Source organism: Acinetobacter sp. NEB149, from assembly GCF_012516415.1.
Taxonomy (GTDB): domain Bacteria; phylum Pseudomonadota; class Gammaproteobacteria; order Pseudomonadales; family Moraxellaceae; genus Acinetobacter; species Acinetobacter lwoffii_V.
Genome location: NZ_CP051208.1, coordinates 2,998,913 through 3,056,583, shown reverse-complemented (window position 1 = coordinate 3,056,583; position 57,671 = coordinate 2,998,913). Strand labels below are relative to the sequence as shown.

General features: G+C 43.8%; 47 protein-coding genes, 2 tRNA genes, 3 rRNA genes and 7 pseudogenes (2 of these 59 running past the window's edge). 36 read left to right on the top strand and 23 right to left on the bottom strand.

Going from position 1 to position 57,671, the window contains the following annotated elements; genetic code table 11:
* On the top strand, positions 1 to 1,497 hold the 3' portion of the coding sequence (guaA, locus tag HGD77_RS14780) for a glutamine-hydrolyzing GMP synthase (protein ID WP_168730933.1). The gene continues 72 nt to the left of window position 1, outside the view; the window shows 1,497 of its 1,569 coding nt (coding positions 73-1,569); its start codon lies beyond the left edge, outside the window; it ends in the stop codon at positions 1,495 to 1,497.
* A gap of 194 nt (positions 1,498 to 1,691) precedes the next feature.
* On the opposite strand, the gene HGD77_RS14775 is transcribed toward guaA, so the two are convergent.
* A complete protein-coding gene (locus HGD77_RS14775; protein ID WP_168730932.1) occupies positions 1,692 to 2,915 on the bottom strand; it encodes a GGDEF domain-containing protein in 1,224 nt (407 codons plus the stop codon).
* A gap of 190 nt (positions 2,916 to 3,105) precedes the next feature.
* A complete protein-coding gene (locus HGD77_RS14770) occupies positions 3,106 to 4,428 on the bottom strand; it encodes a GGDEF domain-containing protein (RefSeq protein ID WP_005264631.1) in 1,323 nt (440 codons plus the stop codon).
* 503 nt (positions 4,429 to 4,931) lie between these two features.
* Between HGD77_RS14770 and HGD77_RS14765 the strand changes: the two genes are divergently transcribed.
* Together HGD77_RS14765 and HGD77_RS14760 are read left to right on the top strand one after the other, a co-directional pair.
* Positions 4,932 to 5,879: a pirin family protein gene (locus HGD77_RS14765; RefSeq protein ID WP_004280969.1), complete on the top strand. Its 948-nt coding sequence runs from the start codon at positions 4,932 to 4,934 to the stop codon at positions 5,877 to 5,879.
* A 160-nt stretch (positions 5,880 to 6,039) separates the two neighbouring features.
* Positions 6,040 to 6,690, top strand: a complete 651-nt coding sequence (locus HGD77_RS14760) for a glutathione S-transferase family protein (protein ID WP_168730931.1) — start codon at positions 6,040 to 6,042, stop codon at positions 6,688 to 6,690.
* Between the two features lie 81 nt (positions 6,691 to 6,771).
* On the opposite strand, the gene tnpC is transcribed toward HGD77_RS14760, so the two are convergent.
* The 6 genes from tnpC to HGD77_RS14730 form a co-directional block, all read right to left on the bottom strand.
* On the bottom strand, positions 6,772 to 8,418 hold the full coding sequence (tnpC, locus tag HGD77_RS14755) for an IS66 family transposase (RefSeq protein ID WP_168730930.1): 1,647 nt from the start codon (positions 8,416 to 8,418) through the stop codon (positions 6,772 to 6,774).
* 74 nt (positions 8,419 to 8,492) lie between these two features.
* Entirely contained in the window at positions 8,493 to 8,828 is a 336-nt protein-coding gene (gene tnpB / locus HGD77_RS14750; protein WP_159373125.1) for an IS66 family insertion sequence element accessory protein TnpB, read from the bottom strand.
* On the bottom strand, positions 8,825 to 9,208 hold the full coding sequence (gene tnpA / locus HGD77_RS14745) for an IS66-like element accessory protein TnpA (RefSeq protein ID WP_004646130.1): 384 nt from the start codon (positions 9,206 to 9,208) through the stop codon (positions 8,825 to 8,827). Before tnpA ends, tnpB begins: the two co-directional genes overlap by 4 nt.
* Before the next feature lie 90 nt (positions 9,209 to 9,298).
* The gene (gene phoR, locus HGD77_RS14740) at positions 9,299 to 10,657 is read right to left on the bottom strand and encodes a phosphate regulon sensor histidine kinase PhoR (RefSeq protein WP_005264642.1); all 1,359 of its coding nucleotides are present in this window, start codon (positions 10,655 to 10,657) and stop codon (positions 9,299 to 9,301) included.
* Positions 10,658 to 10,682: 25 nt separating this feature from the next.
* Positions 10,683 to 11,393, bottom strand: a complete 711-nt coding sequence (gene phoB, locus HGD77_RS14735) for a phosphate regulon transcriptional regulator PhoB (protein WP_004280972.1) — start codon at positions 11,391 to 11,393, stop codon at positions 10,683 to 10,685.
* A gap of 249 nt (positions 11,394 to 11,642) precedes the next feature.
* Positions 11,643 to 12,320, bottom strand: coding sequence for a TetR/AcrR family transcriptional regulator (locus HGD77_RS14730; RefSeq protein ID WP_168730929.1), 678 nt, complete (start codon positions 12,318 to 12,320; stop codon positions 11,643 to 11,645).
* A 223-nt stretch (positions 12,321 to 12,543) separates the two neighbouring features.
* Between HGD77_RS14730 and HGD77_RS14725 the strand changes: the two genes are divergently transcribed.
* Positions 12,544 to 13,395 (top strand): SDR family NAD(P)-dependent oxidoreductase, encoded by an 852-nt coding sequence (locus HGD77_RS14725; protein ID WP_168730928.1) that lies wholly within the window; start codon positions 12,544 to 12,546, stop codon positions 13,393 to 13,395.
* 117 nt (positions 13,396 to 13,512) lie between these two features.
* On the opposite strand, the gene HGD77_RS14720 is transcribed toward HGD77_RS14725, so the two are convergent.
* Both HGD77_RS14720 and HGD77_RS14715 read right to left on the bottom strand, forming a co-directional pair.
* Positions 13,513 to 14,877, bottom strand: a complete 1,365-nt coding sequence (locus tag HGD77_RS14720; protein WP_005105118.1) for an MATE family efflux transporter — start codon at positions 14,875 to 14,877, stop codon at positions 13,513 to 13,515.
* Between the two features lie 128 nt (positions 14,878 to 15,005).
* A pseudogene (locus tag HGD77_RS14715) lies at positions 15,006 to 16,159 on the bottom strand (methionine aminotransferase).
* A 246-nt stretch (positions 16,160 to 16,405) separates the two neighbouring features.
* Between HGD77_RS14715 and HGD77_RS14710 the strand changes: the two are divergent.
* From HGD77_RS14710 to HGD77_RS14670, 9 genes and pseudogenes are all read left to right on the top strand, one after another.
* Positions 16,406 to 19,267, top strand: a complete 2,862-nt coding sequence (locus tag HGD77_RS14710) for a type VI secretion system Vgr family protein (RefSeq protein ID WP_168730927.1) — start codon at positions 16,406 to 16,408, stop codon at positions 19,265 to 19,267.
* A pseudogene (locus HGD77_RS14705) lies at positions 19,267 to 19,479 on the top strand (hypothetical protein); the annotation flags it as partial. The gene HGD77_RS14710 and the pseudogene HGD77_RS14705, both read left to right, overlap by 1 nt.
* A gap of 56 nt (positions 19,480 to 19,535) precedes the next feature.
* Positions 19,536 to 19,802 (top strand): annotated as a pseudogene (locus tag HGD77_RS14700) (helix-turn-helix domain-containing protein); the annotation flags it as partial.
* A 54-nt stretch (positions 19,803 to 19,856) separates the two neighbouring features.
* Positions 19,857 to 20,789, top strand: a complete 933-nt coding sequence (locus tag HGD77_RS14695; protein ID WP_000743272.1) for an IS5-like element IS17 family transposase — start codon at positions 19,857 to 19,859, stop codon at positions 20,787 to 20,789.
* A 43-nt stretch (positions 20,790 to 20,832) separates the two neighbouring features.
* Positions 20,833 to 21,039 (top strand): annotated as a pseudogene (locus HGD77_RS14690) (helix-turn-helix domain-containing protein); the annotation flags it as partial.
* On the top strand, positions 21,029 to 21,595 hold the full coding sequence (locus HGD77_RS14685; RefSeq protein WP_109455560.1) for an IS630 family transposase: 567 nt from the start codon (positions 21,029 to 21,031) through the stop codon (positions 21,593 to 21,595). The pseudogene HGD77_RS14690 and the gene HGD77_RS14685, both read left to right, overlap by 11 nt.
* Positions 21,595 to 21,972: a hypothetical protein gene (locus HGD77_RS14680; RefSeq protein WP_168730925.1), complete on the top strand. Its 378-nt coding sequence runs from the start codon at positions 21,595 to 21,597 to the stop codon at positions 21,970 to 21,972. The genes HGD77_RS14685 and HGD77_RS14680 overlap by 1 nt, the downstream gene beginning before the upstream one ends.
* 128 nt (positions 21,973 to 22,100) lie before the next feature.
* A complete protein-coding gene (locus HGD77_RS14675; RefSeq protein ID WP_168730924.1) occupies positions 22,101 to 22,424 on the top strand; it encodes a helix-turn-helix domain-containing protein in 324 nt (107 codons plus the stop codon).
* A 37-nt stretch (positions 22,425 to 22,461) separates the two neighbouring features.
* A pseudogene (locus tag HGD77_RS14670) lies at positions 22,462 to 22,854 on the top strand (transposase family protein); the annotation flags it as partial.
* Between the two features lie 287 nt (positions 22,855 to 23,141).
* Here HGD77_RS14670 and HGD77_RS14665 read toward each other — a convergent pair.
* Positions 23,142 to 24,062: a Dyp-type peroxidase gene (locus tag HGD77_RS14665; RefSeq protein ID WP_168730923.1), complete on the bottom strand. Its 921-nt coding sequence runs from the start codon at positions 24,060 to 24,062 to the stop codon at positions 23,142 to 23,144.
* Between the two features lie 160 nt (positions 24,063 to 24,222).
* Here HGD77_RS14665 and HGD77_RS14660 point away from each other — a divergent pair, with 160 nt between their 5' ends.
* Positions 24,223 to 24,843 (top strand): LysE family transporter, encoded by a 621-nt coding sequence (locus tag HGD77_RS14660; RefSeq protein WP_086044334.1) that lies wholly within the window; start codon positions 24,223 to 24,225, stop codon positions 24,841 to 24,843.
* Between the two features lie 74 nt (positions 24,844 to 24,917).
* Here the strand turns inward: HGD77_RS14660 and znuB are convergent.
* The 3 genes and pseudogenes from znuB to HGD77_RS14645 form a co-directional block, all read right to left on the bottom strand.
* Positions 24,918 to 25,717, bottom strand: a pseudogene (gene znuB, locus HGD77_RS14655) (zinc ABC transporter permease subunit ZnuB).
* A gap of 3 nt (positions 25,718 to 25,720) precedes the next feature.
* Positions 25,721 to 26,512: a zinc ABC transporter ATP-binding protein ZnuC gene (znuC, locus tag HGD77_RS14650; protein WP_165353924.1), complete on the bottom strand. Its 792-nt coding sequence runs from the start codon at positions 26,510 to 26,512 to the stop codon at positions 25,721 to 25,723.
* On the bottom strand, positions 26,485 to 26,982 hold the full coding sequence (locus tag HGD77_RS14645; protein ID WP_085064895.1) for a transcriptional repressor: 498 nt from the start codon (positions 26,980 to 26,982) through the stop codon (positions 26,485 to 26,487). Before HGD77_RS14645 ends, znuC begins: the two co-directional genes overlap by 28 nt.
* 146 nt (positions 26,983 to 27,128) lie before the next feature.
* Between HGD77_RS14645 and HGD77_RS14640 the strand changes: the two are divergent.
* The 10 genes and pseudogenes from HGD77_RS14640 (at position 27,129) to HGD77_RS14595 (ending at position 35,323) form a co-directional block, all read left to right on the top strand.
* A pseudogene (locus HGD77_RS14640) lies at positions 27,129 to 27,964 on the top strand (metal ABC transporter solute-binding protein, Zn/Mn family).
* Between the two features lie 174 nt (positions 27,965 to 28,138).
* On the top strand, positions 28,139 to 28,531 hold the full coding sequence (locus HGD77_RS14635; protein ID WP_004280982.1) for an ATP synthase subunit I: 393 nt from the start codon (positions 28,139 to 28,141) through the stop codon (positions 28,529 to 28,531).
* Positions 28,532 to 28,641: 110 nt separating this feature from the next.
* Positions 28,642 to 29,517: a F0F1 ATP synthase subunit A gene (atpB, locus tag HGD77_RS14630; protein WP_004644859.1), complete on the top strand. Its 876-nt coding sequence runs from the start codon at positions 28,642 to 28,644 to the stop codon at positions 29,515 to 29,517.
* An 85-nt stretch (positions 29,518 to 29,602) separates the two neighbouring features.
* Positions 29,603 to 29,848, top strand: coding sequence for a F0F1 ATP synthase subunit C (atpE, locus tag HGD77_RS14625; RefSeq protein ID WP_000424060.1), 246 nt, complete (start codon positions 29,603 to 29,605; stop codon positions 29,846 to 29,848).
* 39 nt (positions 29,849 to 29,887) lie between these two features.
* Positions 29,888 to 30,358: a F0F1 ATP synthase subunit B gene (locus HGD77_RS14620; protein ID WP_004280990.1), complete on the top strand. Its 471-nt coding sequence runs from the start codon at positions 29,888 to 29,890 to the stop codon at positions 30,356 to 30,358.
* 12 nt (positions 30,359 to 30,370) lie between these two features.
* Positions 30,371 to 30,907 carry a F0F1 ATP synthase subunit delta gene (locus HGD77_RS14615; protein WP_004644860.1) on the top strand — a complete coding sequence of 179 codons (537 nt, stop codon included), beginning with the start codon at positions 30,371 to 30,373 and terminating at the stop codon, positions 30,905 to 30,907.
* A 45-nt stretch (positions 30,908 to 30,952) separates the two neighbouring features.
* Positions 30,953 to 32,497, top strand: coding sequence for a F0F1 ATP synthase subunit alpha (atpA, locus tag HGD77_RS14610; RefSeq protein ID WP_004644861.1), 1,545 nt, complete (start codon positions 30,953 to 30,955; stop codon positions 32,495 to 32,497).
* 89 nt (positions 32,498 to 32,586) lie between these two features.
* The gene (atpG, locus tag HGD77_RS14605) at positions 32,587 to 33,456 is read left to right on the top strand and encodes a F0F1 ATP synthase subunit gamma (protein ID WP_004644862.1); all 870 of its coding nucleotides are present in this window, start codon (positions 32,587 to 32,589) and stop codon (positions 33,454 to 33,456) included.
* Positions 33,457 to 33,482: 26 nt separating this feature from the next.
* Positions 33,483 to 34,877 carry a F0F1 ATP synthase subunit beta gene (gene atpD / locus HGD77_RS14600; RefSeq protein ID WP_004644863.1) on the top strand — a complete coding sequence of 465 codons (1,395 nt, stop codon included), beginning with the start codon at positions 33,483 to 33,485 and terminating at the stop codon, positions 34,875 to 34,877.
* A gap of 26 nt (positions 34,878 to 34,903) precedes the next feature.
* Positions 34,904 to 35,323 (top strand): F0F1 ATP synthase subunit epsilon, encoded by a 420-nt coding sequence (locus HGD77_RS14595; RefSeq protein ID WP_100329708.1) that lies wholly within the window; start codon positions 34,904 to 34,906, stop codon positions 35,321 to 35,323.
* Between the two features lie 323 nt (positions 35,324 to 35,646).
* Here the strand turns inward: HGD77_RS14595 and HGD77_RS14590 are convergent, their stop codons facing one another.
* The 3 genes from HGD77_RS14590 to HGD77_RS17070 form a co-directional block, all read right to left on the bottom strand.
* Positions 35,647 to 36,579, bottom strand: a complete 933-nt coding sequence (locus tag HGD77_RS14590) for an IS5-like element IS17 family transposase (RefSeq protein WP_000743272.1) — start codon at positions 36,577 to 36,579, stop codon at positions 35,647 to 35,649.
* A 27-nt stretch (positions 36,580 to 36,606) separates the two neighbouring features.
* On the bottom strand, positions 36,607 to 36,744 hold the full coding sequence (locus tag HGD77_RS17075; RefSeq protein WP_228761444.1) for a hypothetical protein: 138 nt from the start codon (positions 36,742 to 36,744) through the stop codon (positions 36,607 to 36,609).
* A gap of 122 nt (positions 36,745 to 36,866) precedes the next feature.
* Positions 36,867 to 37,058 (bottom strand): hypothetical protein, encoded by a 192-nt coding sequence (locus tag HGD77_RS17070; protein ID WP_228761443.1) that lies wholly within the window; start codon positions 37,056 to 37,058, stop codon positions 36,867 to 36,869.
* A 363-nt stretch (positions 37,059 to 37,421) separates the two neighbouring features.
* Here HGD77_RS17070 and HGD77_RS14580 point away from each other — a divergent pair, with 363 nt between their 5' ends.
* The gene (locus HGD77_RS14580) at positions 37,422 to 38,798 is read left to right on the top strand and encodes an NAD-dependent succinate-semialdehyde dehydrogenase (protein ID WP_168730922.1); all 1,377 of its coding nucleotides are present in this window, start codon (positions 37,422 to 37,424) and stop codon (positions 38,796 to 38,798) included.
* 24 nt (positions 38,799 to 38,822) lie between these two features.
* On the opposite strand, the gene HGD77_RS14575 is transcribed toward HGD77_RS14580, so the two are convergent.
* From HGD77_RS14575 to HGD77_RS14565, 3 genes are all read right to left on the bottom strand, one after another.
* The gene (locus HGD77_RS14575) at positions 38,823 to 39,839 is read right to left on the bottom strand and encodes a pirin family protein (RefSeq protein ID WP_168730921.1); all 1,017 of its coding nucleotides are present in this window, start codon (positions 39,837 to 39,839) and stop codon (positions 38,823 to 38,825) included.
* Between the two features lie 141 nt (positions 39,840 to 39,980).
* Positions 39,981 to 40,580 (bottom strand): hypothetical protein, encoded by a 600-nt coding sequence (locus HGD77_RS14570; protein ID WP_004644869.1) that lies wholly within the window; start codon positions 40,578 to 40,580, stop codon positions 39,981 to 39,983.
* A gap of 325 nt (positions 40,581 to 40,905) precedes the next feature.
* The gene (locus HGD77_RS14565) at positions 40,906 to 41,451 is read right to left on the bottom strand and encodes a glutathione peroxidase (RefSeq protein WP_005105142.1); all 546 of its coding nucleotides are present in this window, start codon (positions 41,449 to 41,451) and stop codon (positions 40,906 to 40,908) included.
* 190 nt (positions 41,452 to 41,641) lie between these two features.
* Here HGD77_RS14565 and HGD77_RS14560 point away from each other — a divergent pair, with 190 nt between their 5' ends.
* Positions 41,642 to 42,538, top strand: a complete 897-nt coding sequence (locus HGD77_RS14560) for a DMT family transporter (protein ID WP_168730920.1) — start codon at positions 41,642 to 41,644, stop codon at positions 42,536 to 42,538.
* Positions 42,539 to 42,982: 444 nt separating this feature from the next.
* Here the strand turns inward: HGD77_RS14560 and HGD77_RS14555 are convergent, their stop codons facing one another.
* From HGD77_RS14555 to HGD77_RS14545, 3 genes are read right to left on the bottom strand one after another with little or no spacing between them, the layout of a single operon-like run.
* Positions 42,983 to 43,552: an L-threonylcarbamoyladenylate synthase gene (locus HGD77_RS14555; RefSeq protein WP_005105144.1), complete on the bottom strand. Its 570-nt coding sequence runs from the start codon at positions 43,550 to 43,552 to the stop codon at positions 42,983 to 42,985.
* 41 nt (positions 43,553 to 43,593) lie between these two features.
* Positions 43,594 to 44,733 carry a DNA-processing protein DprA gene (gene dprA, locus HGD77_RS14550; protein WP_005105145.1) on the bottom strand — a complete coding sequence of 380 codons (1,140 nt, stop codon included), beginning with the start codon at positions 44,731 to 44,733 and terminating at the stop codon, positions 43,594 to 43,596.
* Positions 44,734 to 44,789: 56 nt separating this feature from the next.
* Positions 44,790 to 45,944 carry a LysM peptidoglycan-binding domain-containing protein gene (locus HGD77_RS14545; RefSeq protein WP_005105146.1) on the bottom strand — a complete coding sequence of 385 codons (1,155 nt, stop codon included), beginning with the start codon at positions 45,942 to 45,944 and terminating at the stop codon, positions 44,790 to 44,792.
* 120 nt (positions 45,945 to 46,064) lie between these two features.
* Between HGD77_RS14545 and def the strand changes: the two genes are divergently transcribed.
* From def to HGD77_RS14495, 10 genes are all read left to right on the top strand, one after another.
* Positions 46,065 to 46,595 carry a peptide deformylase gene (gene def, locus HGD77_RS14540; protein WP_004644875.1) on the top strand — a complete coding sequence of 177 codons (531 nt, stop codon included), beginning with the start codon at positions 46,065 to 46,067 and terminating at the stop codon, positions 46,593 to 46,595.
* Positions 46,596 to 46,687: 92 nt separating this feature from the next.
* Entirely contained in the window at positions 46,688 to 47,098 is a 411-nt protein-coding gene (locus HGD77_RS14535; protein WP_004644876.1) for a DUF2946 family protein, read from the top strand.
* Between the two features lie 72 nt (positions 47,099 to 47,170).
* Positions 47,171 to 49,258 (top strand): TonB-dependent copper receptor, encoded by a 2,088-nt coding sequence (locus HGD77_RS14530; RefSeq protein ID WP_005105149.1) that lies wholly within the window; start codon positions 47,171 to 47,173, stop codon positions 49,256 to 49,258.
* A 754-nt stretch (positions 49,259 to 50,012) separates the two neighbouring features.
* Positions 50,013 to 51,549: ribosomal RNA gene (locus tag HGD77_RS14525) — 16S ribosomal RNA — on the top strand.
* A 60-nt stretch (positions 51,550 to 51,609) separates the two neighbouring features.
* Positions 51,610 to 51,686: transfer RNA gene (locus tag HGD77_RS14520), tRNA-Ile, on the top strand.
* A 48-nt stretch (positions 51,687 to 51,734) separates the two neighbouring features.
* Positions 51,735 to 51,810, top strand: a tRNA-Ala gene (locus HGD77_RS14515).
* Between the two features lie 449 nt (positions 51,811 to 52,259).
* A 23S ribosomal RNA gene (locus HGD77_RS14510) occupies positions 52,260 to 55,154 on the top strand.
* A gap of 213 nt (positions 55,155 to 55,367) precedes the next feature.
* Positions 55,368 to 55,482: ribosomal RNA gene (gene rrf, locus HGD77_RS14505) — 5S ribosomal RNA — on the top strand.
* The 16S, 23S and 5S rRNA genes sit together here with 2 tRNA genes alongside, the layout of an rRNA operon.
* Positions 55,483 to 55,635: 153 nt before the next feature.
* On the top strand, positions 55,636 to 56,829 hold the full coding sequence (locus HGD77_RS14500; RefSeq protein WP_086044347.1) for an MFS transporter: 1,194 nt from the start codon (positions 55,636 to 55,638) through the stop codon (positions 56,827 to 56,829).
* Between the two features lie 222 nt (positions 56,830 to 57,051).
* On the top strand, positions 57,052 to 57,671 hold the 5' portion of the coding sequence (locus tag HGD77_RS14495) for a YgiQ family radical SAM protein (RefSeq protein ID WP_004644879.1). Its footprint extends 1,789 nt past the window's final position; the window shows 620 of its 2,409 coding nt (coding positions 1-620); it begins with the start codon at positions 57,052 to 57,054; its stop codon lies beyond the right edge, outside the window.

The following is a 57,671-nucleotide window of genomic DNA, read 5'->3' as shown; positions in this document are numbered from 1 at the left end:
ATCGCACGTCGTGTCCGTGAAGCTGGTGTATATTCTGAAATGTATGCCTATGATATGTCTGAAGAAGACATTCGTGCATTTAATCCAAACGGTATCATCTTGTCTGGTGGACCTGAGAGTGTTCACCTTGAGGGCAGCCCGCGTGCGCCGCAAGTGGTATTTGAGCTGGGTGTGCCGGTATTGGGTATTTGTTATGGCCTGCAAACCATGTGCGAACAGCTTGGCGGTAAAGTTGAGCCAGGTACTGTGCATGAGTTTGGCTATGCAGAAGTAGATATTGTCGTACGTGACAAGCTGATCGGTAATTTACAGGACCGTGAAAACCAGCTGCATGTCTGGATGAGCCATGGTGACAAGGTTGCCCGTATTCCAGAAGGCTTCCAGATCACTGCACAAACGCCTAGCTGTCCAATTGCTATGGTTTCTGACGAAACTCGCCGTTTCTATGGTATTCAGTTCCATCCTGAAGTGACACATACGTCTAAAGGCGCAGAATTACTGTCGAACTTCGTTCATCAAATTTGTGGTTGTCGCGGTCTGTGGACGCCAGAACACATTATTGATCTACGTGTAGAACAGCTTCGCCAACAGATTGGTGATGAAAAAGTATTACTGGGTCTTTCTGGTGGTGTGGATTCATCTGTAGTGGCAGCGCTGTTGCATAAAGCGATCGGTGATCAGCTGACCTGTGTATTTGTAGACAACGGTTTGCTTCGTTTGAACGAAGGCGATCAAGTGATGCAAATGTTTGCTGACAACATGGGTATCCGTGTTATTCGTGCTGCTGCTGAAGAGCGTTTCTTGACTGCGCTTGCGGGTGAAGTTGATCCTGAAGCAAAACGTAAAATTATTGGCCGTGAATTTATTGCTGTCTTCGCTGAAGAAGCACGTAAATTAGATGGCGTAAAATTCCTTGCACAAGGTACGATTTATCCAGACGTAATTGAATCTGCTGCAAGCAAGCAGGGTAAGGCGCATGTGATTAAATCACACCATAATGTGGGCGGCTTACCAGCAGACCTAGCATTTGAACTGGTTGAACCATTACGTGACTTGTTTAAAGATGAAGTACGTAAATTGGGTACGACTTTAGGCTTGCCACACAGCATGATCTATCGTCATCCATTCCCAGGCCCAGGTCTAGGTGTGCGTATCTTGGGTGAAGTGAAAAAAGAATATGCAGACATTTTACGTCTTGCAGATGACATCTTCATGCAAGAACTGCGTGACAGCGGCTGGTATGACAAGACTGCTCAAGCATTTGCGGTATTCCAGCCAGTGAAATCGGTGGGTGTAGTCGGTGATGGCCGTCGTTATGCATGGGTAATTGCATTGCGTGCGGTAGAAACGGTGGACTTTATGACAGCTCGTTTCGCACACCTGCCATATGAACTAGTAGACAAAATCTCTACGCGTATCATGAATGAAATTGCTGACGTTTCTCGTGTGACTTATGACGTATCGTCTAAGCCACCTGCAACGATTGAATGGGAGTAATTTAGGGGTTTCGGACAGCACTGCTGTCCGCCTAAATTACGCCAAGCGCTAGGCGCGCGGCAGTAAGGACTTGCAAGCAGCATCGCTGCTTGAAAGTTTTATGCTAAACGCTATGCATGGCAGTTTAGAAATATAAACTTTCCAAATTAAAAAGAGCGCTTCGGCGCTCTTTTTATGCTTTTCGGAAAAGATGCTTAAGCCGGTTTAACCTGCCAGTTTTGCATCTCTCCAGCTAAACTTTGCTCCAGATCTGGATCATAAGCTTCAACCCGATTCAGTCCATTGGCTTTAGCCTGATATAAGGCAATATCGGCTTGCTTAATTAGGGTCATCAAATCCGTTTCACAGCTTTCCAGAATGGCAGCACCAATCGAAATACTAAAACTGAAACGATGTTGGCTGTCCAGATCGATCACAATATTTTCAATTTTATGCCTTAAACGCTCGGCAACTTTTAGCGCTTCATCCAGAGAGGTTTCAGGTAAAAATGCAATAAATTCCTCGCCTCCATAGCGTGCCAAAATATCATGCTGCCGCATTTCGCTGTGTGTATTTAGGGCAATCGTCTGTAAGACCTGATCTCCGATATCATGACCATAACGATCATTAATCTGCTTAAAATGATCGACATCAAAGACCAGTAAACTCATAGGCACCGGTTGATCAAAATTCTGTTGTACCAGTTGTTGCACGAGATATTCAAAACAGCGACGGTTATTCAGGCCAGTGAGTGAGTCGGTATGAGCCATATTTTCAAAGGCCTGCCGATTATATTCATTCAGGGTATGCTGCAAAAATACCATGCGTGATTTTAAGGTCGAGCTCCAGCTAATATATAGACTGAAGGTCAATACTGGCAGATAAATCAGGGAAAATAAAAACATCTGGTACAGGTCAGACCGAGTATTGAAATATACACCGATGTAAATCATCAGGGTAATCAGACTTGAAGTAATCAAAGACGGCCAGAACCGGATCTGCACACATAAATTGGCCAGTACAATAAAGACTAAGGAGGCATATTGATAAATGAGGGTATAAGCACTTTCAGACTGATTCAGATTAAAAAACCAGATGGCACTTGCACCAATAATCGAGGTAGGCAAGAGCAGATCAAAGACAGGCAGATTGCGGTAAGAGTGATACATCCAGATCGTGATCAGTACGATCAGGATGGTATAGCTGATTTTGGTCAAAATGAGTAACTTGAGAATATCATTCAGCACCAGAATATCGGCGAGGGTATAAGAGGCATATGCCAGCTGTGCGAATAAATTGACCTGTAATAAGTATTTTAAAGTGAGTTTTTTCTGATGAGCATAGTAGGCCGGTTTTAGAGGTGCAGGAATACGAACAAGCGGATCTTGAAGAGCCTCCTGAATCAGGGTACGTGATTCTTTTTCGTTATCATGCGGCATGCAGCCTTCCCAAATTAAAATATATAAAAATGAATAAGATGAAATTTATATATAGTTGTATAAAAAATATTCTATTCTTTTGTTGGATATTTTAAAAGTGGAAGAATCAAATTTATTTTATAAAATGAAATCCCCGATTAACGCATTCTAAGAATGATCCTAGCTTATAGAACAGACTAATGATTCAGCTTTAATTCGCCGTTGACTGGGCTGGTTGAGTGTCTGGCTTAAATACATTCCAGGGATTTTCTGTTGCTGGCTTGGGCTTATTCAGCATATCCGGATGATAGACTTCAATCCGGTTTCGGCCAGACTTCTTGGCTTGATATAAGGCGATATCGGCTTGTTTGATCAGATCTTCCAGAGTCTGGGTATGGGATTCTAGTTCTGCAACACCGATCGAAATGGTGAACCGGATGGCATGATTGGATTCAACATAAATATACTGCTTTTGAATTGCACAACGAATTCGTTCTGCAATCACCAGGCTGTCTTGTAGCTGAGTATCTTCCAGGAGAGCGATAAACTCTTCCCCGCCAAAACGTGCCAGTACATCGCTATGCCGCATTTCTTTACGGGTCACTTCAGCAATCAGTTGTAGCACCCGATCACCGACATCATGCCCATAGCTATCATTAATATTTTTAAAATGATCCACATCAAACATCAACAGGCAGCTACTGGCATGTTTGGGCCATTGATGAATAGAGCGTTCAGCCATATCGACAAAATGGCGACGGTTGTAGAGCTGGGTCAAATCATCGGTATGTGCCAGATTCTTTAAGGTTTGATAGTTCCATTCATCAAGCAGGGAGCGCAGAAAAGAACGCCGCACATTCAGAATATTATTCCAGTTAATATAAATGCTAAAAAACCACAGTGGACTAAAGACCACGCTAAAAATAAAGGCTTGAGAAGCACTCATGAACTGGGTCACCCCAAGCATGATAAATAGGGCAATCAAGATGGAGCAATAGACTGCGACTTTAAACTGGGTCTGCACACAGAGATTGGCGATAAGAATAAAGATCGCAGAGGCATAAATATAGGTGGCAACATGGGGACTGGTTGAAAGCGCGAGTAAGCTAATCCAGGCCGCTGCAGCTACAGTGGTGCCTATCGGCAAGATTCTGTCCAAAATCTGAATATTTTTATATTTTTTAAACAGGTAATAACAGCAAAACATCGCCCCCAGAACCAGAACGACGCGCATCAGACCAGAAATAAAAAACATGTCTGGAATAATCAGGATATCGGCAAAGAAATACAGTAAAAAGGCAATTTGCGCCAGATAGTTAATTTGACGCAAGTTATGATGACTATGCGTATAGACATAATCATGAAAATACTGCTGAAACAGGGCAGGGATACGGGCATGAGGATCTGTCAGCGCCTGTTCAATCAGCTGACGGTTTTGCAGATCACATTCAGATAATTTCAGTGATTTATCGGTCGTCGAATTTTGAAAAGATACATTCGCCGTTGAATATATATTCTCATTCTGAGCAGACATGTCCTGATCCAGTATTATTTTTATAGGTGCCTATTATGCCGTGGTTGAGTAAAAAATAACCTCCCAAAAATTGGGTATCCGGGAAATTTTTAAAGCTAAAACGTAACAAAATTTGTGTTTTGTAAAATTGAAAGTGATTGAAATACATGAATAATCATCTTATTCATTGGGATCTTTGGTTGTTGTTGCTCCGTTTCACATGAAACATGGACTAATGACATTCGTTGATCTTCAGTTTATTTAAACTCATAACGCCATGTACCTAAATCATGATTGACTTGTTAAAACTCAAGTTTGGGGCTTTGAATATAAATCTCATCAGCTTTTCAGAATTTAAATTGATGGGACTAGTGAGGCGTTTTATACGTATCTAAATATTTCCAGGGATAGATTTTGCCCATAGACCCTGTACATTGTCCTGAACAGAGAGGCATCTTGAATCGGTCAAATACATGTCTCACCCACTCAAAAAGTAGAATGAAAATGTCGAGGTAAGCTCAGCCATGTCGAATAATAGTGATATTGAACTGTCGAATTCCGATGATTGTGAAAAGTATGTGAATCAGTTTATTCAGGAGTTTCCTTTACGTCGCGCGGAAATCGGACAGGGCACCGTGATTAAACGTGCCTTGCCAAGCAGACATAAGCGCATGATTGGTGCCTGGTGTTTTCTGGATCATGCGGGTCCGGCCATTTTCCCGCAAGGAGATGGTCTGGATATCGGCCCTCATCCACACATTGGTCTGCAGACCTTTACTTGGATGATCGAAGGCAGCATGATGCACAATGACAGTCTGGGAAATCAGCAGTTGATTCGTCCCAAGCAGGTCAATCTGATGACCTCGGGTTATGGCATTTCACATACCGAAGTCTCTCCTGAAAGTGAGACACATATGCATGCAGCACAGTTATGGATTGCCTTGCCGGATGACAAGATCAATATGGCACCAGGTTTTGAACATTATCCTGAATTGCCGGTCGTCAATGAGCAAGGCATTGAATTTACCGTGCTGGTCGGAGAATATTTAAAAACGAGATCACCGGTTAAAGTACATAGCGAACTACTCGGAGTAGACCTGTATGCAGCTCAAAGTACTAGTGCGCGCTTGCCTCTGAATCCGAAATTTGAATATGGCTTTATGGTGCTTGAGGGGACGGCCAGTATAAATGGGCATGAACTAAATGAAGATAATATGCTGATCCTGGAGCCCGGCTTACAGCAGGTCAACGCTGAAATTCATGCCGGGAGCCGGGTGTTATTGATTGGTGGGGAACCATTTGAAAGCCCGATTTTACTGTGGTGGAATCTGGTCGGGCGTACGACAGAGGAACTTAAAATTGCGCGGGAACAATGGATTGAAGGCCATGAACGTTTTGGTTCCATTCCTGCCTATGATGGGCCACGTTTAGAAGCGCCTGCATTTCCAGACCAGATGCGGGCTTCCCGATAAATGCTAAAAATGATGAGAATGTAGAGCGCTGTCTGAATTGAACTTAAATAGTTAATCTGCAACATAGAATACATATCATTACAGTCATCAAAAAATGAGCTAGAGTCTGCTGCTTTTTGTTATGCTCAAAAAGTAAGAACAATAAAATCATGAGTCTAATATGCGTGTTTTACATCATCTTGAACAATCACGATCATTTCGTATTCTGTGGGCTATGGAAGAATTAGGACTGGATTACGAGGTTAAATACTATAAACGTCAGCCCAACCTTTCTGCGCCACCGGCCTTAAAACAGATTCATCCGCTGGGCAAAGCTCCGATTCTGGTCGATCAGTCGCAGGTACTGGCAGAATCTGCGGCGATCCTGGAATATTTGCAGGAAACTTATGATGAAATGCAGCAGTTTCGCCCAGAAGATATTGCTGACAAGGCCCAGTACCGTTACTGGATGCACTATGCGGAAGGCTCGTTAATGCCGCTGCTGGTGATGCAACTAGTGATGACCACTGTACCAAAACATACCCCGTTGCTGATTCAACCTGTGGCCAAGAAAATCTGTGATGGGGTGAAAAAGCAATTTGTACAGAGCCGTTTAAAAGATCATATCCAGTTTCTGGAAAGCTATTTGAGTGAGCATGATTATTTTGCCGGGCATTTCAGTTTTGCCGATATTCAGATGAGTTTTCCTTTGGAGGCCATGCAGAGCCGGACGGGTCAAAGCTATCCAGCGATTCAAGCCTATCTTAAACGGGTGTCGCAACGTGCTGCCTATGCGCGTGCACTGTCCAAAGAAAAACAGATCAGCTCTTAAACGCTTAAAAGAAAAGGTGCCGATGGCACCTTTTTTGATGGTTATATTACGTAAGCGTCCGCTGAATCCCATGCCTATTTTTTAATTTTGGTCGGATTTCCAGCGGTGTGGCAGTAATTCTTCTATTTGGGTCACTTTATGTGTCGGCAACCTTTTCAGCACATCACTGAGATAGGCATACGGATCCAACCCATTCAGCTTTGCTGACTGGATTAAAGTCATGATATTTGCCGCTCGCTGTCCACTGCGCAGCGAACCTGCAAACAACCAGTTCTTACGGCCCAATGCCCAGGGACGCATTGAGTTCTCTGCCCAGTTATTGTCAATGGGTAGATTGCCATCATCCAGATAGCGGCTTAAGGCTGGCCAACGCTTCAGACTGTAATTGATGGCCTTGGCGGTTGGAGAACTCGATGGCACCGTCAGATAATGTTGGTTGAGCCATTCATACAGTTGTTGCATCACCGGTTGGCTATGCTGTTGCCGGTATTCGCGGCGATGTTCTGCTGTACCATCGGTCTTTTTCCTGAGTTCTGCTTCTATGGCATACAGTTTCTGAATCAGCACTAATGCCTGTTCAGCGATCTGACTTTTCCCGGTCACATGCAGTTCATGGAATTTACGACGTGCATGTGCCATGCAGCCCACCTCAATGACCTGGCCTGATTTAAAGCGTGCTTTATAACCACTGTAATCATCACAGACCAGATGGCCCTGCCAGCCATTCAGGAACTCTTCAGCATGCTGACCTGAACGGCTATCCTGAAAGTCATAGATCACCGCTTGAACTGGATTGTACTGTGTAGTGGCATAGGCCCAGACATAACCTTTCTTCGGTTTTTTCTCATTCTCACCCATACGCATGATGGTGACCGGCGTTTCATCGGCATGGATCACCCGCTGTTGCAACACCACCTGTTTTAAGGCATTAGCCAGAGGTTCCAGTTCCACACCGCAGCGACCAATCCAGTCAGATAAAGTGGATCTGGACAGATCAATGCCAGCCCGCTGATAGATCAGGCGCTGACGGTACAGCGGCAAATGATCGGCATACTTCGATACCAGCACATGGCTGAGCAATTCAGGTGAAGCAATGCCTTTATCAATCACATAGGCGGGCATCGCTTGCTGAGTCAGAGTGTCGCACTGATCACAGACCCATTTGCCACGGACATGCTGTTCCTTGTAGAACTGTGCCGGTCTGAAATGCAGTTTTTCACTGATATCTTCGCCGATACGACGTAACTGGCAGCCACAAGCGCATTGGGTTGATGCAGGTTCATGCTCAATACGGATGGTGTGTAGATGATCGGGCAGCAGTCGACGTTTAGGTTTATTTGCTTTGGCTTTGTGTGTCGCTGCATCGGTTTTATCTGCATTCAGCCGTTCCAGTTCCAGATCAACGGCTGCAATATCTTCTTCGACCGCTTCATCCCAGAGATGGATTTGTTTTGCGGTGAGATGTTCGTTTTTACTGCCGAATTTGTGCTTTTTAAACAGCGCAAGTTCATGCTCGTATTTTTGATTGAGAATGGAAAGATGTTGAACTTGAGCATCTAATTGCTGATTGGATACTTCAAGATGCTGAACTTTGGTATCTAATTGTTGGTTTGATTTTTCTAATTCTTGATTTGATTGTGCCAGAGACTGATGCTGCATTGCCAACTGTCTGGTAAATTCCAGCAGTTGTTCATGGGTCAGTTGGCTTAAATCAGGCAGCGTATTCATGACCGCAGTATGCCTGAGGTCATGAGAAGAATGAAATAGAACGTTTGGAGAATAGCAGAATGGACCAAGCTAGTTTAGAGCATTGTGACCACTTGCTGTCGTCCAATGCGCTGCCAAGGCAAACCCTGGATCAGTGCCTGTAACTGTTCCGGGCTGAGGGCTACGCTTTCACCCTGGTGAACTTTAGCCCAGTGAAATTTGCCCTGTTCCAGCCGCCGGGCACACAGCCAGATCCCCAGTCCATCATGCACCAGTACTTTCATGCGATGGCCACGTTTATTACAGAACAGGTAAGCACAATGCGGTTTGATGTAGCCAAAGGCTCTCACCACCTGAGCCATGATAGTATCCATCCCTGCTCGCATATCCAGAGGTTGGGTAGAAAGCCAGATTTCATCGATACGGATCATGTTGCCAGTGCCTTGAGTAATTCTGCTAAAGCAGATATTTCTGATACTTGCCATTTCAAGCCAATTTCTGCTTTTGAGTGGGGTAAAGTAATTTGAACCTTTAACATGTCAGTAGGAGTAGGATCTAATGGTGCAGAGCAAGATAAGGCAATAAATGCAGGTTTATTCGGTAGTGGTGAGCGATCATTCCCTGGCTTAGCATCAATTAAGCGAATCCATTTGGATACAAGATTTGTATTCAATCCATGTTGCAAAGCGACTGAAGCAATTGAAACGTCCGGTGCTTTACAAGCCTGAACGATCTGCTGTTTAAATTCAGCACTGTATGTTCTTCGTTTTTTCGCAAGAGATGCGATGGATGTCTGGTGATTTGTAGTCATAAATTTTAGTCCCCACTTGTTTTTAAGTGGGGACTAAATTAAGGCTTATAGGATGAATTCAGAAGGTGTGTTCAGCGGACGCTTACTATATTACTCTGGAAAGCTGAGACGTTCTTTGGGGAAAACCACCTTAAAGGTAGAACCTTGATTTTCCTTGGACTCAATTTCCAGATGTGCCTGATGTTGCATCAGCACATGTTTAACAATTGCTAATCCCAAACCGGTACCACCAGTCCGGCGGCTACGGTCTGAATCGATTCGGTAAAAACGCTCGGTCAGTCGTGGCAGATGTTTGGGATCAATGCCGATGCCGTTATCTTGCACCACAAAATAGGCCGATTCACCATCATCATGCCAGCCGATGGTGATGGTGCCGCCTTTGGGTGTGTACTTGATGGCATTGGTGATCAGATTACTAAAAGCGCTGGCCAGTTCCATATCTGAACCGATCAGATCGCAATGACTGTCAATGTCCAGATTCAGGGTATGACCATAGTCAATATTATAGGCCTGGGCATCATCGAACAACTGGTTCATCAGACTCGGCATTTCAATGATCTGGTTTTTGGCAATATTTTTATCATTTTCCAGACGTGACAGCAGCAACAGGTCGTTGACCAGTGCATTCATGCGTCGGGTTTGCGACTGCATCTGATCAAAAGCGCGTTTCCAGCGTGGATTGATATCTTCCTGATCGGTAAAGGTTTCAATATAGCCACTGAGCACGGTCAACGGGGTGCGCAGTTCATGGGAAATATTGTCGACAAAATCCTTTCGCATCTGTTCCAGATTGTGCATCCGGGTCACATCATAAGCGACCAGTACCCGGCTTTCTCCGCCAAAACGGGTCATTTTGACCTGCACATAATGGTCTTCAAACAGCGAAGAACGCATTTTCAGGCCGTCGGGAGATTCATCAATATGGTGATAGTATTCGATAAAGCTCGGTTGGCGTAACAAGGTCAGAATATTACGGCGACGGTCATCACTCGAGATTCCGAGCAAACGTTCGGCCGCCGGATTCCACCATTCAATCTGCTGGTTTTCATCAAGCAGCACCACAGCTTCTTGTAAGGCCACCAGTGAAGACTGTGCACGGTCGATCAGTTCGACCATTTCCGCCTGAACAATCCGTTCCTGACGTTGGGCGCGATAAACATTGAAAAGTAGTGCACCCCATATCCCGCCAATATTCGGTGGAACATCATAAGGGCGATTGGAAATCCATTCATTGACCAGATATAAGGAACGCATTTGGGTCGCAAAGAACGCCACGAAGGCAATTACAATACAAATCCAGAAATACCCAATCCCAAAACCGATAAAGCTGGCGATAATCAGGAAAAAAGCCAGTAAGCGTAAATCCTGCTTCGCAAAATCCCATAAACTGCTGTAACGGATTCTTTTGTGTTCGCGTGCCAGTTCGGGGACAGGGTAGGGTTCATACATAAAACAAGATTTACCTTAAAAGATATTAACCTAAAGCGACATCTGAACGGGTCGAAAAGCGATAGCCCGTTCCGCGAACGGTCTGTACAAAACGGTCTACACCATAAGGTTCCAGCACTTTACGCAAACGGCGGATATGCACATCGATAGTCCGGTCTTCAATATAGACGTTACCGCCCCACACCTGATCCAGCAATTGCGCACGGGTATAGGCACGTTCCGGATGGGTCATGAAGAAGGCCAGTAAACGGTATTCAGTCGGCCCCATTTCCAGAATGTTGTTGCCAAAATTCACCCGCTGGCTGACCGGATCCAGAATCAGGCCATTGGCATCAATGGTTTTTTCGCCGCTCAGGGCATTGGCACGGCGCAGTACCGCCTTAATCCGGGAGACCAGTTCTCGGGTCGAGAATGGCTTGGTCATGTAGTCATCGGCACCGGCATCCAGACCTTGTACTTTATGGTCTTCTTCACCGCGCGCTGTGAGCATGATCACCGGAATTTCTGACAGGCTTTCATCACGTTTCAGACGACGACACAGGTCCACACCGCTGACACCACCCGGCATCATCCAGTCCAGCAAAATCAGTGCCGGACGCTGATCCACAATCATCTGATGCGCCTGCTTGGCATCTTCTGCCTGTAAGCACTGAAAACCGGCCATATCCAGAGAGGTATGGATCATTTCCCGAATCGGGAGCTCGTCATCGACGATTAATATGTAGTCATCTTTCACAACGCAATACCCTATTTCATGTAAACGGTGAACCGTTTTATATTTATGACAGGCTTATTACAAAGACTAATTATGACAGTATCATTGCAGAAAGGGAAAAACTGCTGAAATTCGAAAAGATTTGTGACAAATATAGCGCAGAAACTTGTTAAAAAATCATAAATTAATTTTACTCATTTCCGTAGTGCAGCATAAATTTGTAACTCACTGGTAAATGCAGGAAAGCCTATTAAGCACAGGATTTAACAGCTATTTTTTCTCTGAAAATGAATCGAGCAGTGCCAAAAAAACCACACTACAAGACGATAAAACTTCCTCAAGCGAATGTTTAAAACCGCTCATCACCCAACGAATAGCAATTTGGGTGACATAGCCATTTAAACCGGTCGACACCAGTGAAATTTCCTGCTCGCTGCGATTTAATTGCGGCATCATCAACATGACGAAGGCATGAATCATGCGGTCGAAACGTGACATGGTTTCATGGATGGTGGCCTGATTATGCAGTTCCTGCACCAGCATGGCATCGATATAAATGATCCGTGCCATGCGCGGATTATCACGCAGGGTAGTGAGCAGCGCATTCAGACCCGCTTTGATCATTTTTTTTGGATCGGTCGAGGCTTGCATCATGGCCTGCATCACATTCTGTTGCAGCTCATCAATCAGTTTTAAAAAGATGGTCTGAAACAGATGCTCACTTTTCTTGAAAGATTCATAAAAATAACGTTCAGTCAGTTTGGCTTCATTGCAGATATCTTTGACGGTAACTGAAAAAAAGCCGTGACGGCCATAGGCTTCAATCCCCGCTTCGATCAGCTTTTCACGACGTGCCTGCTGCCTTTCAGCCATCGACAGGCCTTTAAACTGACGTTCCTTGCTCTTGGAGGGGCGTGATTTTGCTGCTGAGTCGGTTGAATCAGTCATAAGGCCTATGTGCTCATCTGCATGAAGATTTTGAATATCTTAGCAATAAATCACGCTTAGACCTATATGGAAATGCTGCCCTGAAATTTGGCCTTTAAAGATAGGGGATAATTATTGACAATCCATATTGTCAAAACTATATTGAGGATCTGTGCTAACTCCTGAAACAACAGAACAAGATCCTGCTGTCATGGAATGGCAGTTCTTTACATAAGGAAATTGAATGAAAAATTTTAACAATAAAGTCGCTGCGATTACCGGTGCCGGTTCAGGTATTGGCCAGCAACTGGCAGTATTACTGGCTCAGCAGGGTTGTCATTTGGCCCTCAGTGATATCAATGAACAGAGTTTGGCACAAACGCTCGAATTGCTTAAAGAGAGTGATGATGTCCGTGTCACCATTCAGAAAGTAAATGTGGCTGAACTGGAACAGGTGCGTAACTGGGCGGCACAGGTCGAACAGGATCATGGCAGTATCAATATGATCTTTAACAATGCAGGCGTTGCGCTGGGTTCAACTGTTGAAGGCGCATCTTATGAAGAACTGGAATGGATTGTTGGAATCAATTTTTGGGGCGTGGTCTATGGAACCAAAGAATTCTTGCCTTTGATCAAGAAGACTGGCGATGGTCATATCATCAATATTTCCAGCCTGTTTGGTTTAACGGCCCAGCCAACTCAGTCTGCTTATAATGCGACCAAGTTTGCAGTGCGTGGTTTTACTGAATCCCTGCGTCAGGAACTGGATATGGAAAACTGTGGGGTGAGTGCACTGTGTGTGCATCCGGGCGGCATCCGTACCAATATTGCCAATGCGGCAAAAATGAATAACAGCCTACTCGCTTTAGGTATGAATCCGGAAAAATCAACCCGTAATTTTAATAAATTATTGCGTTGTCCACCTGTAGAAGCCGCTCGTCAAATTCTGGAGGCGGTACAAAAAGACAAACGCCGTCTGCTGATCGGTAATGATGCCAAAGCAATTGACCTGATTCAGCGGATCTTGCCAACCGGTTATCAGCATGTCACTGCACTGGCAACCCAGTTTGGCAAAAAGAAGAAAAAACGTGCTTAAAAAATTGCAAAAAAGACCCGCGAAAGCGGGTTTTTTTATCGCTGTGATAGGGGCTAATTTTTTGCAAATGAGAGTATTAACTCCTGTAATGCTTTAGGCACGTAAAAAAACCTGCATCTAAATCAACGCTTCAACCGTTTTTTTCTTCCAGACCAACTGGTAATACAGTCCCTGCAAAATACACAGGCTGACAAAGGCCAACGCGTAGGCATACCAGATACCTTCCAGACCCCACCACCGGCTAAACAGATAAGCGGCGGGAACTTCAATACAGAGAATGGCAAAAATGTTGATTAACATTGGCACGGTCACCGTACCACTCGAGCGCATGATTGAAGCAAAAATGGCACTGGCGCCAAAAAACAGTATTGACCACAGCACAATAAACAGCAGTTGTTGTCCTAGTACTACAACCTTAGGATCGGTAATAAATAGCGCCATCAGATATTTGGAGAACAGATAGGCCAGAATCACCAGACCGCCGGTAAACAGGATATTCATACTCAGCGCAGTCCGGGTAACTTTATTGAGCAGATCTGATTTACCTGCACCAATCGCTTGAGCACCAAATACAGACGCGGCAATCGCAATCGACAAAGCGGGAAATTGAATATAATTTAAGACCTGATTGACCGCGCCATAGGCCGCTGTTGCTTCTGCACCATAGCGGTTGACCAGTCCGACAATCACCAGTCCGGCAACTGAAGTGGTGACCATTTGCACACCAGTAGGAACCCCCAGTTTCAAGATCATTCTACTTAACTGTGGTTGATGACGAATATTTTTTAATAAGGCCCAGTCGAGTTTGAGCGGATGCTGCCTATAATTCAAATACAGGATTAAAAACAACAGGACCGCCAGATTTCCCAGAATGGTGGCAATCGCCGGCGAGATTATACCCATTTTAGGAAAGCCAAAATAACCTGCAATCAGTACCGGTGTCACCACCAACCCGACCCCAATGGTAAGTGCGGAAGCAAACAGGGGGGTGGTACTATCCCCAACACCGCGCAAGATGGAAGTATAAATAATATAGATAAAGATTAAGGGGCTACCCGCCAGCATCCATTGCACATAGGGCAAGGATAAATGCATCACATCCGGATCTGTGCCAAGCGCCAAGAGAATATTCTCAGCAAAAATTACCCCAAAAAGTGCAATCAAGCTGCCGCCAATCAAGGTCATAAATAAAGTTGAACCGACCACACAGCGCACTTTTTCTATATTTTTCCCGCCCCAAGCCTGGCCAATCAATACGGTAGAGCCGGCCGATAAACCAATCACAAAGGCCATCAGACAAAACAGGATCGGGAAAAAAACCGCAACAGCAGCAATCGCATTCACTCCGAGCATTTGTCCCACAAAAACTGTATTGATCGTGCCGGAGAGACTTTGCAGGATATTGGTCGCAATTAATGGCAACAGAAAAACCAGAAAGGCTTTCCATAAATTCTGTTGATGAATCAGTGAGTGCTGTGCCATGCGACATCCTGTGATTGAATTATCATCTATTTATTGATGTAGCTATTATTCGGCAGAATATAAAAAAAAGCCTTAGCTTTTAAGTAACTAAGGCATTTATTTTATGAGAGTTTTAGTTAAAAGGTGAGTTAAACCTTTGAAAGAATTTGACCTGCCTGGATCAGAGTTTGTTCTTTTTTGCAAAGCAGAACCTGAGCAGACGTAAATCGGCAGGAGGGTGCTGGTAGAACGCGGAGACTGGAATCGCGACAATCCCATGTTGTTCTGCCAGAAAATGGCACATGGACAGATCATCGAGCTCAGGCCGAATCTCTGAATAATCTAAGTTCTGAAAATAAGTCCCTTGAGAAGGTGTCCATTTAAAGCGTGATGTTTTAATGGATGAGTTAAATAAATCCCGTTTGTTTTGGTAGAAAGAGGACAGTTCGCGTATATGCTCAGGATGCAGTTGCATATATTCCGCCAAGGCGACCTGAACGGGTGTCACACCGCAGAAGCTGGCAAACTGATAAATCTGTCTGAACATTTTCATCAGTGCCGGTGCAGCAATACAAAATCCGGTTTTCCAGCCAGTGACATGGAAGGTTTTACCAAAAGACCCAATCACGAAGCTACGCTCGCGAAGTTCTGGAAATGACCAGGCCGAATAGTGCTGAATGCCATCAAAAACCAGATGTTCATAGACTTCATCCGACAGCACCACAATATTGTGCTCGCGAATCAGCTCGATCAGTTGTTGCCAGTCTGCTTTGGACCAAACACTCCCACTCGGGTTATGCGGAGTATTCACGACAATCATGCGGGTACGGTCATTAATGGCATCTTTGACCTGATTCCAGTCCACAGAAAAATCAGGATGCTGCAAAGCAATATGCACTGGCTTTGCCCCGACCAGTTGTACCGCAGGTCCATAACTGTCGTAGCTGGGATCGAAAATAATGACTTCTTCCCCGGCACGTACCGTGGCTTGAATGGCACAAAAAATCGCAATTGTCGCCCCAGGGGTAATCGTGATTTCCTCGACAGGGTCAATAATCAGTTGATCACGTTGCTGATAGAGATCTGCCACCAGACTTCGCAAGACTGGCAGACCATCTCCTGGTGCGTACTGGTTAAATCCATTCTGGCTGGCCCGGTTTAAAGCTTCAATCAAGGCAGGAGGCGCTGCAAAGTCCGGAAATCCTTGAGAAAGATTCAAGGCCCCGAGTTTTTGTGCCAAGGCCGACATGGTACTAAAAATGGTCACGCCCAAATCAGGTAATTTAGAAGGGAGTTCCAGCATGTCCTTGGCCTTGAAGAATGAGATATGAATGAGTGTAGCAGCAAGTTCCGTATAGGATAATCAGAAAAATAGGGAATATTGGGCAATATTTTTAATTAAGATGTACCACATGCAATTTAAGATTTTTAATTGAAGGGTCATAAATTAAAGGCCTAATTATGTGAAATGCATCGTGAACTGGACGAAATGGATAACTTTTCCTAAAATCTGCCGCACAATAATAAAGCTTAAAATTATAACTATAAAATGCCAAAACCTATCCATATGCTGGTGGAGCAGCTCGGGCTTAAGCGACAGCATCGTGCGCTACATTTACAGTTTTCACATCCTCCTTTAAATCATCAGGTTTTGATTCAGCGTATTGAGGGTCAGCATCAGATCAATCAAGGCCTGCTGGCTGAACTGATCTGTCTTTCCACTCATGCTCATATTGCCTTGAAACAGTTTATCGGCTGTCGGGTGGCCATTGATCAGGTCACAGACCGGGGTGAACTTTTCCGGACTACGGGCATTATTACTGCAGCCAGTCAAGGGCAGAATGATGGAGCTTTGACCCTGTATAAATTGACGCTAAATGATCCGACTGCACTCTGGCAGAAGCGCCGTAACAGTCGGGTTTTTATGAATAAGACGGTGCGCGAGATCAGTGAAATCCTGTTCAGTGAATGGCAAAACAGAAGTGCATTATTCGCGGCCAGTCTCAGCCTGGATTTGACAGGACTCAGCCGGGACTATGATGTCCGACCTTTTGTAATGCAGTCGAATGAATCGGATTATGATTTTCTGACCCGTTTATGGCGTAGCGAAGGAATTAACTGGTTGATCGATGAAAAGCAATTAACTGTGCCTGTATCAGCCAGCGAGATTCAAGCTCAGTTTTTAAAACTGGTAGATCATTCCCAATATTTTTCAGCTTTAAAACGCCGCTCCATCCGGTTTCATTGCAGTCATGCCACCGAACAGCTCGACACGCTGAACAGTCTGATTGCGGTACGTCAGCTCAATCCGAATAGTACCAGGACCCAGCGCTGGCATGCCCAGCAACTTGCCCAGGATCAAAGCCAGCCTTTATTCAGTAATCATCAGCAAAGTGATATTCATGCAAATGCCACTCTTCAGCTTGAAGATGCGTGGAACATCAGTCCGGCCTGGACCGGCGACTTAAATCATGAGGATCAGGTGACAGTATCTGGTATAGCGCAACTGGATCGACTCAATCAGCAGCTCAGTGACTATCATGCTTTGCAGTCCAAATATTTTAAAACCAGTAGCAGCGTACGAGATGCTCAGGTCGGATACTGGTTTGAACTGCAGCAGCATCCTGAAATTGATCAGCATCCTGCCCATCAACGTGAATTTCTGATTTTAGCTAAGCGGTTTTATAACCAGAACAATTTACCCAAAGATATTTTATCGCAGCTGGACAGTTTGCTTGAGAAGAGCGGCTGGCAGATGGCACAGGAGGAACGACAAGCCAATGAGCTACAGATCGTGCGCCGTGAAATCCCGGTTGTTCCTGAGTATCAGCCCTTTATTCATCGGCCTGCTGCATATCCGCAACGGGCTCGAGTGGTCGGACCGGAGGGTGAAAGTATTTATGTCGATGCATGGGGACGAGTGAAAGTTCGTTTTCTATTTACCCGGAGTGAGGATCATCAGCATGATGGCGGTGCAGGCAGCAATGACAATGATAGTGATTCTGCCTGGGTGGATGTTTTGACCCCTTGGGCGGGTGAGGGCTATGGCATCAGGTTGCATCCGCGAATTGGCGAAATTGTAGTGATTGACTTCTTTGAAGGTGATATCGACCGGCCCTTTGTGGTGGGACGAATTCATGAAGCAGAACGGCATCCGACCATGTTTGATGCGAAAGGAGAGCTTCCTGCGACCAAAAAACTCAGTGGCATCCGTTCTCAGGAGGTCGATGGCGAAGGTTTTAACCAGCTTCGTTTTGATGATACCCCTGAACAGATTAGTGTGCAGCTGCAAAGTAGTCATGCAGTCAGCCAGCTCAATCTGGGAAATCTAAGTCACCCCAAAGAAAGTGAAAGCAGCGAAGGTCGAGGAGAAGGGTTTGAACTAAGGACGGACCAGTGGGGTGCCATACGTGCAGGAAAAGGCTTATTAATTTCCACTTATCGGCAAGATTCAGCCGCAGGCAATCACTTGGAGGCTGACTCAGTCAAAGAACAGCTTGAATCGAATCTCAATCATAGTAAAGCCTTGAGTGATATTGCAGAAAAACAGCAGGCTGATCCATTGGAATTTTTTGATAGTTTAAAACAGTTTCTGAGTCAGATTGAAGCTGAAGATCAAGCCAAGGCTGCCGCATTTAAACAGGCCGTGATGTTATTAACTGCACCCCAAACGATTGCACTGAGCACAAATGAAAATATTCATTTATCCGCTGATCAGCAAATCAATCAGAGTGCCGGGAATAATATTCATTTATCCACACAGAAATCTTTAGTTGCTCATGCACAGGACAAGATCAGTTTATTTGCTGCTCAAGAGGGTGCAAGTCTCTATGCTGCTAAAGGCAAAATTGAAATACAAGCCCAAGATGATGCGATTGAAGCGATTGCCCGCAAGGTAATCAAGCTTATTTCGACTGAAGACAAGATCGAAATCACCAGTCCGAAAGAGATTGTACTGACCGCTGGAGGGTCTCAAATTAAGATCAATGGTGGTGGGGTGGTGGTCACAACTGGTGGGAAATTTGAGTGTAAGGCCGGGCAGCATCTGTTTACGAAAGGTCAAAATATTATTGAACAAAAAATAAATCTTCCAAAAATGAAAACATTATTCAGTAATAAAATTAACTATCAGTGGACTAACCAGTCTGCAGGAGAAAAAGAAATTTTTATTCTAAATAAGTTGGATGGGAACTTAATTAAAACTAAGAAGTCTGTATTAAATGAAAATAATCAATTAAGTACTTTAAGATTCTATACCTCTCAACCCACAGATTTCGTGGCTTTAGGATTTAATTCTTTACAAACTCATCTCATTCAAGACTTAGATAATGAAAGTATTGATGAACTATTGAATGAGATAGAAGAAAGGGATTTAGAGGATGATGTATATACTGAAGAGGATGTGGAATGATGAGCAATTTAGTTACCATAACATCAAAAATTTATGATGCTTCAGGAAAATATGTCATTAATTTAAAAGTTAAATCACGCTATAAAGGTTCATCGAGAGAAAACACAAATAAAACAGATAAAGATGGTTTATTTATATTTCAGGGTTCACCAAATCGAACTGTGGAAATTTTAGCTAAGCCACCCAATACGGAAAATTATATCGTTATTAAGTTGACAAAAATAACTAATGATGCGAAAAGGTTTTTTTAGTTAACAGATGTTCACACATGCCTAGAATTGTTTCTGTACCACTTAGTTTAGAACAGCGAGAACGACTCATTTTTCTGGTCAAGCATGCAAAACATTGGCGTGAAAGGCAACGTGCCCAAACTATTCTCTGGCTTTCCGAAGGTAAAAGTGTTGCGGAAGTTGCCACTCTACAAGAACGTATCCCAGAAACCATAAGGCTACAACGCCGACGTTGGGAATTGTATGAGTTTGAATCGATTAAAGAAGGTCATCGCTCAGGTCGACCCAATACATTGATCTCAGACGGCTTTGTTGCACAAACCTATCTGTAAAGGCTTTTTCAGCGATATAATTTTCAAATGAAGAAGCCTACACACAAAATCTACCGCACAACCAATTGGCCCGCATATAACCGAGCACTCATGAGTCGCGGAAATATTGCCATTTGGTTTGATCCTGCTACGCAATGGTATGCTCCATCAAAAGGCAAACAAGGGCGAAATCAAACCTACTCCGACGCAGCTATCCAATGCTGCTTAATGATTAAATCCTTATTCCGTCTATCTTTACGTATGGTCACTGGCTTTGTGCAAAGTCTGATTAAACTTTGCGGATTAAATTGGACCGCACCAGATTACAGTACGCTTTGTAGAAGACAAAAGCATATTGATATTGCAATCAGCTACCAAAAAAGTAGCGATGGGCTGCATCTACTCGTAGACTCTACAGGCATGAAGTTTCTAGGTGAGGGCGAATGGAAACGCAAGAAACATGGAGCTGAATATCGTCGCCAATGGCGTAAACTACATATTGGTATAGATGCCAAAACCCTACAAATACGCGCTATTCAGCTCACAACCAATAATGTCAGTGATTCACAGGTGCTTGGTGATTTACTTAATCAGATTCCACAAGATGAGCAGATTGACTCTGTTTATACCGATGGAGCTTATGACACCAAGCAATGCCGTCAGGTCATTGCAGATCGGCAAGCACATGCGGTGATTCCACCTAGAAAAAATGCGAAACCATGGAAAGATACAAAGAGTAGCTCGCTAGAGCGAAATGAATTACTTCGAACAGTTAAACGTTTAGGCAGGACATTATGGAAAAAATGGTCAGGCTATCATCGCCGCAGTTTGGTGGAAACCAAGATGCATTGCATCAAATTATTAGGCGATAAATTAATGGCAAGAAGCTTTCCTAGTCAGGTGAATGAAATTCATGCACGTGTAGCAGTCCTCAACAGATTTACGGAATTAGGTCGACCACTTACCCAAGTTACGCCTTAAATTTGGCTCAATTAGGGGCGCTTTGTATTTCAAATCTTTGTGCAACAAAGCCATCTCAGACTATCAGGCGAAAATCCTAGATTGGGTCAATACAAGTCCACTCAATGCAGAACAAATCCGAGTCAAACTACATGAAGAATACGAAGTGTCCGTGTCTGTTGAAACCATTCGTAAGTTTTTACGTGATTCAGGTATGGTCTTCAAGCGTACCCGTCATAGCTTGAAAAAAAAGAGATCCGATTGCATTTGAACAAGCAACACAGCAGATTGAAGAATTACGAGAGCAAGCGGCACGTGGTGAAATTATATTAGGTTATGTTGATGAAACAGGATTTTCATCTACACCTGATAACCGCTATGCGTGGACAAAGATAGGTGATGTTCATGCGGTTGATGCAATAAGATTAAAACGAGTTAATGTCATGGGGTGTTTGCTTTCAACGGGGAAACTGGTGACAAGCTGTTTACAAGAGTCAGTGACAAGTACTTGGTTTTATGCCTATTTAACTGGAATAGCTCAACGAGTAAAACAGACATATAACCTTCCATTGGTTCTTATTGTTGATAATGCCTCGATTCATAGAAGTAAAAAGATGGCTGATTACAGAGAGCTACTTAAAACTAACTTTTCGACGAATCTGTATTTTATTCCAGCTTATAGCCCTGAGTTAAATCGAATCGAGATGGTATGGAAGCAGATGAAATATTATTGGCGAGATTTTCAAGTCATGACAGCTGACAAAATAGAGCAATGGGTGGAGAAAGTATCAAACCAATTCGGAAAAGAATACATGTTTACTTTTTAATGGATACTTATCAAAAATATACTTTAAGTGTTTTTGAAAAAAATGATATAACTTTTTTATCTAAAAATTGTGTAATTGATCCTCAGACACAATATGTTAAAAATTTTTTTGAACTCCAAAAGGAAAAAATATTTATTAACAAGTTATATGGGAGAATTGGAAATGGTTCTGGTGTTGAATTAAAAGCTGTAAGTATTTATAGGAAGTCTAAAGAACCAATCTTGATTACCTTGTATACTGAAAACTACTGTTGTTATCCTCAACCTTCTGGAATTTTATATACTGTTGAATTGCACAAAATAACTAAGAAAGATAAAAAGATTGTTTTAAAGTCAATAGACTTCCGTCATAAATCAAAAAACGTACAATTTATTTGATCTTAAATTAATCAGCAAAATTATTTAATTCAAGGGATAATCCTTGGATGAAATTCAAAGATATTCAAAAATTATCAGACGTTAAGTTTCGTAGGCTTACCGGTGTTAGTTGGGCTACATTTAACCTCATGTTGGCCGAGCTAAATAAGCATTTACCTGGTCATATTGGTAAAGGACGACCGCATAAATTACCGTTGGAAGATCGTTTGCTCTTATGTATAGAATATTGGAGAGAATATCGAACATTTTTCCATCTTGGTACGAGTTACGGTGTATCTGAAACGAGTGCAATTCGTATCACACGTGTTATTGAAGATACCTTAATCCGTTCTGGAAAATTCAACTTGCCAAAACAACTTCCTAATCGAGATGAAGTGGATTGGGAAGTTGTTGTGATTGATGCCACTGAAATATTAGTTCAACGTCCAAAAAAAACAGAAGAAATGGTATAGCGGTAAAAAAAAGCGACATACCTTTAAATTTCAGCTATCTATGCACTATATAACAGGTGAAATACTGAGTGTATGTGGAAGTCATGGAAGCATGCATGATTTTAAAATATTTAAAAAAAGCATGAGGAAATTAAAATTTAAGCCCTTTTTTATCGTTGATAAGGGGTATTTAGGGATAAAGAAATTGGGTTTTGGATGCCTCATGCCATCTAAAGCAAAGAAAACTGAAAAACTAGATTCTGAATTAAAAAAGTTAAATAGAGAGATTGGTCGTAGACGAATTCAAGTAGAGCATGTATTTGGAAGGATGAAATGTTTTAAGATTTTATCTTGTGTATATAGAAATCGTCGTAAAAGATTAAACCTGCGGTTTAATTTACTTGCTGGCATATACAATTTAGATTGGGTGAAAGATAAACAATTAAATTGATTGAAAAATGATTTATGAAGGAAGTCTAATAACGAATATTTTAGGAGATAATTCTTCAGGATTAGAAGGAGTCTCAGATGATTATTTGCATTATGAATTAAAAAATATTTCTTTAATAAAAGAATGGTTAGATAAAAATTACTATTAACACTGGTGATAATATAACCTCAATTATGGATAAGGATTTTTTTTATAAATAAATATACCTTATCCATAGCTTATATTGATTTTATCGAGTTTTTAGAAGCAATTACTAAATAATTATAATTGCTTCTATATAGTATAGTTTACCTCTCCAAAACTTCTTCCAGCAACTCCTCACTCGGTGCAAAGTAATATGCGCCATCCAGCGGAGTTACGAAGTGCAGCAGGCGGTCATGAATCCCATCACCAGACGTACCAAACATACGTTCTAACATAGCATCAATAATTTTTAGATCTTTGGTATATGCAATAAAGAATAAACCCTGGTCACCACGTCCGTCACCATAAGGTAGAGAATGACGCAGAATTTCCATTTCTTCGCCTTCTTCATCTTCAACTACAGTACGTGCTACGTGCGCATTTTCAGGTTTGACTTCATCATCCAATTCAATAGATTCAAGTTTGGTGCGACCCATAACCTGTTCCTGAGTATCAACTTTTAGCTTTTTCCATTTTTCCAGGTTATGCGCATAACGCTGAGCAAAAATAAATGAACCATCTTGGAAAATACCTGAATCTTCACCTAATAATGCGACTTCAGCACGATTATCCGGGAATTGCGGATTTTCAGTTCCATCAATAAATCCGGTTATGTCACGACCATCAAAATAGCGGAAGCAAACCCGCTCATCCAGTACTTGAACCTGATCCTGAATGCCTTCAAAAAAAGCCTGACTGAGTGCAAAGCAGATATCAGCCCGAGCACTGGCAATATGAATCAGTACATCTGCTGGAACAACCGGCATTTCAAATGAACCATGAATGGGTTCAAGCTGTTTAAAACCTGCCGGACTTTGTGAATAAAGTCTTGACCAAAGCTCAGGACCGAAAGCCACTGCCGTTTTAATTTGTGCTTGAGGATGTTGCGTAATCAGACGATCACGTGAAGTAAACAGATGTTCAAGTTGTTCTTTTAATTTTTCAATACTCAAATCTTTAAGACGTAAAACAATAAAGCGAGCATGATCTGAAGGAAGTGGCAAGATTACCGATTGGGCTGTCATTCATGGCTCCTGTAAGGATAGATCCTGTTTTTAATGTACATATTGTGCCTGAAGCTAGACAGAGTGAATAGTGCAATGCCTTATATTTAAGCAGGTTTTTAGCCTGATTTTATTAGAAAATTCATATAATATTGGGCAAGTTTTGCTGAGTTAAATATCCATGTCCTATCAAATGTGGTTTGCCTATATGTTGGCCTGCTGGGTCATTAGTGTCTCCCCGGGCGCTGGTGCAATTGCATCGATGTCGAGCGGATTGAATTATGGTTTTCGGCATGGTTACTGGAATGCGCTGGGTCTGCAACTGGCGTTATTGGTGCAGATTGCAGTGGTTGCGGCAGGCGTGGGAGTTTTGTTTGCGACAACCCCGTGGGCATTTTTAGTGGTGAAATGGTTTGGTGTCGGCTATTTATTGTATTTGGCTATTTTGCAGTGGAAAGCACCTGCACAATCTATCGAAATTAAACATGAATTGGCGCGTAAATCTGCAGGGAAACTGGTATTGCATGGCTTCTTAGTCAATATGAGTAATCCTAAAGCCATCGTATTTTTACTGGCCGTCTTGCCGCAATTTCTGGATTTGTCCAAACCACAATGGATTCAGTATTTGATTATGGCTGCAACAATGGTGACGATTGATCTGATTGTGATGGCGGGTTATACCGGATTGGCTGCTAAAGTTTTAAGGCTACTAAAATCATCGAAACAACAAAAAGTCATGAACCGGACTTTTGCCGGTTTATTTGCAGGCGCTGCATTTTTATTGAGTTTGGTGCATCAATAAAGAGTGTTTGCTCTCTCCTTAAAGGAGAGAGGCGGAATAGATCATTAGAAAATCATCATGATTTAACAGAAATATTAAGCCAGCTTTTTAAACTTCTGCACGCAGAAGAACAGTGCAAATAGCACCGCCATGGTCAGTACAATAGTTAAACCTGTCGAAGTATTGAGACCGGCACTCGACCACAGGCCTACGGTCACCCCAATTTGCGCAATCACGAATGCCCAGATCACCATTTGTTTGGGTGAGTGTGCAAGTAATCGTGCAGTCAGGGCAGGGATCACCAGTAATGCCCCATCAAGAGTGAACCGACTGCTTTCAGGGCAAGCACGGTAAACAATGCCAATAACAACATAAAGATCAGGCGTTGCCATTTGGCATTTACACCTTCACTGACCGCCATGTCCGGATCAATCGCGATTTGAATCTGCGCTTGCCAGCTTTTATAAAGGACGGCTAAGGCCAGAATAATCACAATGGCAAAGGTGGGTAAGTCCGTCCAAGAAATCGTTAGTAGATCACCAAATAGATAGCTGAGAAGTTCCGGTCTTAAACTCGGTAAATGCTGAATGAACAATAATCCCGAGCAAAGCAGTGTTGCTGAACATAAGGCCAGCAAAGCATCATTGGGTAGGCGCGGATCATGCAGCACCCACAAAATACCTACCAATAATAAGGCAATAAAAGTGACTCCCATCCAGAGCGGTAAACTTAAAGCTCCAGCAATGGCAACACCGAGTAAAGTACCGTGTGCCATGGTATCGGCAAAGAATGACATACGCCGCCAGAGCATGAGACAGCCCAGCGGAGCAGTCAGAAATACCAACAGCGTTCCCATGATCCATGCAGGTAAAAGGAGTTGTAACCAATCCATCATGGTTTAAGCTTCCGGCTCGGGGTGAATATGAGGGCGTGAATCATGCTGACAGGGAGTGGCAGAATCGCCATGCGCGCAATGATCATGATGATGGTGATAGAACACTCGATTGGTGCCAAAAATTGCCTGATATTCGGGATGTTGCTGCACGCTTTCCGGCAGCCCACTACAGCAGATATGCTTGTTCAAGCACACGACTCGAGTCGTACCTTGCATCACCCATTGCAGGTCATGTGAAACCATCAGTACGGCACAGCCATATTTTTCCGGCAAGTTACGCACATATTCATACAGTTCAGCTTCGGACTGGATGTCCAGACCTTGCATCGGTTCATCGAGGACTAAAATGTCCGGCTGGCGTAATAAGGCGCGGGCCAATAGCACCCGCTGACGTTCGCCGCCAGACAACTGCTGAACTTTAGAATCTTGCAGTTTACTAATGCCGGTATCGCGGATAATTTCGGTTTTAATCTGGGATGGGCATTTTTCTAGCGCCAATAAATCTTTCACTCGTAGCGGCAAGCTATATGATGGATTAAATTTCTGTGGCACATAAGAGAATTTGAGTTTGCGCGCAGTTTTGATCTCACCCGATTGTGGTTTTAGTATGCCCAGCATGACTTTAATTAAGGTCGATTTACCAGCACCATTGGGACCAATCAGTGTGACAATTTCTTTCTCTTGTAATGAGAAATCAATGGCTTTTAGGATATCGCGCTCATCGATTTTGACCCAGATCTTGGAGAGCTGAATCAGGGGAGAGGCACTTAAGCTTTGTTGCGGCACTGCTGACAAATTCCTGAAATTTCGATAATGCTGTGATGTGCCGTGAAGTCGTCCGAGCTTGCCAGTGCATCGAGTTGATTGAGCAGGCCCTGAGCCGACGCTTCTTTCACGGCTTTACATTCGGTACAGATTAAAAAAGCAGCCTGATGACCTTCACGCGGATGGCAACAGGGAATATAGGCATTGATCGAGGTCAGGCGATGAATCAGCCCTTTGCTTAATAAAAAATCCAGAGTGCGATACACCGTTGGTGGGGCTGCAGGACGATCGCTGGCATTTTTCATTTGTGCCAGCAGATCATAGGCGCCCATCGGGCCATGCGCATTCAGAATGAGTTCCAGCACTTCTTTACGTAAAGGCGTAAGGCGTGCGCCGCTTGCTGCACAAAGACTTTCCGCTTCAGCAAGACGTTGTGCGACATTGGGATGGTCGTGCACGCCGTGCAATGCGTTGTGGTGTTCATGCGAACAGGAACCCATAGTTCACCTCAAGTGCGAAACTGAAAATTAATAGATTTCAAATCTTAACATGAAGCGTTCTGAGTTTCGATTGGGCATAGGTATTTTTGTATTTTTGTTATATTATAACACTTCCTGATTTTATCGTTTTTAAGTGATTTCTACTCATGTTCCGTCTTCTTGCAATCAGTCTGCTCGCATTGTTCAGTACACTCAGTTGGTCACAAAGTCTGGTGGTGTCTACGCAGCCGATCCATCTGATTGCCAAGAAAATTACCCAAGGTGTGGAACAGCCGACTTTATTGCTGGCCAACCAAAGTGGACATGATGTGAGTCTGACTCCGGCGCATCGAAAAACTATTCAGAATGCAGGTCTGGTGATCTGGCTGGGTCAGGCGCATGAAGCACCCTTGGCCAAAGTGCTGAATGAAAGTAATAAAGGCATTGCACTGTTAGACTCGGGGATATTGACCACCTTGCCGATGCGTAATCCGCGTGGCGAGGCCTTAAAAAATACGGTAGACACGCATGTCTGGCTCGATCCGAATAATGCAGTGCGGATTGGTTTCTTTATTGCGGCGCTACGTTCGCAGCAATTGCCGGAGCATCGTGAACGCTACTGGAAAAATGCCCGTGACTTTGCACAAAACATGTTTGCTACGGCTCAGCGTTATAGTTCAAGTAACAAAGCCAAACCTTATTGGTCTTATCACGATGCCTACCAGTATCTTGAGCGCCCACTCAATTTAAAATTCATGGGGCATTGACCGATGATCCACATGTTTCACCAACCGTGGCGCAAATCAAGTTTTTACAGGATCATCGTCCACAGCGCAAAATGTGTCTGCTGGCCGAAGGTCATGCCAGTGAGAACCAGTACCGCAAACTCAATCCGGTACTGTTCCAGCATGTCGATGAAAGCATGAGCGGGGCAGGGGACTTTGTGCAGGCTTGGCAGCAATTGGCCGCCGAAACCCAGAAATGTGTACTAAATGCACGCTAATGATTTAAAAAATAGACAGATTTTGATTAGTTTAACAGCAGTGACCCGATTTAAAAAAACACGACTAAGGTCGGGAAAAGATTGCATGTTCAGGGGTGTAACTCTATAATGCCTGCGATTAAAAATAATCACCTGTTAAACTTGTCAAGCATGATTGCTGTGAGTGAATAAATAATGAGCCGAACTAGTCGCTTGATTGACCGACGATTAGCGAAAGCTTTGGTCCTCCTGCAAGCCTGTATGATCCCTGTTTCAGCCTTGATCGGCTGGGTCGTGAAAGACTCAACCGCAGCCTTGAGTGCAGCATTAGGTGCACTGGTATGTTGGCTCGCGACTTGTTATTTTTCGTGGCAATCGTTTCGAGCAGCAGGAGCCCGCGCGTCTAAACAAGTTCTTTCGAACATGTATAAAGGCTTGATGGGAAAGTTTGCCATTGTGATTGTTGGTTTCATTTTAATTTTAAGCAATGTTAAACCGTTGTCAGCGGTGGCGTTGTTTTGTGGTTTTATACTTGTTCAAGCCATGTCGTGGGTCGCTCCGTTTTGGGCGTCACGTCTACAAAAATGAGTATAAGCACAACAAGAAATTGAAAAGTTTTTCAGGAGCAGGCGAGATATCAAGCAGCACGCGATATTCGTTTGTTCTATTAGTTTTTTGACATTGACCAGGTGTGATTTATGGCTGCTGAAGAACATGCCCTTACTTCGACCGAGTATATCAAGCATCACTTGACCAACATGACCTATGGCAAAATGCCGGACGGTACGTGGAAATTGGCCGAGAGCGGTGCTGAAGCTCAACAGATGGGGTTCACTGCTATTCACTTGGATTCAATGGGTTGGTCTATCGGACTGGGTCTGATTTTCTGTTTGTTGTTCTGGTTGGTTGCGAAAGCGGCTAATGCTGGTGTTCCTACCAAGTTCCAGTCTGCAATTGAAATGATTATCGAGTTTGTAGATTCAAGTGTACGTGATACCTTCCACGGGAAGTCTCGATTAATTGCACCCTTAGCATTAACCATTTTCGTGTGGATTTTCCTCATGAACTTGATGGATTTGATCCCTGTTGACTTTATTCCTTATGTAGCTCAACACGCGATTGCTTCTATGCTGGGTGTAGACCCTCATCAGGTTTACTTTAAAATTGTTCCGACTACAGATCCAAACATTACCCTCGGTATGTCTATTTCTGTATTCTTCTTAATTATTTTCTATAGTATTCGTGAGAAAGGTGTTGGCGGCTTCGTTGGTGAGTTAGCACTGAACCCATTTAACCCAAGTAATCCAGTTGCTAAAGTGCTTTTAATTCCATTCAACTTATTGTTGGAATTGACTACTTTCTTGGCGCGACCAGTTTCATTGGCTCTACGACTGTTCGGTAACATGTATGCGGGTGAGTTAATCTTCATTCTTATCGCGTTATTACCGTTCTGGATCCAGTGGGCGTTGTCTGTGCCTTGGGCGATTTTCCACATTTTGATTATTACGCTACAAGCATTCATTTTCATGATGTTGACTATCGTGTACATGAGTATGGCAAGCGAAAAGCATTAATGGTATTGCCTAACTGTCAACGGATGGTTGGGCACACAATTTTTTAACTTAATTTGGTATAAAACCTAACCTCTGAGGAATTATCATGGAACTCACTTTAGGTCTAGTTGCAATTGCATCTGCTATCTTGATCGCTTTCGGTGCTTTAGGTACTGCGATTGGTTTTGGTCTTCTAGGCGGCCGTTTCCTTGAAGCTGTAGCTCGTCAACCAGAATTGGCTCCACAACTTCAAACTCGTATGTTCTTAATCGCGGGTCTTCTTGATGCTGTGCCTATGATCGGTGTTGGTATTGGCTTGTTCTTCATCTTCGCTAATCCATTTGTAGGTTAATCAGCTTAATTCCGAAATTCACTATTTGAGGAATTTGCAATGAATATCAACCTCACATTGTTTGGCCAAGCGATTGCGTTTGCGATTTTTGTCGCATTCTGCATGAAGTTTGTATGGCCACCACTAATCAATGCGATTAGTGAACGTCAGCGTAAAATCGCTGATGGCTTAAATGCTGCTGAAAAAGCGAAGGCTGACCTTGCAGATGCGCAAGCACAAGTGAAAGCTGAGTTAGACGCGGCAAAAGCACAAGCGGCTCAATTGATCGAACAAGCGAACCGTCGTGGTGCACAATTGATCGAAGAAGCGCGTACCCAAGCTGCGGCTGAAGGTGAGCGTATTCGTCAACAGGCTAAAGAAGCTGTTGATACTGAAATCAATGCTGCTCGCGAAGAATTGCGTCAACAAGTGGCTGCTCTTGCAGTAACTGGTGCTGAGAAAATTCTTAGCCAGCAAGTTGATGCAGAAGCTCACAATGCCATGCTGACTCAGCTGGCTGCTAAACTTTAAGAGAGGCGGATTATGGCTGAACTCTTGACGTTGGCACGCCCATACGCTAAAGCAGCATTTGCTTACGCTTCTGAGCAAAGTGCAACTGACTCTTGGTCAACAGCACTTGAATTGCTCAGTGCTGCGGTGCAAGACGAAGCATTTTCAGCTTATCTAAATCGCCCTGAGCTTACACCTGCTGAGCAGGTGGCTCTTTTTGCGAAAGTTTTAGGTGAAGACCAAACTGCAGCAGTGTCTAACTTCCTGACATTGCTTGCAGAGAATAACCGTTTGGTTCTTCTTCCTGAGATTGCAGCAGAATATGAGCAGCTTAAATCACAGAATAACAATACTGTGGATGTTGTGATTGAATCAGCATTCCCATTGACTTCTGTACAGGAACAACTTCTTACTCACGCATTAGAGAAAAAATTCGAAGCGGCGGTAAATGTTTCTGTAGAAGTTAACCCAGCGCTGATTGCTGGTGTAGTTATTCGTGCAGGCGACCAAGTGATAGATGATTCTGCGCTTAACAAGCTTGAAAAAATGCGTACTCGTCTTCTTGCTTAATTGCATTTAGAAGACTGAACTTTAAAAAGATTGAGGTATAGCGCAATGCAACAACTGAATCCATCCGAGATCAGTGCGCTCATTAAACAGCGTATCGGCGATCTGGACACCAGCGCAACCGCTAAGAACGAAGGAACCATTGTTATGGTTTCCGACGGTATTGTGCGTATTCACGGCTTAGCTGACGCTATGTACGGTGAAATGATCGAATTCGACGGCGGCCTTTACGGTATGGCACTGAACCTAGAACAGGATTCAGTGGGCGTCGTTGTTTTAGGTAACTACTTAAGCCTTCAAGAAGGTCAAAAAGCGCGTTGCACAGGTCGTGTATTAGAAGTTCCGGTTGGTCCAGAACTTTTAGGCCGTGTAGTAGATGCTTTGGGTAACCCGATTGATGGTAAAGGCCCTATTGATGCAAAATTAACTGATGCTGTTGAAAAAGTAGCACCAGGCGTAATTTGGCGTCAATCAGTGGATCAACCTGTACAAACTGGTTATAAATCAGTAGATACAATGATCCCTGTAGGCCGTGGTCAACGTGAGTTGATCATTGGTGACCGTCAAACTGGTAAAACAGCAATGGCGATCGACGCGATCATCGCTCAGAAAAACTCTGGCATTAAATGTGTATACGTAGCAATCGGTCAAAAACAATCGACTATCGCTAACGTGGTACGCAAGCTAGAAGAAACTGGCGCTATGGCGTATACAACTGTTGTAGCAGCAGCTGCAGCTGATCCAGCAGCAATGCTGTATCTAGCTCCGTACTCTGGCTGTACAATGGGCGAATACTTCCGTGACCGCGGTGAAGATGCGTTAATCATTTATGATGACTTGTCTAAGCAAGCTGTTGCTTACCGTCAAATTTCATTGCTTTTACGCCGTCCACCAGGTCGTGAAGCGTATCCAGGTGACGTGTTCTATCTACACTCGCGTCTACTTGAACGTGCTTCTCGTGTATCTGCTGACTACGTTGAGAAATTCACTAACGGTGAAGTTAAAGGCCAAACTGGTTCATTAACTGCATTGCCGATTATTGAAACTCAAGCGGGTGACGTATCTGCATTCGTACCAACCAACGTAATTTCGATTACTGATGGTCAGATCTTCCTTGAAACATCATTATTCAACGCAGGTATTCGTCCTGCTGTGAACGCGGGTATCTCTGTATCTCGTGTTGGTGGTTCAGCGCAAACTAAGATCATCAAGAAATTGTCTGGTGGTATCCGTACTGCTTTGGCGCAATACCGTGAATTGGCAGCATTTGCTCAGTTCGCTTCTGATCTTGATGAAGCAACTCGTAAGCAACTTGAACATGGTCAACGTGTAACTGAGTTAATGAAGCAAAAACAATATGCTCCTTACTCAATTGCTGACCAAGCTGTTTCAATTTATGCATCTAACGAAGGCTACATGGCTGACGTAGACGTTAAGAAAATCGTAGACTTTGATGCTGCGTTGATTTCTTACTTCCGTTCAGAACATGCTGCGTTAATGCAACAAATCGATGCCTCTGGTGATTACAACAAAGACATCGAAGCTGCAATCAAAGCAGGTATTGAAAGCTTTAAAGCGACTCAAACTTACTAATTTCAACCTCTGTTGAATTTAGTGTCGGTTTGGTTCACGGAATCAACCTTCGGAAGCTCGCAAGGGCTTTCGAATACTAGGTTAAGCGTATGGCAAATTTAAAAGAAATTCGCGCCAAAGTAGCTAGTATCAAGAGCACGCAGAAGATTACTCGAGCGATGCAAATGGTAGCAGCTTCTAAGATGCGTCGTGCGCAAGAGCGCATGGCTCAAGGCCGTCCGTATGCCGAAAATATGCACCGTGTAATTGCTCATTTGGTCCAAGCGAATCCTGAATACAAACACCGTTATATGGTTGAACGCCCAGTTAAGCGCGTTGGCTATATTATTGTGTCTTCAGATCGTGGCCTTGCTGGTGGTTTGAACATTAACCTGTTCAAGAAAGTGGTTAAACACGTTCAACAGCAACAAGAGCAGTCAATTGAAGTTCAATTTGCTTTAATTGGTCAAAAAGCGGTTTCGTTTTTTAAAAACTACGGCGGTAAAGTGCTTGGTGCGACGACGCAAGTCGGCGATGCCCCAAGTCTTGAGCAGTTATCTGGTTCTGTACAGGTGATGTTGGACGCTTATGATAAAGGCGAGTTAGATCGTATTTATCTAGTGTCAAACGGCTTTGTCAATGCCATGACTCAAAATCAAAAAATCGAACAACTTGTTCCTTTGGCTGCTGCTGAAGAAGACAAGAATCTGAACCGTCAATACGGTTGGGATTACATCTACGAGCCTGAAGCTGAAGAGCTTTTAAATGGCTTGTTGGTTCGCTATATCGAGTCTGTGGTGTATCAAGGTGTGATTGAAAACATCGCATGTGAGCAGTCTGCACGTATGGTCGCTATGAAAGCAGCGACAGACAACGCAGGCGAGATCATTAAGAGCCTGCAACTTATTTATAACAAGCTGCGTCAAGCCGCGATTACTCAGGAAATTTCTGAGATCGTTGGTGGTGCCGCTGCCGTTTAACATTATTTTGAATTGAGGAGACAGCAATGAATAGCGGTCGTATCATTCAGATCATCGGCGCGGTTATCGACGTCGAGTTTGAACGCAACAGCGTTCCTAAGATCTATGACGCTCTCCAAGTAGATGGTACTGAAACTACTTTAGAAGTTCAGCAACAGCTTGGTGATGGCGTAGTTCGTACTATTGCAATGGGTTCTACTGAAGGCCTTAAGCGTGGTTTGAACGTAACTAACACTAACGCGCCGATTTCTGTACCAGTAGGTACAGCAACTCTAGGCCGTATCATGGACGTTCTTGGTCGCCCGATCGACGAAGCTGGTCCTGTTGCGACTGAAGCGCGTTTACCAATTCACCGTCAAGCGCCTTCTTATGCAGAACAAGCGGCTTCTACTGACCTTTTAGAAACTGGTATTAAAGTCATTGACTTACTTTGCCCGTTCGCGAAAGGTGGTAAAGTTGGTCTGTTCGGTGGTGCCGGTGTTGGTAAAACTGTAAACATGATGGAGTTGATTAACAACATCGCGAAAGCTCACTCAGGTTTATCTGTGTTTGCTGGTGTTGGTGAGCGTACTCGTGAAGGTAATGACTTCTATCACGAAATGAAAGATTCTAACGTTCTAGACAAAGTAGCAATGGTCTACGGTCAGATGAACGAGCCACCAGGTAACCGTTTACGCGTAGCGTTGACTGGTTTGACTATGGCTGAATATTTCCGTGATGAGAAAGACGAAAACGGTAAAGGCCGTGACGTACTATTGTTCGTAGATAACATCTATCGTTATACACTAGCGGGTACTGAAGTATCAGCACTTCTAGGTCGTATGCCATCTGCAGTAGGTTACCAGCCTACACTTGCAGAAGAGATGGGTGTTCTTCAAGAACGTATTACATCGACTAAGTCTGGTTCTATTACGTCAATCCAGGCGGTATACGTACCTGCCGATGACTTAACAGATCCATCGCCTGCTACAACGTTTGCTCACTTGGACGCAACTGTTGTATTGAGCCGTGACATCGCATCTTCTGGTATTTACCCAGCGATCGATCCACTAGACTCAACTTCACGCCAGTTAGATCCGTTAGTTGTTGGTCAAGAGCATTATGAAATTGCACGTTCTGTACAGAACGTATTGCAACGTTATAAAGAGCTTAAAGACATCATCGCGATTCTTGGTATGGACGAGCTTGCTGAAGAAGATAAACTGGTTGTTTACCGTGCGCGTAAAATCCAGCGTTTCTTCTCTCAACCGTTCCACGTAGCTGAAGTATTTACTGGTGCTCCTGGTAAATTAGTATCTCTTAAAGAAACGATTCGTGGCTTTAAAGGTCTTCTAGCTGGTGAATACGATCACATCCCAGAACAAGCGTTCTACATGGTTGGTGGTATTGACGAAGTGATTGCTAAAGCTGAGAAACTTTAATTAGTTCCCTAATTTAGGAGATTCTCATGGCGACTATGCAATGTGACGTTGTAAGTGTTCAAGAGTCTTTGTACTCAGGCACTGTAACTATGCTAATTGCTAAAGGTGCTGGCGGTGAGTTAGGTATTATGCCTGGCCATGCTCCGTTGGTAACTTTGCTCCAACCTGGCGCGATCCGCGTTATTTTGGAAAACGGTACAGAAGAGTTGATCTATGTATCTGGTGGTGTTCTAGAAGTTCAACCACATGTTGTTACGGTTCTTGCAGATACTGCAGTCCGTGCAGAAAACTTAGATGAAGCAGCTATTGTTGAAGCGCGTAAACACGCTGAAGCATTGCTTGCGAATCAAAAGAGCGATTTGGACTCTGCTGCTGCTTTGGCTGCTCTTGCAGAAACTGCTGCTCAGCTGGAAACGATCCGCAAAATCAAAAACCGCGCTCAATAAGAGACGGTTTGAGATTGAAAAAGCCACCCGAAAGGGTGGTTTTTTTGGTTCATAGGTTCTTATCATGTTTGTTTTTATATATGTGTTCATAAAAAAAGATTAAGTCTTTTTCTCTGCCATAATTATTGCCAGAACCAAATGTAGCTACTACGTACAAAAAACCAAACTTTTCTAATTCAGATGCTGAAAAGTTACATTCATTATTCTTAAGGTGGTAATCCTTCTTGGATTTGTTCATTTCAAATGATAAGTAGGCTTTTTATAACCCTTCGGCTTTGTTGCACAAAGATTTGAAATGCAAAGCGCCCCTAATTGAGCCAAATTTAAGGCGTAACTTGGGTAAGTGGTCGACCTAATTCCGTAAATCTGTTAAGGACTGCTACACGTGCATGAATTTCATTCACCTGACTAGGAAAGCTTCTTGCCATTAATTTATCGCCTAATAATTTGATGCAATGCATCTTGGTTTCCACCAAACTGCGGCGATGATAGCCTGACCATTTTTTCCATAATGTCCTGCCTAAACGTTTAACTGTTCGAAGTAATTCATTTCGCTCTAGCGAGCTACTCTTTGTATCTTTCCATGGTTTCGCATTTTTTCTAGGTGGAATCACCGCATGTGCTTGCCGATCTGCAATGACCTGACGGCATTGCTTGGTGTCATAAGCTCCATCGGTATAAACAGAGTCAATCTGCTCATCTTGTGGAATCTGATTAAGTAAATCACCAAGCACCTGTGAATCACTGACATTATTGGTTGTGAGCTGAATAGCGCGTATTTGTAGGGTTTTGGCATCTATACCAATATGTAGTTTACGCCATTGGCGACGATATTCAGCTCCATGTTTCTTGCGTTTCCATTCGCCCTCACCTAGAAACTTCATGCCTGTAGAGTCTACGAGTAGATGCAGCCCATCGCTACTTTTTTGGTAGCTGATTGCAATATCAATATGCTTTTGTCTTCTACAAAGCGTACTGTAATCTGGTGCGGTCCAATTTAATCCGCAAAGTTTAATCAGACTTTGCACAAAGCCAGTGACCATACGTAAAGATAGACGGAATAAGGATTTAATCATTAAGCAGCATTGGATAGCTGCGTCGGAGTAGGTTTGATTTCGCCCTTGTTTGCCTTTTGATGGAGCATACCATTGCGTAGCAGGATCAAACCAAATGGCAATATTTCCGCGACTCATGAGTGCTCGGTTATATGCGGGCCAATTGGTTGTGCGGTAGATTTTGTGTGTAGGCTTCTTCATTTGAAAATTATATCGCTGAAAAAGCCTTTACAGATAGGTTTGTGCAACAAAGCCTAACCCTTCTAATAAAAACGATGTAAATTGAGGAATAATATGAGCATATCTTAAAAAAGTTTCACGATTTATTTCTTTCGCATCATATAAAAGAGCTAAACGAGCGAGCATTTTAGATTGATGTATTAAATAGGCTTTATCTAAAGCATTGAGTAATTCACCACCTATTTCTAAGTTATTTTGATCCTTGAAGATTTTCAGTAATGTTCCTGATGCTAACTTTTCACCTTCTTTTATAAATTCCAGGATATTTTTAATTTTTGCTTTTCGTTATAGCTTCTGAAAACTTTATAAATCGCTAAACCTGAAGATGCTATTGGAAAAGCTTTTAAAATTTCTTGAAAAATAGTATCAGTCGTTTCTAAAACTGTATTATCAAAATAGTTTTCTGCTGTTTGAATGATATTAGATGGTATTTGACTCATTATGAATTTTCTTTTTTCTACTATATAGAATAATGTACTACACACCTGAAAATTTGAAATTTATATTTTTAGCATCACCTTAAAACAGCTGATTTAGATTATTTGTTTTAGCTTGGAATTTTTGCAAGTATCGATCTTGAGAGTGTTGGTTTTACATTTCCGATTCTTAAATAACTTTTAATTTGTACCACTCGATATAACTTTTACCCTTTCTCAGTAATGTTTTGAACCAATCTGTAAACCTGCACACGCCATAAAAAAATCAGTGATAAGTTAAATGATTCGAACAGATTTCGCTTGTTATAGCTTAATACGATAGAAGTTTAGAACAGGCAAAACTTATAATTGAAAAAAGGGAAAACCATGGCTTATCAATCTATTAATCCATTTACCAATCGAAAATTGAAAGACTACCCATCGCATAGCGATCAAGATATTCAACATGCACTCGATACTGCAGAAAAAATTCTAAAGTCAGAATGGTCACAGCAGGTCGATATCCGTATTGCAGTACTGCGTAAATTGGCTACCAACATGCGAGCGCAAAAAGCTGAACTGGCCAAGCTTATGACCCAGGATATGGGGAAACTGATTAAGCAAAGTGAAGGTGAAATCGAAACCTGCGCCAAAATTGCAGAATACTATGCCGATCATGCCAAAGAGTTTTTAGCGCCAGTGTCCTATGAAACAGAACTAGGAGAAGCTTGGGTCGAGCATCATCCACTGGGTATTATTATGGCAGTTGAACCGTGGAATTTCCCGTTTTATCAACTGATGCGGGTTTTTGCACCAAACTGTGCGATTGGTAATCCAGTTTTGGCAAAACATGCCAGAATTGTACCGCAATGTGCCGAAGCCTTTGAAAAGCTGGTCTTAGAGGGAGGCGCACCCAAAGGGGTCTGGACCAATCTGTTTATCAGCTCCGATCAGGTTAAAGATGTCATTGCAGACAAGCGTGTACGCGGTGTGGCACTGACAGGCTCAGAAGGTGCGGGTAGTGCAGTCGCTGAACAGGCCGGGAAACATCTTAAAAAATCCACACTGGAATTGGGTGGTAATGATGTATTTATCGTACTTGATGATGCTGATCTGGAACGCGCAATCAAGTTAGGCTTTCAGGCAAGAGTCAATAATGCTGGCCAAGTCTGTACGGCAGCGAAGCGATTTATTCTGCATGAAAAAATTGCCGAACAATTCAAGGCTGGTATGCTGAAAGCTTTTGAGCAATTAAAGCTGGGTGATCCGCTTGATCCTGAAACCACTTTAGGGCCACTGTCTTCAAAAGATGCGCTGGAAAAACTGACCAAGCAGGTTGAAAAGGCTGTAGCGCAAGGTGCGACCGTAGTTACTGGTGGTAAGGCTGTAGACCATCAAGGCAATTTCTATGCGCCAACCATTCTGGAAAATATCACGCGTGAAAATGAAGCCTGGTATGAAGAATTTTTTGGTCCAGTGGCGCAAATCTATGTGGCGAAGGATGATGATGAGATTGTCGAAATTGCCAATGATTCCAATTATGGCTTAGGTGGCGTGATCCATGCTCAGGATATTGAGCGGGCGAAAAAGCTAGCGTCACGGGTAGAAACTGGCATGATCTGGATTAACTGGTTTACCGACACCACGCCCGAATTACCATTTGGCGGAATCAAAAACTCCGGTTATGGGCATGAACTGTCGATTGATGGTTTTAGAGAATTTGTGCAGAAGAAACTGGTCGTCGTCAAAAGCCCGAAAAAATAATATGAACTGATGTCAGAGAAGCCACTATTGAGTGGCTTCTTTGTCTAGTTTGTCTGGATATTCTTCATGTTTGCCGCCTTCATAACTGGCAAAACGTGGATGTTCTGGTGGAAATGACGGTTCAGCACTTGGCCAAGGCCAGCCACCAAACTGGGTTTCACGATAACGACGGAAAGCAATCTCCAGCTCTTGAGCACTATTCAGAACAAAAGGTCCATGCATGGCAACCGGTGCACCGATCGGTTCACCTTCCAGCCATAAAATATGCGATTCCAGCAGCCCACCTTTGAGCTGAATATCTGCATCCGGTTTGAGTCCAAGTAGATGCTTCGGCGCTATCTTCTGTCCTTCAAGCTCCAAGCTTCTACCTTGATAAAAATAACAAAAACGCGTTGCAGTGGCAGTGCTGGCAGGAATGATTAATTCTGCTTCCGGTTTTAAAGTGATTAAATAAATATTGAGTTGACTCTCTGGAATGGCTGCCCATGAATGTGGCGGACGATCCAGTGCCTGAGTCTGTTTAAACTGTCCTGAAATGACCCGGATATCCGCTTTACGTCCAGCCGCATCGGCTGAAAATACATGTGGAATTTGTTCACGCCACAACATTTTATAATCGGCTGGCTGTTTTTTCTGTTCTGGTGAGGAGTTCAGCCAGATTTGAAACAGCTCCAGAGGATTGTCCTGATCCTGATGGACTAAGGGAAACATCTCGCAATGCTGCACCCCATTACCAGTAGTCAGCCATTGCACATCACCCGCGCCATAACGTCCCGAGTTTCCTAGCGAGTCAAAATGATCGACATAACCGCGCTCGACAATGGTAATGGTTTCAAAGCCAGTATGCGGATGCTCCGGAAAGCCAGGAATGCTCTCGCCATAATACATGTCATATTCATGCTGTTGCGGAGGGGAAACAGGTCCTAATTCTGCATTGCCTTGCGGATAATGATCTTGATGATGAACGGTAAAAATAAAAGGATCTTTCAGATCAAGCCGGGATGTGACTGGAACTACAGAATACAGCACTGAATTCGACATGATTGAACTCCTGATGATCTGATTAGATGAAAATTCCTGATCTAAATATAATTTTTATAATTCATAACAGTGTATAGCCTGCAAGGCGATTGAGGAAGACGTGTTTCGATCAATCGCCTCAAAATGAGATTTTTAGGTATTTTAAGTATTGTCCTGATCAGTATTGCTCTCTGATTCCTGATCTGGATTCTGGATCAGCAAGCCGGCCAGTTTGACCATTTCGGATTGCACATTAACCATCTGCGATTCAATCTTTTTCAAGTTCACTTGGCTGAAATCTACCTGGCCGTTTAAAAGAGGAGAAGCCAGAACCTGCTGATTGGCAGTCATGATGTTGTCACGAATCTGGTCAATTTCTTGGCTTTTCAAGTTCAGGTTGCCCAGCACCTGATTAAAACTGCTGAGTTGCTGTTGAAGCTGGGTCGCGGTGGACTGCAATTGCTGGGTATCTTTGGCTTCGACCGCCGTTTGCAGTTCAGTCTGGGTTTGTTTTAACTGTTCTACATAACTGCCGGCCTTGAGCTGCAAGTCGGCTACATCACGAACCATATAAAACATATTGCCCGATTTAAGCTCGGTTTGCGCTGTTGAGCTCTGTTGCTGAGAGGCTGGTTCCAGATCTGAGGTCGTGGTATCTGCCTGTTCAGCCGGTGCTTCGACAGCCTGATCACAGCCCATCAGTAAAATTCCAGAGCTAAATAATGCGAAAGGAAGGACAGCATTGGCAAGAATCTTGGACATGGAATCAGGGTCTCGATACAGGTGATGGAATTTTAATAGTATCTAATATAAGGACAAACTATGGAGATAAAAAAGATTGTTGCAAACTCATAACAATTCTTCTGGGTTCCGAATATTTCATTATTTAAAAACAGGAAAAAGTTTATTAAAAGCTGGTAAAGAAGTACTTTGTTCTCACCGAATTGGCTTTTTTAGCCTGCAATTACTTTAAAGATATGACCGGTGAATCTCAATTTAGCTAAATAGCAGTTTTGAAAAAAAATAAGTATCTACCAAGAAAATAGATACTTATTTCAAGCTTGATGCTTATGAGAATAATCGAGAATTATTTTGCAAGTTCTGCATTCACTGTATCGACAATCCGTGGATCATCCGCAGTGATGTCTGGTGCAAAACGCGCCACTACTTCACCATTTTTATTGATCAGGAATTTTTCAAAGTTCCAGAGTACTTCTGGTGGCTGGTTTGGGGTTAGGCCATAATCGACCAGATCTTTCCACCAAGGGCCTTCACCGATGCGTTCCGGGATCGCTTGCGTAAGGGTGGTATATAAAGGATGCTTGTCTTCGCCCGCGACAGAGATTTTAGCAAATAGCGGGAAGTCGACTTTATAATTTACTGAACAGAATTCCTGAATCTCGGCTTCGCTACCCGGTTCCTGTTCCAAAAAGTTATTGGCAGGGAAGCCCAGAATTTCCAGACCTTCCGCTTTTTTGTCCTGATACAGTTTTTGTAAGCCTTCATATTGCGGCGTCAGGCCACATTTAGATGCGACGTTAACCACCAGTAAAACCTTACCCTGGTAATGGTTTAAAGTGGTTTCTGTTCCGTCAATGGTTTTGACTGGAATGTCATATACAGAGCGAGTCATTAGATTTCCTGTTTATTGCGACTGAACGGTATTTGTTTTAACGGGTATTCGCTTTCAGTACAAGTAGAAACAGGTGAGCTTAGTTACTTAAAGCTGCAAATTGCCTCAATATTATGTGAAAAATCTATTATGCTAGGATGCGCGAATAGGCATAGCTTAATAACAAGATCAGCGAATCATGGATGAAAGTATGACACAGCAACAAAAGGCAGTCTGGTGGGCCATGGCCTTACCACTGGCCGCAGTTTTGATTTGGTCTTTGAATATGACCGTCACCCGCTATGTGGCAGATTACATTTCTCCCATCAGTATCAGTTTTTATCGCTGGGCCTTGGCCTTGCTGATTTTAACTCCATTCATGTTGCCCAAAGTCAAAGCGGCATGGCCGCAGATTCGTCTGCATCTCGGACATTTTGCTATTTTGAGTGCGCTGGGAATGGTGCTGTATCAGGGACTGGCTTATAGCTCGGCACGTTATACCACTGCGACCAATATGGGCCTCATCAATGCCTTTATTCCTATTTTCACCATTATCGTGGGTATTTTTGTTTTAAAGATTCGCCCGACACAAGCTGCAGTGCTGGGAAGTCTCTTGTCCTTTATTGGCTTGATGTATGTCATGGCACAAGGGCAGGGCTTGCAGTTTTTAACTGTCGGTGAAAGTTACATTGGCGATCTGTTGATGTTGATCGCAGTATTTTTCTATGCTTGTTATGGCGTGTTTCTGAAGAAATGGCAGATTCAGATTCCACTCTTAGTGAGCCTGTATATCCAGATTTTTATGGCCTTTCTCTATCATATTCCTTTGGTATTGATTTTAGGTCTGGACAGCATCAATCATGCTAATGCAGCCAGCATTATCTATGCCGGAATTTTCCCATCCATTGCCGCGCCCTTGTTCTGGATGATGGCTGTGCAGCAACTTGGTCCCAATCGCAGCAGTATTTTTATGAACCTGATGCCGGTTTTTACTGCAGTAGTCGCATATTTGTGGTTAGGTGAAGCCTGGACCATGTATCACAGTATCGGCGGTGGCATTATTTTACTCGGAATCCTCTGGGCTCAATATCCCGGAAGATCCGCTTAATCAGGAATTAAAATAGCTGGTTAATAATTTTTTCTGATTAAATATTGATCTTTTGAACAATTTTTTTTAATTGAAATCCCCTTTTAAATGCTAATTTTCAAATGTTAAAACAAATAGAAAAATATCGTTTTATTTTAAAAAGAGAATAGAAAGAGCAAGATATTTTGAATATTGGTCAAAAATTGTTTGCTATTAATAGGAAATATGTATTATTTGATTGTTTTATTGTACTTGTCGTTGTACTCAGTTTCTTTCATAATGCGCCCATCGAGAATGATCAAGCAAGAAAATCCTTGTTTTATCAGACTCCCAGAGATTTTCTGAACCCTCTGGATGTGATTTATGCACATCCTTTTTTATGCTCAGCCATCCCTATATGGCTGAGCTTTTTTTTGTCTTAAAACCTTAGTCGGGCTTGAGTGTCCCGACCAAATCAGACAGGACTCAGTCACGAATAACTACGCCAGTCACTGCATCAATGATCCGGCTTGGTTGCTGGCTTAAGCCTAAGTCACCATTCAGATAATTCAGATTCTGGTCAAAATAGCGGATCGCATCCTGCAGTGAGCGCGCAGGTTCCATTCCGGCAGGATTGGCGCTGGTCGAAACAATAAAACCGCCAAAGGCCTGACACAATGCTACACAGAGCGGATGGTTGGTGACACGGACTGCAACTTTGGGATGCTTGCCCTTAATCCAGCCAGGAATCTCCTGATGGGCAGGAAGCAGCCAGGTGGTGGCTCGTTCTGCTGGCCGATCATTACTCCAGGATTCAATCACCTGTTCACGCATTTCCTCAGTCAGATCCTGCAACAGATGTTCCACCTGTGAAAGATGAGCTGCCAGCAGAATCACACCTTTCTCAATCGGGCGTTGCTTCAATTCTAAAATCTGATGAAATGCCTGTTCATTATAGGGGTCGCAACCCAAGCCCCAAACAGCCTCTGTGGGATATGCCAAGACTTGTCCGTCTTTAAGCCATGCTGCTGCTTCGGCAACAGAGGTAGTGATCATGTGGATACCTTATATTAAACAACAAAGCGCTATTGTGAACCTTATTTGAGAATCCGACAACGTAGATACAGGCCGGCTTGCTGGGTGCAAAACCCGAGTAACTCCAGTTCCATCAGTTGACTGGTCAGGGAAGATACCTCTTGCTGCACCTGCATTCCCAGCTGATCCAGAGTCTGTCCCACCCAGTCCAGCTGGTTATACAGACTGAGCAGATGCGGTGGAATTTGCTGTGATGTTGCTTCAGTAACTTTCGTTTTGGTGGTATTTTCTAAAGCCTGCCATTGCGTCGCCAGTGCCAGTTCTTCGATGACCTGCTGTGGATGATCAATCAGAATCGCACCCTCACGAATCAGTTGGTGACAACCCTGATAATGCTCGCTGTAAATATGTCCCGGAATGGCAAACACAGTTTTACCTTGCTCAGCTGCCAGTTTAGCCGTAATCAGAGAACCACTTTTTAATGCAGCTTCTGCCACAATCACACCTAGACTTAAACCACTGACGATTCGGTTGCGCCGTGGGAAATGGTGCTGCAAAGGCAGCGTATCTGGTAGAAACTCACTGATTACTGCACCACCGTACTCAATGATTTGCTGGCGTAGTGATTGATGTTGTGCTGGATAGGTTTGATCCAGTCCGGTCGCCATCACCGCAATCGTGCCTTGATGCTGTAACGCAGCCCGATGCGCTGCTTCATCAATACCGTATGCCAGACCGCTATTGATATAGAAACCCTGTTCACTCAAATAAAAAGCAAAGTCATAAGCTACTTGCCGGCCGTGTGGACTGGGTTTGCGACTGCCCACAATTGCAATCTGTGCCTGAAGCAGGGTATCAGGTCGACCTTGACCAAAAATGATCGGTGGTTTATCTACATAAGGATGCAACTGCTGCGGGTAATGCGGATCGCTATGCAATAAAATAAAATCGCTATCCTGCTGGATCTGTTGCAGACAACGCTGAAATTTCTGTTGCGCTTCTGGGAGGTGTAACTCTTTTAAGCGCTGCACATGATTGACATGAATACCGAGTGCCTGCCAGACGGGTACCTGATCCTGCTGAATGGCATTGGCCAGTTCGGCATAGTGTTGACTGATTTTATAAAAACTCGAAAGAGAATGCTGAACCAGATACCATAACGTAATTGTTTCCAGTTGCGCGCGTGATAACGGGTTCAGCATATTGAGACCTATAGGGTTGTCTTCTTATTATTAAGTTTTTTTATTTAGACAAATATTTATTCATCTAAAAGAGGTGCTTGAATTCCTGCACCAACCTTGATTGGTAATTCACTTTCCAGCACATAAGCATAGCTTAATTGATCGAAGGTTTTAAATACCATGATCTGGCCAATACGCTCACCTGGCAATTGCACACGTTCTTTAGTTTTAGGATCAGTGACCACTTCACCTTTTTGATTCACACTAAAGACATGACCCGTCTGAACTCCATGTGCCGTACCACGATCAATGGTGACCACACTATGACGTGCTGCAGTACCAATTGATCCCAATACGCGAACAATCTGGCCACCGGCAGCAATATTTTCTGCATTGGTTGGATAGAACAGGGTTGGTAACATTGGATCATATTCAGGCAAGACGCGATCACCACGACGGACTTCAGCATTGTAACTATCTGTCAGTTCAAGTGTGGTCACATCACCTTCGCCACGTACCGCAATACCAGATGCCACTTGTTGCAGTTCGAGTGCAGCTGTATATTTCTTGCCGTTTGCATCCGTAAATACATACGGTTCAGCTTCACGATACACCGCATAGCGTTGGCCAACTTCCAGACCGTGACCACGTGCATAAACTTTCTGGCCTTTGCCTGCCAGTACGCGCTGATCTGCAGTTCCGAGGATATATGGCGTACCTTGAACTGAATCAGGCGCCAGAAGGGTATAGCGTTCTAGCCACTGCTTGATATGCTCAAGCGGAATCACTGGAATCGTATTATTTAAAGATTCAACGCGAATCTGGGGTTGCAGAGAAGTACTGCCAAGATAGCGGCTGATAATACCTTCACAACCATCACCTTCGTCTTTACCAATAATCGGACGGCCTTGGTAATCACACATCAGCAGGCGGTCACCCGGGAAAATCCAGTGTGGATTTTTCACGTGCTTATTACTGGCCCAGATTTCCGGCCAACGTACCGGATTTTTCAGGAAGCGTTTCGAGATATCCCAAAGCGTATCGCCTTTTTTCACCACATAAACGTTCGGTGCATTGGCTTTTAATGCCGGTGGATTGACGTTGCGTGCAGGTGCTGCCTCGGCAGAATGAATGGTCCCCATACTGACGCCAACACAGACGGCAAGTGCCAGCATCTGATTTTTAAACCCCAAGGCACTAAAAAATGGCATGCCCTTCAAAACCTTTTTCATTATCATAATTCCTAAAATTATGTGCGTAGTTGCGTTATAATAACGATCTTACACACATTTTTTTGATGAAGCATTCCCTTCATTTGGTTTTTTGATCAATGGCATAATTGAGGACGCAGTATGGCCTTATTACCTATTTTAAGTTTCCCGGATCCCCGTCTTCGTACCATTGCACAACCTGTCGAAGAAGTGACTGATGAAATTCGTCAGCTCGCTGCGGATATGTTTGAAACCATGTATGAAGCACCAGGTATCGGACTTGCCGCGACTCAGGTGGATCGTCATATTCAGCTGATTGTTATGGATCTGTCTGAAAATAAAGATCAACCGATGGTGTTTATTAACCCCAAAATCACACCATTGACTGAAGAAACGCAGCCCTACGAAGAAGGCTGTCTATCAGTTCCTCAAATATACGATAAAGTTGATCGTCCGTCACGCGTAAAAATCGAGGCAATTAATCTGGAAGGTCAAGCATTTGAGCTCGATGCTGACGGACTTCTCGCTGTGTGTATCCAACATGAAATGGATCACTTAAATGGAAAATTATTTGTCGATTATTTATCGCCATTAAAACGTCAACGTGCACGTGAAAAAGTGGAAAAACTGGTCCGCCAGCGTAATAAAGACAAAGTGGCAGTGAAACGCTAGGATCATTTTAAAGTTTATTTAAATGGTCTAGCAAAGCCCAATTCTGATTGGGCTTTGTTATAATCAACATAAGCATGTTTTAGGAATAGCCTGTGTTTTTACGCGCGGGGCTGCTATTTGCATTTGCAGCTGTGTTTCTACAGATTGCTGTATTTTTACAGCCTTTGTTACCGAAGCAATATCAGGTTGCTCCGGTCTGTGAAACCATCACGCGTGCGCTTTTTATCGCGACAGATGCTCATGCGCAGCATAGCGCTGGCGAGCATAGTCACCTTATCCAATCTGATCATCTTCAACATGATCATCATGATGCCAATCATCAGTGTCAGTACTGTAAGGTTCATGCCAATTTAGTCTTACCACCAGATCTAGACATCAAACAGGTTCTTGACCGGATTCATGTCCGTTTAATTGCCTATCAAAAAACTTTTAAGCATGTCTGGTTTGTCCTTCAGCAACTCTTCTTAATTCCTCAGGGGCGAGCGCCACCACTGCCTGCATAAATCTGCATTTTTCAGCTTGGGTTGGTATTGACTCAAGCCGTGCCTAATTTATGTATTTAGTGAGATAGAGAAATGGCTCAGCCTAAATTTTCTTTACAGCCACTTGCGGCTGCGATTTGTGTTGCTTGTTATTCTTCGATAGTGATGGCCAATGACGCCATGCCGGTTCAGACATTTGCCCCGATTGTGGTGACGTCAGCATCAGGTAATGATGCCAATGGGCTGATTGTCCGCGCTGATCCAAAACAGCCGATTCAACCGATTCCTGCCAGTGATGGTGCGGATTATTTGCAAAGTATTGTCGGCTTTAGTTCGGTCAATAGCGGTGCCGGCACCAATGGTGATGTCACTTTCCGTGGCATGTTTGGTTCAAGGATAAAAATCCTGACTGATGGCACCGAAAACCTGGGCGCCTGTCCAAGTCGTATGGATTCGCCGACCTCTTATATTTCTCCGGAAAGCTATGACCGTATTTCGGTGATTAAAGGCCCGCAGACGGTTCAATATGCCAATACTGGCTCTGCGGCAACGGTGATTTTCGAACGTACACCGGAACAGTTTGATCAAGATCAAAACTATCGCGGTCAGGCCAGTGTCTTAATGGGCTCTTTCGGACGTCTTGATCATAATGTCGAAGTTGCAGCAGGCGATGATCAGAAATATGTCCGACTCAATACCAATCGTTCGGTATCGAATAGTTATCAAGATGGTGATGGAACCACTGTGCCTTCAGATTGGGAGCGCTGGAATGCGGATGTCGCATTAGGTTGGACACCGGATGAGGATACCTGGGTAGAGCTGACGGGTGGTAAGGCGGATGGTGAAGCGGTTTATGCTGGTCGTGATATGGATGGATCACAGTTTGCCCGTGAAAGTCTGGGTTTACGTGTTGAAAAGAAAAATCTGACTGATGTAATTCAGAAAGTTGAGGCACAGATCAACTATAACTATAACGACCACATCATGGATAATTTTAGCCTGCGTCCAGTGCCGATGAAGCATGATGAGCATACTCATAACATGCAGCCAGCACCCTCTGAAATGCAGGTTACGCGCCGTACTTTAAATACCCGTATGGCGATAACGAGTGAATGGGATCAAAACCAATTGATTGCCGGGATGGATTCTCAGCGCAATACGCATGCTGGAGGAATGACATCCACAAGCATGAATATGCCGCTCACTCCAGATATGAAATTCCAGTCATATGGAGCTTTTGCTGAGCTAAGTCATGAACTAAGTGATAACAACAAATTGGTTGCTGGTGTGCGGGTCGATCAAGTGGAGATTGATGCCTTAAAAACTGGACAGAACCGTCAGGAAACCTTGCCAAGCGGCTTCATTCGTTTTGAAAATACCCATCCAGAACATGATGAAGGTAAAACCTATATCGGACTGGGGTATGTGGAGCGTGTGCCTGATTATTGGGAATTATTTAAGACCGATTATCATGGAATAACTGCAAATACATTTAAGCAACTGGAAACAGAAAAGACCTTACAACTCGATCTGGGTTATCAACATCATCATGGCGCGTTTAATTCTTGGGTATCAGCTTATGCTGGTGTGATTCAGGATTTTATTCTGATGACTTATCCTAAGTCTGCAAACTCTGGGCATGGTCATCCTATGGGTAATGATATGGGAGAAATGCAGCCAGCAAAAATGAATAGTGCGGATTCAAGAAATATCGATGTAACCATTGCCGGTGCAGAAGTTGGAATTGGTTATCAGTTTACTGATGCAATTCAGGCAGATATCAGTGCCATGTATGCTTGGGGCGAAAACACCACAGACAATACGCCGTTGCCACAAATTTCACCTTTAGAAGCCCGTGTTAACTTGCGCTATGTTCAAGACAAATATAATTTTGGATTATTGTGGCGTGTAGTAGATGGCCAAAGTCGTATTAGTGAACGAGAAGGTAATATCGTTGGTTATGACAATAAGCAGAGCGCAGGCTTTGGTACTTTGTCTTTAAACGGTAGCTACCATATCATGGATGGCGTGGATGTATCAGTCGGTATTGATAACGTGCTTGATAAAACCTATACCGAGCATCTAAATAAAGCTGGTAGTGCTGGCTTTGGTTTTGCCGCAGAGGAGCAATTCAATAATATTGGCCGAAATTATTGGGCACGTGTCAGTATGAAATTCTAATTGTTGCTCAGTACTCCAAAAGCCATTGCTCAATAGCGATGGCTTTTTAATTTTTAGCGTTGCAATAAATTTTCCATATTTAAATTGGGCCTATGTATCTTGGAAGAAGACCGGATAAAACAAGTTTTGTATATATAAACGCCAGATTGATGAAGAATCAAACAAGAATGAGATGTGAATTGAACGATATAAGTCATGTAATAAAGATTTTTATAATTTAAATTAAAATAAAACAATATCTTATTGTGTTTATGGATGGATTTTGTTGGATGTGCTCAATAAAATTCAAAAATAATAAAAATAAATTAACTATATATAACAGTATCTTATGTTTTTATTGGTTTGAAAAATAAACACACGATAAAAAATCTTTGCAAGAAGTGTTGCAAGCGTTCTGAAATACTGTAGAATGCACATCCATCGGCGGTGATGAAGATTAAAACTTCTGATAAAACAGTGACTTAGTTAAGTTTGATTGAGTTGGGTTTTAGAAAGAAAGTTTAAAAATAGTTTTCATTACTGGTTGACTTTCTAGAGATAGAGAGTAATATAGCCGACCTAGCTTGCTGGTGACGAATCAGCAAGAAGATCATTAAGAGATTATGAAGAACAACTTGTGTGGATTTTTACTGGTTGATTGATCGAAATTATTTTCATTGATTGATGGTAGAAATTACTCGAAGTTTATTTGAGAAATATTTGTCAGAAAATTGATGAGCCAAGATTGGTGCCCTTTAAGGCACTACATAGTATTAAACTGAAGAGTTTGATCATGGCTCAGATTGAACGCTGGCGGCAGGCTTAACACATGCAAGTCGAGCGGGGAAGAGTAGCTTGCTACTTTACTTAGCGGCGGACGGGTGAGTAATGCTTAGGAATCTGCCTATTAGTGGGGGACAACATCTCGAAAGGGATGCTAATACCGCATACGTCCTACGGGAGAAAGCAGGGGACCTTCGGGCCTTGCGCTAATAGATGAGCCTAAGTCGGATTAGCTAGTTGGTGGGGTAAAGGCCTACCAAGGCGACGATCTGTAGCGGGTCTGAGAGGATGATCCGCCACACTGGGACTGAGACACGGCCCAGACTCCTACGGGAGGCAGCAGTGGGGAATATTGGACAATGGGGGGAACCCTGATCCAGCCATGCCGCGTGTGTGAAGAAGGCCTTTTGGTTGTAAAGCACTTTAAGCGAGGAGGAGGCTACCGAGATTAATACTCTTGGATAGTGGACGTTACTCGCAGAATAAGCACCGGCTAACTCTGTGCCAGCAGCCGCGGTAATACAGAGGGTGCAAGCGTTAATCGGATTTACTGGGCGTAAAGCGCGCGTAGGTGGCCAATTAAGTCAAATGTGAAATCCCCGAGCTTAACTTGGGAATTGCATTCGATACTGGTTGGCTAGAGTATGGGAGAGGATGGTAGAATTCCAGGTGTAGCGGTGAAATGCGTAGAGATCTGGAGGAATACCGATGGCGAAGGCAGCCATCTGGCCTAATACTGACACTGAGGTGCGAAAGCATGGGGAGCAAACAGGATTAGATACCCTGGTAGTCCATGCCGTAAACGATGTCTACTAGCCGTTGGGGCCTTTGAGGCTTTAGTGGCGCAGCTAACGCGATAAGTAGACCGCCTGGGGAGTACGGTCGCAAGACTAAAACTCAAATGAATTGACGGGGGCCCGCACAAGCGGTGGAGCATGTGGTTTAATTCGATGCAACGCGAAGAACCTTACCTGGTCTTGACATAGTAAGAACTTTCCAGAGATGGATTGGTGCCTTCGGGAACTTACATACAGGTGCTGCATGGCTGTCGTCAGCTCGTGTCGTGAGATGTTGGGTTAAGTCCCGCAACGAGCGCAACCCTTTTCCTTATTTGCCAGCGGGTTAAGCCGGGAACTTTAAGGATACTGCCAGTGACAAACTGGAGGAAGGCGGGGACGACGTCAAGTCATCATGGCCCTTACGACCAGGGCTACACACGTGCTACAATGGTCGGTACAAAGGGTTGCTACCTCGCGAGAGGATGCTAATCTCAAAAAGCCGATCGTAGTCCGGATTGGAGTCTGCAACTCGACTCCATGAAGTCGGAATCGCTAGTAATCGCGGATCAGAATGCCGCGGTGAATACGTTCCCGGGCCTTGTACACACCGCCCGTCACACCATGGGAGTTTGTTGCACCAGAAGTAGGTAGTCTAACCTTAGGGGGACGCTTACCACGGTGTGGCAGATGACTGGGGTGAAGTCGTAACAAGGTAGCCGTAGGGGAACCTGCGGCTGGATCACCTCCTTAACGAAAGATTGACGATTGGTAAGAATCCACAACAAGTTGTTCTTCATACGATGTATCTGAGGGTCTGTAGCTCAGTTGGTTAGAGCACACGCTTGATAAGCGTGGGGTCACAAGTTCAAGTCTTGTCAGACCCACCACTACTGACGAAGTACGGAAAATCAGAAACATTGACTTATTGATAAGCTGGGGACTTAGCTTAGTTGGTAGAGCGCCTGCTTTGCACGCAGGAGGTCAGGAGTTCGACTCTCCTAGTCTCCACCAAATTTCAAGATCATAAAAGCACTGCTTTTACTTGAAATTTAAGCAAGAAGCTACGCTTCGCGCAGTATGTAAGCATACAGTGATGAAGTTGTTTAGTTCCTAAGCGATCAAGTGATGAGATCCTAGAGATTAACAAGTACAAGCGTTATGATACGCGCACTTGATAATCTCTGTGATTTATCACAGTTTCCTGACCTGACGAAGGCTGGAAAAATCATTAACAGAATATATTTGAGTTGAAATAATTTGTTCAAACTCGTTTCAAGTAGGCAACTACAAGAAATGAGTTCTAGCGAAATTAACTGAATCAAGCGTTTTGGTATATGAATCTAATTGAAGCTGTACAGTAGTTAAATCTACGAAACGCCAACTGTATGAGCGTGATGAGAGATCATCACAATCTGTTGCTTATCCCACTTGTAAGGATAAACGACTGTTTGGGGTTGTATAGTCAAGTAATTAAGTGCATGTGGTGGATGCCTTGGCAGTCAGAGGCGATGAAAGACGTGATAGCCTGCGAAAAGCTCCGGGGAGGCGGCAAATATCCTGTGATCCGGAGATGTCTGAATGGGGAAACCCACTTACCATAAGGTAGGTATTGCAACATGAATACATAGTGTTGCAAGGCGAACGAGGGGAAGTGAAACATCTCAGTACCCTTAGGAAAAGAAATCAATTGAGATTCCCTCAGTAGCGGCGAGCGAAAGGGGAAGAGCCCATTAAGTCATATAAGTTCTAGTGGAACGCTCTGGGAAGTGCGACCGTAGACGGTGATAGTCCTGTACACGAAAGGGCTTATATGATGATGTCGAGTAGGGCGAGGCACGTGAAACCTTGTCTGAATATGGGGGGACCATCCTCCAAGGCTAAATACTCCTGACTGACCGATAGTGAACCAGTACCGTGAGGGAAAGGCGAAAAGAACCCCTGTGAGGGGAGTGAAATAGATCCTGAAACCGCATGCATACAAGCAGTGGGAGCCGGCTTAGTCCGGTGACTGCGTACCTTTTGTATAATGGGTCAGCGACTTATATTCAGTAGCAAGGTTAACCGCATAGGGGAGCCGTAGGGAAACCGAGTCTTAATAGGGCGTTTAGTTGCTGGGTATAGACCCGAAACCAGGTGATCTATCCATGAGCAGGTTGAAGGTTGGGTAACACTAACTGGAGGACCGAACCCACTGTCGTTGAAAAGCCAGGGGATGACTTGTGGATAGGGGTGAAAGGCTAATCAAACTTGGTGATAGCTGGTTCTCCCCGAAAGCTATTTAGGTAGCGCCTCGGACGAATACCATTGGGGGTAGAGCACTGTTTCGGCTAGGGGGTCATCCCGACTTACCAAACCGATGCAAACTCCGAATACCAATGAGTACTATCCGGGAGACAGACTGCGGGTGCTAACGTCCGTAGTCAAGAGGAAAACAATCCAGACCGCCAGCTAAGGCCCCAAAATTATAGTTAAGTGGGAAACGATGTGGGAAGGCATAGACAGCTAGGAGGTTGGCTTAGAAGCAGCCACCCTTTAAAGAAAGCGTAATAGCTCACTAGTCGAGTCGGCCTGCGCGGAAGATGTAACGGGGCTAAAACTATATGCCGAAGCTGCGGATGCATAATTTATTATGCGTGGTAGGGGAGCGTTCTGTAAGCCGATGAAGGTGGATTGAGAAGTCTGCTGGAGGTATCAGAAGTGCGAATGCTGACGTGAGTAACGACAATGCGAGTGAAAAACTCGCACGCTGAAAGACCAAGGGTTCCAGTCCAACGTTAATCGGGGCTGGGTGAGTCGACCCCTAAGGCGAGGCCGAGAGGCGTAGTCGATGGGAAATTGGTTAATATTCCAATACTTCTGTGTAATGCGATGAGAGGACGGAGAAGGTTAAGTCAGCCTGGCGTTGGTTGTCCAGGTGGAAGGTTGTAGGCATGTATCTTAGGCAAATCCGGGGTACTCTATGCTGAGAACTGATAGCAAGCTGTACTTGTACAGTGAAGTGGCTGATACCATGCTTCCAGGAAAAGTCTCTAAGCTTCAGTTACACAGGAATCGTACCCGAAACCGACACAGGTGGTCAGGTCGAGTAGACCAAAGCGCTTGAGAGAACTCTGCTGAAGGAACTAGGCAAAATGGTACCGTAACTTCGGGAGAAGGTACGCTGTTGTCTGTGATAGGACTTGCTCCTTGAGCGGGCGACAGCCTCAGAAACCAGGCCCCTGCAACTGTTTATTAAAAACATAGCACTCTGCAAACACGAAAGTGGACGTATAGGGTGTGATGCCTGCCCGGTGCTGGAAGGTTAATTGATGGGGTTAGCGTAAGCGAAGCTCTTGATCGAAGCCCCAGTAAACGGCGGCCGTAACTATAACGGTCCTAAGGTAGCGAAATTCCTTGTCGGGTAAGTTCCGACCTGCACGAATGGCATAATGATGGGGGCGCTGTCTCCAGCAGAGACTCAGTGAAATCGAATTCGCCGTGAAGATGCGGTGTACCCGCGGCTAGACGGAAAGACCCCGTGAACCTTTACTGCAGCTTGACATTGAACTTTGATCTTACTTGTGTAGGATAGGTGGGAGGCTTTGAAGTCGCGACGCTAGTTGCGATGGAGCCGTCCTTGAAATACCACCCTGGTAATATTGAGGTTCTAACTCTGTCCCGTTATCCGGGACGAGGACCATGTCTGGTGGGTAGTTTGACTGGGGCGGTCTCCTCCTAAAGAGTAACGGAGGAGTACGAAGGTGCGCTCAGCGTGGTCGGAAATCACGCGTAGAGTATAAAGGCAAAAGCGCGCTTAACTGCGAGACCCACAAGTCGAGCAGGTACGAAAGTAGGTCTTAGTGATCCGGTGGTTCTGTATGGAAGGGCCATCGCTCAACGGATAAAAGGTACTCTGGGGATAACAGGCTGATACCGCCCAAGAGTTCATATCGACGGCGGTGTTTGGCACCTCGATGTCGGCTCATCTCATCCTGGGGCTGAAGCAGGTCCCAAGGGTATGGCTGTTCGCCATTTAAAGAGGTACGCGAGCTGGGTTTAGAACGTCGTGAGACAGTTCGGTCCCTATCTACCGTGGGCGTTGGAAATTTGAGAGGATCTGCTCCTAGTACGAGAGGACCAGAGTGGACGAACCTCTGGTGTACCGGTTGTCACGCCAGTGGCATCGCCGGGTAGCTATGTTCGGAAGGGATAACCGCTGAAAGCATCTAAGCGGGAAGCCTACCTCAAGATAAGATTTCCCCGAGACTTTATGTCTCCTAAAGAGCCGTTGAAGACTACGACGTTGATAGGTTGGATGTGGAAGCATAGTGATATGTGAAGCTGACCAATACTAATTGCTCGTGAGGCTTGACTATACAACACCCAAACAGTTGTTGTACGAACTTCGAAAGAAGTGAGGATCGATTGATTCGAAATCAAACGATCAAACTTGATTTAGTTGAAAAGCTAGATAAAATGAACAACCTAATTTAACTCAAGTATCTCTGTTAATAACTCATTTGGTACGAAGTACGGCAAACACTGCAACAGCAGTTAAATAAGACCCGAACAAGTCCATAAACAGTTGTGCTGGCGACCATAGCAAGAGTGAACCACCTGATCCCTTCCCGAACTCAGAAGTGAAACCTCTTAGCGCTGATGGTAGTGTGGGGTTACCCATGTGAGAGTAAGTCATCGCCAGCTCATTATTCGAAATCCCCCTCCGCCAAGGCAGAGGGGGATTTTTTTTATGCGTGGGTTTTAGTCAAATCACTGTTATTTATGTGCTATTTCGACTGAAACATCACATAAAAATAATATTGAGAGGCGTATACTGAACCGGTCTATGGAGCGGATATGTCCTCAAATTCATCTTCAAGCCATATTGAATATGGCTCTTCTGCTTTTAAAGCAGTGCTTTTTTCCTTATTTCTTGCTGGCTTTGCCATTTTTTCATCACTGTATTGCGTACAGCCCATGATGCCGATTCTGGCTGATTATTTCCAGGTCAGCCCGACTCAAAGCAGTTTTCCTTTATCTTTTTCTACTATTGCTTTGGCAGTTGGCCTGATTTTTACTGGGCTAATCTCAGACCGATTTGGTCGTAAGCCGATTATGGTCTGGTCTCTATTTTCAGTCTCAGTATTATTACTATTAAGTGCAATATTGCCGATCTGGTCCGTGTTTCTGACCACACGAGTAATGATTGGATTGACAGTCAGTGGTGTCGCAGCAGTCGCGATGACTTATATCGGGGAAGAAATTGCAGAAAAAGATATCGGTTTTGCCATGGGCTTATATATTTCTGGCACAGCGATAGGTGGTATGGGAGGGCGTTTAATTGCCGGAGTTTTAGTTGATTTTATCTCTTGGCAATCTGCTACTTTGTTGATTGGTATTTTAAATCTCTGTATTGCAGGCTTATTTTATTACCTCTTACCCGCTTCGCAACATTTTAAAGCCTATCCAATCAAGCTGAATCGTTTTAAAAACTCATTTAGACAGAATCTAGCTGATCCAAAACTTCGGGTTTTATTCCTGCAAGGTTTTATCTTGATGGGCTGCTTTGTCTCGGTATTTAATTATCTGAGTTATCGCTTGATCCAAGCGCCATTTGACCTATCTCATGTCTGGATTGGTGTGATTTCGATTACTTATTTGGCCGGCATTTATAGTTCCCCTCGAGCAGCACATTGGGGGCGGCATTACGGAAAATTTAGAATATTGGCAGCCATGATCCTGATGATGCTTGTAGGCTTGTCGCTGATGCTGATCAATCAGTTGATTATTGTTTTTATCGGATTGCTGATTTTTACTTTTTCTTTCTTCGCTGCCCATTCTACCGCCAGTAGCTGGGTGTCGATCCAGTCGTTACAGTATCGGGCAGTCGGTTCGTCGCTGTATTTATTTTGCTATTATCTGGGTTCAAGTGTGTTGGGGAGCTCAAGCGGATTGGTATGGGAAAATTATGGCTGGATAGGATTAACTGTGTTTATTACCACGTTATTACTAGTGGGTTTGGCATTCAGTTTAAAACTCCGTTCTAATTAGAGACTCTGTCCAGTCTTTCAACCTAATAAATCAGATCAATTTCTTTTTTGATATATTTAAACTTTAGATTCAAATGACAAAGAGAGCGTGATTCAGTTAGTCTCTGATTTTGTATAAATTATAATCAAGCAAGCTAGACCTAATTCGTGGTAAAATAATCGGCTTTCATCTTTGATCTTATTTTTAGATCTCCTATCATCTGCCAGCCGAGAATTGCTAGCCATGTCTACTGCTTATACCATGCAGACTGCGCCAAAAGCGTTGTTTGATTACGACAAATATTGGGCGTCTTGTTTTGACCCTGCGCCATTTTTGCCGATGTCACGCGAGGAAATGGATCAACTCGGCTGGGACAGCTGTGATTTTATTTTAGTTTGTGGTGATGCTTATATCGATCATCCGTCTTTCTGTTCAGGCATTATTGGTCGTACGCTAGAAGCACAAGGCTTCCGTGTCGGCATTATTGCACAGCCAGACTGGACCAGCGTGGATGCGTTCCGCGTTTTGGGTAAACCGAATATTGCTTGGGGTGTAACAGCAGGGAATATGGATTCTATGATCAACCGTTATACGGCTGACCGTAAAATCCGTTCTGATGATGCCTATTCACCAGACAATCAGCCAAACAAACGCCCAGACCGTGCGGCAACCGTGTATTGCCAGCGTGTCCGTGAAGCTTATCCAGATGTACCGGTATTATTGGGCGGTATTGAAGCATCGTTACGTCGTATTGCGCATTATGATTACTGGTCAGACAAAGTCCGTCGTTCAGTCTTGATGGATTCAAAAGCCGATCTTTTAATGTACGGTAATGGCGAACGCTCAATCACTGAAATCATGCA

Bases quoted from the DNA above. Each gene is read 5' to 3' on its own strand.
- HGD77_RS14775 (WP_168730932.1), bottom strand. From the start codon at position 2,915: ATGCCGCATGATAACGAAAAAGAATCACGTACCCTGATTCAGGAGGCT.
- HGD77_RS14770 (WP_005264631.1), bottom strand. From the start codon at position 4,428: ATGTCTGCTCAGAATGAGAATATATATTCAACGGCGAATGTATCTTTT.
- HGD77_RS14765 (WP_004280969.1), top strand. From the start codon at position 4,932: ATGTCGAATAATAGTGATATTGAACTGTCGAATTCCGATGATTGTGAA.
- HGD77_RS14760 (WP_168730931.1), top strand. From the start codon at position 6,040: ATGCGTGTTTTACATCATCTTGAACAATCACGATCATTTCGTATTCTG.
- tnpC (WP_168730930.1), bottom strand. From the start codon at position 8,418: ATGAATACGCTGCCTGATTTAAGCCAACTGACCCATGAACAACTGCTG.
- tnpB (WP_159373125.1), bottom strand. From the start codon at position 8,828: ATGATCCGTATCGATGAAATCTGGCTTTCTACCCAACCTCTGGATATG.
- tnpA (WP_004646130.1), bottom strand. From the start codon at position 9,208: ATGACTACAAATCACCAGACATCCATCGCATCTCTTGCGAAAAAACGA.
- phoR (WP_005264642.1), bottom strand. From the start codon at position 10,657: ATGTATGAACCCTACCCTGTCCCCGAACTGGCACGCGAACACAAAAGA.
- HGD77_RS14730 (WP_168730929.1), bottom strand. From the start codon at position 12,320: ATGACTGATTCAACCGACTCAGCAGCAAAATCACGCCCCTCCAAGAGC.
- HGD77_RS14725 (WP_168730928.1), top strand. From the start codon at position 12,544: ATGAAAAATTTTAACAATAAAGTCGCTGCGATTACCGGTGCCGGTTCA.
- HGD77_RS14720 (WP_005105118.1), bottom strand. From the start codon at position 14,877: ATGGCACAGCACTCACTGATTCATCAACAGAATTTATGGAAAGCCTTT.
- HGD77_RS14710 (WP_168730927.1), top strand. From the start codon at position 16,406: ATGCCAAAACCTATCCATATGCTGGTGGAGCAGCTCGGGCTTAAGCGA.
- HGD77_RS14695 (WP_000743272.1), top strand. From the start codon at position 19,857: ATGAAGAAGCCTACACACAAAATCTACCGCACAACCAATTGGCCCGCA.
- HGD77_RS14680 (WP_168730925.1), top strand. From the start codon at position 21,595: ATGGATACTTATCAAAAATATACTTTAAGTGTTTTTGAAAAAAATGAT.
- HGD77_RS14675 (WP_168730924.1), top strand. From the start codon at position 22,101: ATGTTGGCCGAGCTAAATAAGCATTTACCTGGTCATATTGGTAAAGGA.
- HGD77_RS14665 (WP_168730923.1), bottom strand. From the start codon at position 24,062: ATGACAGCCCAATCGGTAATCTTGCCACTTCCTTCAGATCATGCTCGC.
- HGD77_RS14660 (WP_086044334.1), top strand. From the start codon at position 24,223: ATGTCCTATCAAATGTGGTTTGCCTATATGTTGGCCTGCTGGGTCATT.
- HGD77_RS14645 (WP_085064895.1), bottom strand. From the start codon at position 26,982: ATGGGTTCCTGTTCGCATGAACACCACAACGCATTGCACGGCGTGCAC.
- HGD77_RS14635 (WP_004280982.1), top strand. From the start codon at position 28,139: ATGAGCCGAACTAGTCGCTTGATTGACCGACGATTAGCGAAAGCTTTG.
- atpB (WP_004644859.1), top strand. From the start codon at position 28,642: ATGGCTGCTGAAGAACATGCCCTTACTTCGACCGAGTATATCAAGCAT.
- atpE (WP_000424060.1), top strand. From the start codon at position 29,603: ATGGAACTCACTTTAGGTCTAGTTGCAATTGCATCTGCTATCTTGATC.
- HGD77_RS14620 (WP_004280990.1), top strand. From the start codon at position 29,888: ATGAATATCAACCTCACATTGTTTGGCCAAGCGATTGCGTTTGCGATT.
- HGD77_RS14615 (WP_004644860.1), top strand. From the start codon at position 30,371: ATGGCTGAACTCTTGACGTTGGCACGCCCATACGCTAAAGCAGCATTT.
- atpA (WP_004644861.1), top strand. From the start codon at position 30,953: ATGCAACAACTGAATCCATCCGAGATCAGTGCGCTCATTAAACAGCGT.
- atpG (WP_004644862.1), top strand. From the start codon at position 32,587: ATGGCAAATTTAAAAGAAATTCGCGCCAAAGTAGCTAGTATCAAGAGC.
- atpD (WP_004644863.1), top strand. From the start codon at position 33,483: ATGAATAGCGGTCGTATCATTCAGATCATCGGCGCGGTTATCGACGTC.
- HGD77_RS14595 (WP_100329708.1), top strand. From the start codon at position 34,904: ATGGCGACTATGCAATGTGACGTTGTAAGTGTTCAAGAGTCTTTGTAC.
- HGD77_RS14590 (WP_000743272.1), bottom strand. From the start codon at position 36,579: ATGAAGAAGCCTACACACAAAATCTACCGCACAACCAATTGGCCCGCA.
- HGD77_RS17075 (WP_228761444.1), bottom strand. From the start codon at position 36,744: ATGCTCGCTCGTTTAGCTCTTTTATATGATGCGAAAGAAATAAATCGT.
- HGD77_RS17070 (WP_228761443.1), bottom strand. From the start codon at position 37,058: ATGAGTCAAATACCATCTAATATCATTCAAACAGCAGAAAACTATTTT.
- HGD77_RS14580 (WP_168730922.1), top strand. From the start codon at position 37,422: ATGGCTTATCAATCTATTAATCCATTTACCAATCGAAAATTGAAAGAC.
- HGD77_RS14575 (WP_168730921.1), bottom strand. From the start codon at position 39,839: ATGTCGAATTCAGTGCTGTATTCTGTAGTTCCAGTCACATCCCGGCTT.
- HGD77_RS14570 (WP_004644869.1), bottom strand. From the start codon at position 40,580: ATGTCCAAGATTCTTGCCAATGCTGTCCTTCCTTTCGCATTATTTAGC.
- HGD77_RS14565 (WP_005105142.1), bottom strand. From the start codon at position 41,451: ATGACTCGCTCTGTATATGACATTCCAGTCAAAACCATTGACGGAACA.
- HGD77_RS14560 (WP_168730920.1), top strand. From the start codon at position 41,642: ATGACACAGCAACAAAAGGCAGTCTGGTGGGCCATGGCCTTACCACTG.
- HGD77_RS14555 (WP_005105144.1), bottom strand. From the start codon at position 43,552: ATGATCACTACCTCTGTTGCCGAAGCAGCAGCATGGCTTAAAGACGGA.
- dprA (WP_005105145.1), bottom strand. From the start codon at position 44,733: ATGCTGAACCCGTTATCACGCGCGCAACTGGAAACAATTACGTTATGG.
- HGD77_RS14545 (WP_005105146.1), bottom strand. From the start codon at position 45,944: ATGAAAAAGGTTTTGAAGGGCATGCCATTTTTTAGTGCCTTGGGGTTT.
- def (WP_004644875.1), top strand. From the start codon at position 46,065: ATGGCCTTATTACCTATTTTAAGTTTCCCGGATCCCCGTCTTCGTACC.
- HGD77_RS14530 (WP_005105149.1), top strand. From the start codon at position 47,171: ATGGCTCAGCCTAAATTTTCTTTACAGCCACTTGCGGCTGCGATTTGT.
- HGD77_RS14500 (WP_086044347.1), top strand. From the start codon at position 55,636: ATGTCCTCAAATTCATCTTCAAGCCATATTGAATATGGCTCTTCTGCT.